Genomic DNA, 54,926 nt, shown 5'->3' on the forward strand with positions numbered 1-54,926 from the left:
GCACCTACAGCTATACAAAATCGAATCCGAGGAACAGTAGCGATCCGCTGGGTCTGATCGTAAAAGTGGTGAGCTCAAACAAGCGCGAAACTCGGATTCTCCAAAGAGCGTACGCAAAGCTCACAAGCACCGCTCACGGGCAACAAATCTGTTCAGCCCTTGAAAAGTCCCCACTAATTTATGAAATCCGAGCAGTCCATCACGATGCGTACTATTGCCTTCCTGGGAATAACGCACCGAAATGTCACGGCAATGAGAGAACTATTTACATTGACCCCAATAACAACTTGAAGCTACCCACAGCCAACGGTCTACAGGTAGCTCCAAAGGCAGTGGTGCTCGGGCATGAATTCGGCCACGCAGCGGGAACACTGGATGACGGCCCGAACCAAATGAACAACGTAATAAATCACGAAAACAAGATTCGGCAACAACTCAACCTCCCTGCCAGAACCTCCTATCCCGTCCAGCAGATCATCTGGGTACCCGGAACAGAATGAAAAACATCGTCACTTCGATAGCATTTTCGACCCTGGCTCTGCTCGGATGCTCTAAGCAGCAAGCCTTACCCACAACCGGCTCACCCGAGATTACAACCGAGCTAAAAGAAACAACGTCAACCGCTATAGGCACAGTCTATTTCTTCGGCTTCGATGTCCCACGAATAACGGGAATTCCTGAACAAGAAATGGAAAAGTATGGATGCAAATTCAAAATTAAAGAATCTGACCTACTTGCAGCCATGGCTCTATCTCAGCCCGATCCCCTTCCAAACTACAACGCCCTCGATGTGCGCGCGAAAATTTCGTTCCCAAACGGAGCCCTGTATATAGACCACCAAGGCGTGATGAGTTGGGATGGGAAATTCTCGCTTATCGATAAAGCGAAGTTCAGCAAGGCCCTAACAGAACCAGAGCCTTGCTCACAGGCAAGTATCTAAGTAAGAACCAGCGAGTAGAACCGGGGCAGAGTGCCTTCCGCCTAGCTTTTTCGGAAGCCACTCTGACCCGGTTTTTTGCTGGAAGTTTTTCGGCCACGGCCTTCGCTTGGTGCCGAAACGTGTTCGTTGAAGCGAAAGCGGAAGCTACGTCCTTCGCTCTCGATTTGCTGCGAGACGCTAGGACCGTCGTTGCCGCGTGCAAGCAAAGCAGTTGGACATCTCCCGACCTCGATGAGTTGCAGTACGCCGTGGGCGCGTTGGAGCGCGCGCTTTCCATGCATTAGTTCTCCGGCGGCCGCAAAAAATTTCCTCCGCGGCAGCACCTTCCGTCTAGACTTTTGGAACCGATCTGACCCGGTTTTCCACAAGACAGATTAGCCTTGTTTAGCCAATATCGTTGAAGGACGCCGGGAGACAGAACTCCGCGCGGCAATCACTCTATCCGGATTTTTAAATGACCCCTTTGTCGGAGTTTGAAATAGCGCCGTTTAGCGATCTGGACTATGCAGGCATGTCGGTAGAAATCCGCTACAGGGGAATCCCCGTTGCTCAGCTCAATAGAGACAAGGGCTTGGACGCATGCGAACTGATAATTCCATCGAGGTTCTCGCCCGCGGACGCAGCCTTTGAGCTGCCTCTCGATGCCTTCTTGGAGGCGCTGAATTCCGCAAAATCGCTGATGCTCGAGTTGAACTAGTCGAACGCCCCGTACGCCGTCGCTGCTTGAAGCAAGGACGACTGGAATGCAATATCGCAAGGCCTTATAGCATCGCGCAGGCAAGCACGACCCGATCGCCCTGATCAGCAACAGGCTAAAACCGGGTCAGAGCACCTTTCCACCCAGATCCGTCAGAAAGTCGCTCCGACCTGGTTCTTAGTGGAACGTCGCCAACGGCTATAGGAGCAAATAATCATGATGATTGTTAAACCCGTATCGCTTTCTCTTATAGTCGCCGCTTCTATTACGAATTCGTATGCCAGCTCTGTACTGACAGCGAAGGAAGCTGCTGCTCTCGCGGAGGCCCCCGGAATCACGTCATGGCATACGGAAATCATTCGCGCATCGCCCACCAAAGAAGTCGTCTTCGTTACATACCAGCCTCCCCAGCCCGTGGGAACAGATTCCTGCAAACTGATGAGAAACGAGTTCGTTGCAGTCGGTACGGAGAAAGGTTTCAAGACGATACCTATGGCGCAAAAAACCATGCTCGCGCTACGCCCTTGCGGCGGTATCGACGTATCGGAATTTCGCCAACTGCATGGAAAGGCTCACGACTTGCAACCAGACAAACTCGTGCCCGTACTCCGTAAAGCAGTTCCGGCCTTCGGTGGCCAAGGTTCAAACGTGAAGTTCGGGTCCGCCTCATTGCGCGATGCATTCAACCGACTGTCCAAGTCCGATCTGGCGCGTTTTTCCGTACGCCCTTCTCGGGAGTTGACCGCGATCTTCTACTCCAAAGAGACACGACCCGATCTGATCTCCGTTAGAGTGAAGACTAATAGTTCGGAGGTCTTCGTCGATCTCTCGAATGGCCCGGATCAAACAACGACCAGCGCCAAGAAACGAACCGCCACGAATTAGCCCTAGAAACAAACAACCGGGCCAAAAACCGAGCCTGAGAAAATCGGGCCAGGGTACCTTTCCACCTGGATCGGTCGGAAAGCCGCTCTGACCCGGTTCTTGCCATTACGCCACGATGCCTGCGTTCAGCGTTTCGGCGTGGAATATTGCGAGACTGCTTGAAAGGGTGGACCGACGGGAATGCGAATGCAATTCATCAAGTACATCGTGATAGGTGCCGTGTTGCTCCTGCCTGGATGCGCCAAGCCTACCCCTGATAATCAGGAGGTTAAGGGTGAGCAGTCAGCGAGCACCCGCCTGACAAACAGGGAGTTGCTTTCGACGAGCCTATATCCGCTGAGCACGCATTATGGAGTGTGCCTAAGGGACGCGGGCGTCGTTCGCGGTGCGCTTCGTAATGGTATGCGCGGTTATCCCACGGCTGGCGAATTGTCGGCTTACGGCGCGGAGTTGAAAATTGCTGTTGGCAAATTCGGCACTGAGCCGAACTCAACGTCAGAAAGGATTGTCTCCTCCCCAGGGCGGACGGTGCATGTGATTCAAACAGAAGGGAAGCGCAGCCTTTTGGTGTCCGATTTCGATGACTCTGGCAACATGGTCAGTGTTGAGTTCGAAAGCGCTGATCCCAAGGGATATGGCGCCGCATTAAGCCTAGCCAATAATGTAGTTGCATTCAGTCTGACACCTGCTTCCATTGAGGCAGGACTTCAGTAAGCTTAACCCGTGTAAGGCGGAATGAATTCGGCTAAAACCGGGCCAGAGCATCTTTCCCCCCAGATCCGTCAGAAGCCGCTCTGACCCGGTTCCTACGGTTGAGTGAGCTGTGGCCGTAGATTGAAGGCGGTCTCCGGCATAGGCTTGGGGCGCACGACCCGCCCTCCACCACGCCGGAGACCGTAATGAAAGAAGTCGAAACGCTCGGCCGGATGGCCATCGAGTCTCGGGCGCGAGCCGACGTACTCGAGTTGGTTGTCATAGCGCTCATTAAGAGCAGAAAGCCGGGCCAGAGCAACTTTCCGTCTAGACATATCGGAGACCGCTCCGGCCCGGCTCTTTTGACTGCACATCCAGCGACAGATCAGCAATGAACGTCCATTTGATCGTCGGCGCCCCCACCATAGAAGCCCACGCATCACGACCGGTGCTGGGCCGCATCCATATATCAATGGACGGAACGGACTTTCCAAGCTCGAACTGGAGCGACTTCGTTGTAGTCGTTCTAGGGTGGTGGCTAAGAGCCGTTTGCAACTTGACCGCTGAAGACCGTAAGCGGGAGATCGTGAATTTCATGGAAGGGCCATACAGCTTGGAGATCGAGAAGGAAGCCGGCTGTATTCTCCGCAGGGCTTTGACCGGGGATGGACGACGAAACGTGTTCGCTTAAGCGGAAGCGGATGCCGCGTCTTTAGTTAGCGATTTGCTGAAGCGTGCCAAGGCTGTCCTCGCCGCGCGCAGGGAAAGCGGCTGGACATCTCCCGACCTCGACGAGTTACAGAACTCTGCTGACGCACTGGAACGCGCGTTTGCCATGCAATGACTCTCAGGCCCCGGCGAACGCGCAACTTTACTGAACTGATCAAGGCGTTTTTTGTTCAAACTTGCGGAAAACGCCCTCGATGGGCCTTCCAGAAATGAGTACCGATCAAATCACTATCAACTTCGGAGACGAGCACGACGATGCTCTTAGGGACGCGCTTAGGGCAGTCTTTATCGAAAATCAAGCGATCCTCCTTGACGCGTCGTGGGGGATGGGCGGCTCGCAGCAACTCGAAACGCTCAAGGTAAGGCTAGGAGAGGTCCTAGTTACGATCGAGTCCGAAACATACATAGGACTTACCATCACAGGCCCGACCTCGACCGTTGAAATGCTTGTCGAAGAGGCCCGGGCCAAGCTCAACTACTCGCAGCACCATTAGACCGGTCATCAACGTCTCGCCAGGGACGTATAGACCTTGACTGAATTTCCCTCGCGCCCCGAAAATCAATATGAATGACACAAGGGTTCTGCACACGGTAGCGATCTACCTAAAAGGCGATGATTTGGTTCCAGAAGAGTTGAATGCACGGATAGGTACTGAAGCAGATGAGTCGCACAGGCGCGGGGACAATTACATCTCAGCGAACGGAAGGGAGATCACCCGGCGCACAGGCCTCTGGAAGCTGAGCAGAACCGAGAAGTCGACAGTAGATTTACCGGCATTGCTGAAGCAGCTCACTTCTGAACTTTCGGTCAAGAATGCCGGCCTCTCCGACCTCCCCGGAGTCGAAGAGGCCTTTGTGGATGTCTTCATTGCGCAGGCCGCTGACGCCGGCGGCGGCGGAACGAGCGAGTTCGAGATCGACTCTTCATCAATTGCGGAGCTTGGCAAACTTGGCCTGCCGATCCGCTTCACGATTGCGATTATTCGTGACTAGCACCGCCGCCCCTTGGCGTTACTGGATGATCTTCGAAACATCAGTTGCAATGAACGACGGAAACCCATCCAGCCCCAGCAAAGCGTTAAGCAGGAACGGATGAGTGCAATATCTCAAGGCCCTATGGCATCGCGCAGGCAAGCACGACCCGATCGTCCTGATCAGCGAACTGGACGACGAACGATACGAGGTCAGAAAGGTCGAGGTGTTCGCCGATGGCTTGCTTGGGTTTGCCGGCAAGCAGGCATCGGCCGGGGGCACTCGGCTTGGGGCCGAGCCTGTACCTGGCAATAGCGAGATCCTCGCCGAGACTGAGTTTTCGCTGGAGCCGATAGGCCGCGAGGAATTCGAGAAGATATGGTCAGCCGCCCTATCAGGAGCCCGATGGCCAATTGAGTCGTAGGACGAAGAAGCCCCTCGCAGAGCCGGACATCGTCCATTCGCCTGAAGCCGGAACTGGGCGCGTCGCGATCGTCAACGGCATCTCCCTGCCCGACGACTCGGTTCGGACGGTACCCGTTTGTGGGTGGTCGCGGGCCAATGATGCCCCGCAGCGCGACCGGAGCCATCCAGATCGACCATCGCGGACCGGCCGGTGCGACCACATGACTACCGATACCCTAGCCTGCTCTTCGCTGATCGAAGGCTTCATCTCGGGCCGCGACACAACGCTCGCGACCGCAAACCGCATCGAGGTGCTATTGGACCAGGCCTTTCCGGATGACGAATTCATCCAGGGGGTCGTGGTCGCGTTGGCCCGCTATCGTCCAGGTGGCCACGATTACACTTTGAATGAAACGACGATCCGCACGCTGCTGCTGCGGACTCAACGCTATCTGGCCTCGCTGTGATGGTGCTTGTGCCCAAGGCCGCGATGGTCAATCGAGGCGAGCCCAGGCCTGTCCGGTTGGCGCCCCTCTCATGGATGAACAAAGATGACTACGACAGAACCTGACCACCCCTTCTTGCCCTGCCTTTGCTGCGGCTCGCTCGAAATCGACGAGCGCGGCGGGTACGAGATCTGCCGCCGCTGCAACTGGGAGGACGATCCGGTGCAGGCCGAGAATCCCGGCTTCGCGGGTGGGGCGAACGTCATGAGCCTGGAACAGGCCAGACGGGAATGGATGGGGCGCATCGATGCCGGCTGCGAATCGTCGAAGCACTAGCATCTTCGGCTTTTCCACTCTGATCGATCGGTACGGCCGTGAGTGAATGAAGCAGGCGTTGGAACATCGCGCCCGCTTGCCGACGCGCGAGGACGATCCGGACGCGATGCGCGAGGCAGTGGTTGGCGATTCGAAGCAAGGTGGACGATGACGGGAAACGACAGCGAAGCAGGTCCGACCGACGAGCGCGGCGGCGAGGGATGTTGGTTCGCGGCCAGCCTGATGTACCAGGCCTGCCATCGGCCGCCGCGCGAGGACGGGTTGTGGGAGGAGCGGATCGTGCTGATTCGGGCGGGGTCGCAGACGCAGGCGCTGGAGCAAGCCGAGCGGCTGGGCCCGGTGGACGAGGTCGGTTATGCGACCAGCGAGGGCGAGGTGCAATGGCGGTTCGTACGAGTCGACCGGGTTTGCGCGATCGAGGCCGAGGTGCTGGGTTCCGGCACAGAGGTGTTTTCGCGATTTCTGAACACCGAAGAGGCGGAGGGCTTGGCGCGGCCACTGAAGTGAGCGGGTGGGAACGCCCTCCCCCAGCATTTCGGCCCGAGTTCGCGGCGAGGCGTCCCGCTTTGCGCCGTTCCTCCCCCTTGGGGACGTCGGGTCTGCTGGGGCAGGAATAACAAGCCCAGGCGGCCGCCCGACGCTGGATATCTGGTGGAGTGGCATCTGGAATCCAGCTCTCCTGATTACCCATCTCCTGATTACCCAGGATAATCTACGGTTACCTGCAATGGCGGGCGGCTAGAGTCGACCATGAATCCGGCAACAATACCCGGCAGGAAACGATCGTACGTCTGAAGACTCCCGAAGGGCAGACTCGCGTGTGCGCACAGGCAACCAACAAGCACTCCCTTCGACGTCGGATCGTGGATGGCTTCGATACATCGCCCGTAACGAGAGGCAGGTATCGCCCTGCCCGCGTCCTCTACAACTGCATCACGAGCCGCAGACGACTTCAAACGCCTTCGCGCGGCATGGTTCAAGCCCGCTTAGTAACGGATCGCGCGACCACGCCTCGCCGCATGCAAGCCAAGTCGCACGACGGCCCGAAACTCCACCTATAGCACGCAGCTCTCTTTGCGGTGAATGGTGCGGTTCTGTCGACGAGCCGTTGCCGACCGCGATATAGGCAGCGGTATGATCGCGCCATCGGCGCCCAACCCACTCATCAATGGCCACCACCGAATCCCATCCCCTCGATCTGCCGCGCCAACATTTGTTCTGGATGCTGCATCTTGCCGGCTGGAGCGCCTACTTCGGCTTGGGTTACTTGTCGGCCATCGCATACGAAAAGCCGGCAGGCTACTGGGTGGTGCCGCTGACCGCCGCGATTACCGGCGCCGCGGTGACATTGGGGCTGCGCTACCTTTTCCATGCCTGCTGGAGCCTGCCGCCAAGAAAGCTGTTGGCCGCGATGACAGTGCCCATCCTGGCCAGTTCCGCTGTCATGGATCTAGTGACGCGGAAGGTAATGCTCGAGTTCTGCGCTACCTGCGCACCGACCAATCGCGCCGCCTATATTGCGTACGCATTGAGTTACATCTACGTGGTCATGGCCTGGGTCGGCCTGTATATCGGCATCAAATACTACCGCCAGCTGCAGGACGAAACCCAGCGCGCACTGGCTGCCCGCAGCATGGCGCATCAGGCCCAGCTGAAAATGCTTCGCTACCAGCTCAACCCGCATTTCTTGTTCAATACGCTGAATGCGATATCGACTTTGATCCTCGATCGCGACAACCCCACCGCCAATCGCATGGTACAAGGCCTGTCGGCGTTCCTCACGGTGTGTTGCCTTGCGCCGGCGATGCGCCAACCTCCACGAGCGAGGCCCCATCCCATCTGAAGTCCTTGGAGATCATGCTCATGGCTTCTTCAGGGGCATGTTCCCCGGTCGCTCTCTCTCCGTAACTGACCCAGAATTCGGACGGCCTTTCCGCAACGACATCGACTTTTTGCACGCTGATCCTATCGCCCAGAAAGACTGCATTCGTGCCCTTGTACCCCTGCGGAGTATTCAACGCCGCAGCGGCGTAGTAGAAGGTGCCGCTGCCGCCCATGTCCTGCGTCAGCAGGAAAGCCATGTCTTTACGCCCGTCGCCGTCGAGATCGAGTTCTGTTTCGCGACCGATGAAGCGCGTTATCTGTTTCGAAGCGGCGCCAGGCACGATAGTTCGAACATCGATACCGTCCACGAGCGTGACGGGCTCGCCCTCGACAATGTAAGTCGCATTCCTGGCATCCACGCCCAGCTTGATGTCCGGCACAGCCCGTGCGGGCGCATGCGATGCCCCATCGACGCGCTCTGTAGAGGATTGCCCCGGGGAGCAGGCCGTCATGCTCATGCAGATGACCAGCGGAAAAGCTCTTACTGAAGTACGCACTGGGGGCTCTCTCGGTTGGCAGCGTCGAAAAATACTGGCAGATCCGAACCGGTGCATAGTGAACAATGGAAAACTGTGCCGCCCAGGCATTTTTGGTCAGGCCGCCTGTCCATAGAAGGGTGGCGACCTGCAATTTGCTGCGAACCCGAACAACGCATGCCTACCCACTACCGCCCTGTGCCGGTGCATTCCTTGGTGCTACGATTCCCCTGCATTTTGGAGATTAAGGAGGATTTTCCATGCATTTCACGAAGCATTGGCTGATCGCCGGCGGGCTGATCGCGACGCTGCTGGCAGCTCCATCGGCGATCGCCCAAATTCCTGCCGAACTTCTTCAGGGAGGGGGAGGAAGCCAGGGCTCGCTCTATAGCGACGCATTCTATAAATCGAAAGACGGATATTGGGTATTGATGCGCAGCCGCGAAGACAACGGCCTGCGCTGCTCCGTCAGCTACATCATGCCCGACAGCTTGTATGCCATTCATGGCCCCGGAAACGCCGAGGAGACCAAGCGGGGCGCGGGGCAAATCTGGTTCAGCGGCGACAAGATCCGTTCGCCCGCGGCCACCGAGCAGGTCGAGATCGTCATCAACGCCAGGGGCAAGACCGTCACCTACCCTACCGCGCTCGTCAATATCGTCAAGGATCGCGGGACATTCGTGATGTTCCTCGACGTCAAGAACTACCTGCGCAAGGTGATCAAGAAGGGCGAGGACACCGACGAGTTCACTGTCCAGCTCGAAGGCAAGGAAGTCTACGCCGTCAAGCTGCCGCAATTGCAGAAAGCCTATCGGATGCTGGACAAGTGCATGGCCGGCGGCGCCAAGCCGTGATCGGACACCGGATGGCGCTGGGCGCCGCGGCCGGCGCGCCCAGCGCCGGCCGGCGAGCGCTAATTCCTCGGCGCGTTGAGCAGGCCCGAACACACATAGGCCCGACCTGGGCCACTACGATTTTCCTCGACCACCACGTCGGCCACGCGCATCGCGCCTGAGGCATCGGGCTTCAGCACGAACTGCGCCTGGCAGCTTTCGTACAGTCCCTGGGTCGAAATGTGGTCGCCGCCGGCGGTGACCAATGCGAAACGGTTGTCGTACTCACGCGCATAGGTCAGATAGCGCATGCCGCCTGCTTCGCTGACCGCCGGCGCCCCCATCGCCGTGACCACGTCGCTTTCGTTCTTGCCGAGCCAAACGCTGATCATCGTCTGCTCGGTGGCACTGACGCGGCGCCCGCCACGCAATTTCGCCGCCTCCTGAACGAACCGGTTCTCCTCGTCGACCTTCTTGATGCGCGCGCCGACATCGTCGCGCTGCTGCTCCAACAAGGCGATCTGATCCTGCAGCCGCTTCTCGAACGCGGCAGCCTCTTTCGCCGTCAGTTGACGACCGTTGTTGAGCGCGGGCTTGGGCGCGCCCTTCCAGAAGTGCTCCCAGGTGTAGCTGGCCAGCACGTTCATCGACAGGCCTTCGGTCGGCAGGAACTCGGCCGTATCGAAACCCAGCTCGCGCATGCTTTGGCGCAAGGCCGTCGGATCCATCTTGCCGTTCGGCATCGCGGCAGCCTGTTTGGCGTCGCGGATGGCGGCGTCGCTGCAGGCGACCCGATAGACCTTGAGCATCAAATAGTTCGATGCGGACTGCCAACCGCTGCCCGTCAGGGACTGAATCTCCGGCGAATCCTTCATCCGCTTGTGCCCGCCGACCATGCGGAACTCGGCCGAATCGGCATCGGGCAGGGCCGGGGACGACTGGCCCGCCGGCTTGCGCGAGGCCTTGCCCACGCCGGCGGCGCCGGGGCATTTGAACTGCAGCACGGTCTCGGTCCAATAAGGCTGCTTGGCCGCCTCATAGACCATCGTCAATACGATTTCCCGGATGCCGCCCGAACCATCGCCGATCCCCGACTTGTCCGTCGAATAATCGTTGACGTAGGTCAGGATGCGGTCGGGCGAGGTTCCGCTCGCATCGATCACCATCTTGTCGGTCGCCATCGCCGGAGCGGCCGTCGCCCCCAGCATGGCGAACACCGCGACGAGTTTCTTCGCCCTTGTATCGACCTTGCCCATCGTCAGCGCCATCCCTGTCTAGACCGCCGATAAATACCTCCTCCCGGCGGCGCTCGTCAAACCCGGCCTGGCTCCGGGGCAACGAAACAAGTTTCCAACGGCTACCAGCGTCCGTAGGCACGACCCGGTCACCGCGGGTTCGGCGCCCTCGTCGCTTCAAGGCCTCGGGCAATCTTGCGCGGACGGGTCATATCGAGCCCTTCGAACAGCGCGCGTCGCGGTGGCGAGTGGTTGGGCGAACTCGAAACCAGCGCCAATACAAAGCGTTCTTCGCGCCGTTGTCCTGCTCGATGTTCTGATGCGCCCTCCACCCAATTTGAAGGGCCGTCCACGGTAAACCATCGACACCTATCCCTCTGTCGCACACCGAGATCGGTTCCTTGCCGGTAGCGATCTCGATGGCGTTTCCGACGGCGCCGCCGAAGCGCAGGCCCGGTTGCTTCGGCGACGCGAAGATCGGTGGCTTCGGCCGCCCACGTGGGGATGCATAGCCACCATCGAGCCCGATTTCACGCAGTTCAAGGTCCCACGCTTTCAAACGCGGCGCCGGCGATACCAACAAGGCGTCGCTGACTTGCCTCGTCCGGCCAGATGTCCGGCGGCGCCAGTCCTTCGAGAAACAAAGCGGATCGGCGGCCTGGTGCGTCGAAGGCCATCGATTTGTCGAACAGACCGAGCGCCGCCGCGGCCGCTTGCGCCGTGTATGCGCCAATCAACCTGGACATGCGCAAGCGCGTACACCCCGTGTCGCTGCAGAGCCATCGCCCCCCCTGCTCCGCCCAAGCTTCCTCATTCCTGCAGTGGTTCGCGTCGCTCGCCGCATCGATCAATGGTGCCGAGTTGGAACCCGGCGCGGGCATGCCGATCGCGATAGGCCTCGTTGAAAAGTCCAGCCGCAACCCATTGATCCGTAAGCTCCCGAAAACCAATCCGGCGGCCGGCAGCCCGCGGGAAGGTAGAAAACGGAGGCAATTTGGCGGAATTTTCGCCAAGCAGGGCTGTGGATATTGGACCAGCCCGCAAGCCGACGACGAAAAGGCCTAAAACAGGGCCTTTTCGTGTCGAGTGTGGCGGACAGACGCGGTTCGACCGCGGGAGAGTGGTGGGTCGTGAAGGATTCGAACCTTCGACCAAAAGATTAAAAGTCTTCTGCTCTACCGACTGAGCTAACGACCCGGAGCTCGATTGCTGACCCCGACGCGTGGCCGGGGTCGGTCATTCTAGCAAAACCCTTGCGGCCGAGTCAGCGCCCCCGTTCGCAGCGCGGTTCAGGCGCGGCGAAGCGGGCGGGCCGGCTCAGGCATAGCGGGTCGGGTCGGCCACACCGGCGGCGGCGAAGCCTTCGGCGCGCAGACGGCAGGCGTCGCAGTGGCCGCAGGCGCGGCCGGCGTCGTCGGCCTTGTAGCAGGACACGGTTTCGGCGAAATCCACGCCCAGGCGCACGCCTTCGCGGACGATATCGGCCTTGCTGAGGAACTGCAGCGGCGCCTGCACGCGCAGGCCGGCGCCTTCGACCCCGGCCTTGGTCGCCAAGTTGGCCAGGGCCTGGAAGGCCTCGACGAATTCGGGGCGGCAGTCCGGGTAGCCGGAATAGTCGACCGCGTTGACGCCGCAGAAGATGTCGTTGGCGCCCAGCACCTCGGCCCAGCCCAGGGCGATCGACAGCATGATGGTGTTGCGCGCCGGCACGTAAGTCACCGGGATCGCGTCCTTGGCCGCATCCTGGCCGATGGCGTGGCCGTCGTCGTCCAGCGGCACCGAGATGCTTTCGTCGGTCAGGGCCGAGCCGCCGATGCTGCGCAGGTCGACCGCCACGGTCTTGTGCGCGACCGCGCCCTGGGCGGCGGCGATGCGCGCGGCGGCGTCGAGTTCGGAGGTGTGGCGCTGGCCGTAGCGCACGCTCAGGGCATGCACGGCATAGCCCTGCTCGCGCGCGATCGCGGCGACGACGGCGGAGTCCATGCCTCCGGAAACGAGTACTACGGCTTTTTTCATGGTCGGGATTCGGGATTCGGGATTCGGGATTCGGGATTCGGGATTCGGGATTCGGGATTCGGGAAAAGGCTAAAACGCCGGCCCTGGTTTTGCTCGTCTTTGCCCGTCGTCCCCGCGCAGGCGGGGTTCCGGGGCTTTACCGCGGCATGGCTTTGAAGTCTCTGGATCGGCTACGCCGAAGTAAAGCGAAGCCTGCCTGCGCGGGAATGACGAACAAGACCGCTGCAGGTAGCCAGAACCGCTCGGTCGGAGAACCAACTCAACCGCACCTACCGCTCCGGCAACGGAACGGGACTGCCCAAAGCGAATCCCGAACCCCCACTCCCGAATCCCAGCCCCTCAGCGCCCCGGCTCGTCGTTCCACAGGATCTTGTGCAACTGCAGCTGGAACCGTACCGGCAGGCGGTCGGCGACGATCCAGTCGGCCAGGTCGCGGGGCTTGATCTGGGTGAAGCTGGGCGAGAACAGCACGTCGCAGACTTCGGTAAGACGGTGCTCGGCGACCACCGCCTTGGACCAGTCGTAGTCCTCGCGGCTGCAGATCACGAACTTGACCTGGTCGCGCGCGGTCAGCAGCGGCAGGTTGCTCCACAGATTGCGGTGGACTTCGGCCGAGCCCGGGGTCTTGATGTCGAGCACGCGCGACACCCGCGCGTCGACCGGGCCGATGTCGATCGCGCCGGAGGTCTCCAGCGACACGTCGTAGCCGGCGTCGCAGAGTTTTTCCAGCAGGGCGATGCAGCGTTTCTGCGCCAGCGGCTCGCCGCCGGTCACACAGACGTGGCGGGCGCCGTGCTTGGCGACCTCGGCCAGGATGGCGTCGAACTCCCACCACTCGCCGCCGTGGAAGGCATAGGCGGTGTCGCAGTACTGGCAGCGCAGCGGGCAGCCGGTCAGGCGCACGAACACGGTCGGCCAGCCGATGCTGTTGGATTCGCCCTGCAGCGACAGGAAGATTTCGGTCAGCCGCAGGCGCTCGGACGGCGCGGCGGCCGTCTCGGGGGTAACGGCGGTGTTCACGGTAGGACTCAGTTGCGCAGCCGGCTCAGCTGGATCGCGTTGAGGCGATCGGAGGCCGTGCGGGCGGCGTCGGTGCCGGGATAGCGGGCGGCGACGTCGGCGAGCGTACGCTCGGCGGCATCGACCTGTTTCAGGCCGAACTGGGCCAGGCCGATCTTGAGCAGGGCGCCGGCGGCCTTGTCGTGGGTCGGGTAGCGATCGAGCAGGGCCTGGAACTGCTCCTGCGCGAGCTGGTAGTTCTGGGTCACGTAATAGCTTTCGCCCAGCCAGTACAACGCATTGGGCGCGTAGGCGCCGCTGGGGAAGTTGCCGAGGAAAGCCTGGAACAGGCGCGCGGACTCGACGTACTGGCCGGCCTTGAGCGCGCCGAAGGCGGTGTCGTAGGCGCCGCGCTCGTCGCCGCTCTGGGCCAGCAGGCCCGGATCGCCGTGCACGCTCGGCGCGCTGTCCTTCACCGCCGGGGGCGGCGTCGGAGCGGCGGCCTGCGGCGCGGCCCCGGCCGCCGGCGCCGCACCCGCACCCGCACCGCCTTCGAGGCGGTTGAGGCGGTTGTCGGTGTCCAGGTACTGGGCCTTGCTGGTGTCCTGCAGCTGCTTGTTGAGCTGCTGCAGTTCCTCGACCTGGGCGCGCAGGGACTGCAGCTCGGTCTTGAGCTGGGTCACCTGGTTGAGCAGATCGAGATTGGCCTGGTTGTCGGCGGCGCGCTGCTCGAGGACCGCGACGCGGTCGGCGAGGCTGGCGCGCTGCGCGAACGCGGGCGTGGCGGCCGAAAAGGCCGCCACGATCGCCAAGGCTAGTGCGAACTTGCGCATCGCTGTGAGCCTCGTGGTTCTGCGTGGACGCTACGGTCGCCGATTACTTGGCGGTGTAGACGATCTCGACGCGGCGGTTCTTGGCCCAGCAGTCTTCGTTCGACTCGGTGCAGACCGGGCGCTCTTCGCCGTAGGAGGTCACGGTGATCTGGCTGCCCGAGCCGCCGTTGGCCTGGATCGCCGAGGACACCGCGTTGCCGCGGCGCTCGCCGAGGCCGAGGTTGTACTCGCGGCTGCCGCGCTCGTCGGCGTTGCCTTCCAGGGTCATGCGCGAGGACGGACGGTCGCGCAGGTACTTGGCGTGGCAGCCGACGATGTTCTGGAACTCCGGCTTCAGCGCGTCCTGGTCGAGGTCGAAGTACACCACGCGCTGGCGCAGGCAGGCGTCGGTGTCCAGATCGTTCGGACCGTAGGCGCCGGAAGCGACCGGGCCGGTATCGCTGGGCACGGTGGTCGACGGGCCGGTACCGGTGTCGGTCGGCGGAACTTCCTTGACCTTCTTCGAGCAAGCGACGGCCGCGGTACACAGCACGGCGGCGAGCAGGAGGCGAGCGGTGTTGTTCATGGGGTTTCCTCGTCAGATGGAGCTGTGGGGCAGGAGTCGTTCGGGGGTGTGGCGCGATCCGCGCGCGGGGCGTTCCGGCGCGGCCGGCGGGTCAGCGCGGCAGGCGGTAAGGTCCCCAGGCCGGTTCGCGCACATCGCCATCGGCGAGGACCAGGCGCTGGCGCACCCGGGCATCGGCGGAAACGGCATAGAGCACGCCACGGCGTCCTTCGCGCGCAGCATAAATGATCATGGAGGCGTTCGGGGCAAAGCTGGGGGACTCGTCCAGCGAGCCCGGCGACAGGGTGCTCCAGCGCGGCGAGCCCAGGCTGGCGTCCATCATCGCGATCCGGTAGGTGTTGCCGGCGCCCTGGGCGGTGGCGATCTTCTTGCCGTCGAAGGACACGCTGGCGCTGGCGTTGTAGCTGCCCTGGAAGGTGACCCGGGTGGCGCCGCCGCCGCTGGCCGCGACCTGGTAGATCTGCGGTTTGCCGCCGCGGTCGGAGGTGAAATAGATCTTGCTGCCGTCGGCCGACCAGGTCGGCTCGGTGTCGATGCCGAAGTGGTTGGTCAGCTGGGTCAGGGCCTTGCTGCCCAGGTCCATCACGTAGATTTCGGGGTTGCCGCTGCGCGACAGGGTCAGGGCCAGGCGGCGGCCGTCCGGCGAGAACGCCGGCGCGCCGTTGATGCCGCGGTACTTGGCGATCAGCTCGCGGCTGCCGGTGCCGATGTTCTGGATGTAGATCGAGGAGTTGCCGCCCTCGAAGCTGACATAGGCCAGGCGGCTGCCGTCCGGACTCCACGACGGCGACAGCAGCGGTTCCGGCGAGCGGACCACGGTCTGCGGGTTGTAGCCGTCGGAGTCGGCGACCATCAGCGAGTAGTTGCTGCCGCGGCCGGTGCCGGTGGCGGTGACGTAGGCGATGCGGGTGAAGAACGCGCCGCGCACGCCGGTGATCTTCTCGTAGACCGCGTCGGCGATCTGGTGGGCCACGTCGCGCATGGCGTTGGAACGCGCGGTCAGGGCGAAACCGAGCAGGCGCTGCTGCTTGGCCACGTCGAACAGCTCGTACTCGACCCGGTAGCTGCCGGCGCCGGCGTCGGCGACGCGGCCGACGACGATGTAGTCCTGGTTGAGCGCGCGCCAGTCCGGGTAGCTGATCTCGCTGCCGCGGGTCGGCTTGGACGCCATCTGCTCGACCGGCAGGCCGCGGAACTGGCCGGACCGGTTGAGGTCGTTGCGCACCACCTCGGCGATATCGGTCCCCGGCGCGGCCGCGCCGCCCTGGTAGGGCATCGGCACCACGGCGATCGGCAGGGCGGAGGCGTTGCCGCCGACGATGTCGATTTCCAGGCCCTGCTGTTGGGCCGAGGCCGCGAGGGGAAGCAGGACAGCCAGCAGCGAAGCCAGCCAGCGCAGAGGTCGTTTCATCGGCACTCCGTGAAGGTTCGACGGGGATTTGTTCAGGTTCGGCATTGTTAACGCTGAAGAGTGAACGTGGGCTCAAAGCCGGGGGTCAATCGTGCGACGGCGGCGGTTTCGGCCGCGAACGGTCACGATCGGCACGGCACAGAGGGGACGAACAGAGGGCGGAAGCGCCGCCCTTCCCTGTTCAGCGATCCTTGCCGCGCTCGCGCAGGCGCTGCCACCAGCGCCTGGGCGGCGGATCGTCGGGGTCGGGGCCGCGGATCTCCAGTCGCAGCACCGGGCGGAACACCTGTTCATAGCCCTGGTAGGGCAACGGCTGGGCAGCGCGCGCGGCGGCGGCGAAGGACTCCCGCGCCGGCGCATCGAAGCTGCAGGGCTGGGCCGCGGTCACCGCGCTCACCTGCCCGCCGGGACGCTGGCGCAGTTCGAACACGCAGACCCGATCGGCGCCCAGGCCGGTCGGCGGCTGCCAGTGCGCCAGCACCGCGTTCTGGATTTCCTCGGCGTAGCGCTGAGCCTTGTACGGCGTGCAGTGCTCGGGACGGGCGGCGCAGGGGCCCGCGGCCGGACCGGCGGCGGCCGCGGTCCAGGCGCAGGCGGCCAGTGCGGCAGCGAGCGGCCCGCGGCCGCGCAGTCTGCTGCGTTCGCCGTCCGAGGCCGCCACTCAGCGGTCCTCGGCCTTGAAATTGAGGTTGAGGTTGCGCGAGAACACGCTCTCGAAGCCGGCGTAGGGCAAGGGCTGGGCCTTGAGCACCGCGGCCTCGATCGAGCGCCGTCCCTGTTCGTCGTAGGCGCAGGGCTCGACCACCTCGACCGCGATTACGCTGCCGCCCGGCAACTGGCGGATATTCAAGCGGCAACCGGCGCCGACCGGAATCGAATCCGGCCGGGTCCATTTCTGCACGATCGCCGCCTGCAGGGCCGCGGCGTAACGCGCCGCCAGGCCGGTGTCGACGCCCTGGTTGCCGCTGTTGGCCGGGGTCGACGCGGCCGCGGCCTGGCTGGCCTTGGCCGCGCGCGCGTCGGCGATCTGCTGCAGCTTCTGCGCGCTGAGGTCCTGCTCGCGCTGCAGGCGCGCGCGCTCGCGGCGGATCTCCTCGAGCTTCTTCTGGTTCTCCAACTGTTGCTGTTGCTCGGCCAGGCGCTGCTTCTGCTGCGCCTCTTGCTGGCGTTTCTGCTCGGTCAGGTCGACCTGGGCCTGCTTGGCCTTGGCCTCCTGCACCTTTTGTTCTTCGGCGCGGTTCGGGGTCGGCGTGTCGACCACCTGCTCCTGGGTGGTCTCGTCGGGGACCGGAATGAAATCCTGCGGCGACTGCTGCTGCGGCGCGACCGCGTCCTGCGGCTTGGGTTCGGGCACCGGTTGCGGCAGCGGCTGGGCCTCTTCCGGTTCCGGCTCGGGCTGCGGCAGCGGCTCGGGGCGATTGCGCAGAGTGCGCTGCATCGCCGCGGAAAGATCGCTGAACTCGGTCAGCTCGGACGACAGCGGCGAACCGGCGGCGGATACCTGCTCGCTCGGCCGCCACAGCATGCTCAACAGGATGGCCGCGACCAGCAGGCCGTGCAGCAGCACGGCCAGCAGCACCGCTTGGGTGGTGTCGGCGCGGGTTTCCCTCATCGCTTGGCGCCCTTCTCCGGCTGGCTCATCAGGCCGACCTTCTGCACCCCGGCGTCCTTCAGGATGTTCATCGCATCCATGATCGGCTGGTAGTTGGCGCGGCCGTCGCCAGCGACGAACACCTGCAGCTTGTCCTTGCCGTTCTGCTGGACCAGGGCGCGGATCTTGGTTTTCAGGGTTTCGGCGCTGACCGCCTCGTTGCTGCCGGCCTTGACCGCCAGGAAGAAGTTGCCCTTCTCGTCGACCTGGACCACGACCGGGTCGGTCTTGGTGTCCATCGACTTGAGGTTGGAATTGGGCAGGTCGACGTCGATGCCGAGCGTCAGCAGCGGCGCGGTGACCATGAAGATGATCAGCAGCACGAGCATCACGTCGATGTAGGGGACGACGTTGATCTCGGCCTTGAGCTTGCGTTTGCGATGGCGGCGGATGGCGGTGCCGGACATGGCGGACTCCTCGGTTAGGCGCGGCGCCCGCGGCGATGCGGGCGCGGGCGGGTGCGGCGGATGGGCTCGCGCCGCATCACTCGTCCAAGTGCGCCTGGCGCTGCAGGATCGAGGAGAACTCTTCGGAGAACGCGTCGTAGCGCACCGCCAGGCGCTCCACGCCGGTGGCGAAGCGGTTGTAGGCCCACACCGCCGGGATCGCCACGAACAGGCCCATCGCAGTCGCCAGCAGCGCCTCGGAGATGCCCGGCGCGACGTCGGCGATGCCGACCTGCTTGGACGCCGAAACCAGCGAATGCATGGTCACCATGATGCCGAACACGGTGCCGACCAGGCCGATGTAGGGCGAGGTCGAACCGATGTTGGCCAGCAATTCCAGGTTGTGCTCCAGGCCGTCGAGCTCGCGCGAGCCGGTCGCGCGCATCGCCCGCTGGGCGCCTTCGAGCTGGGCGCGGGAATCGACGCCGCGGCGCTGGCGGATGCGGTTGAACTCGCGGAAGCCGGATTCGAAGATCGCCTCCAGGCCGCCGATCGAGCGGCTGCGCTCGGTGGTGCCGGCGTACAGCTTGGACAGCTCGGCGCCGGACCAGAAGCGCTCTTCGAACTGGTCGGCCTCGGCCTTGGCGCGGCGGATCACCTTCCACTTGCGGAAGATGATGATCCAGGACGTGAGCGAGGCGACCACCAGCAGCAGCATGATGAACTGCACCGGGATGCTGGCCTTGATCACCAGATCCAGCAGATTGAAGCTGGCGGCGGCGTTGCCGGCCGCGGCCGCGCCCTGCGTCACGGCCTGGGCGGCTTCCTCCGGCAGGGCTTCCACGGTCGTGGCCAGAAGCGCGAACAGCGATGACGTCATGCTTGGTTCTCCATAGCCCGAAACGCGGGCCTGTGTCGGGGCGGGCGGTGCGTGGGGAGTAACGTACCGCCGGTCAAAAAAGGGTGCCTGGGCGCCGGCTTCAGTCGCCGGCCGGGTCCGGGGCCTGCTGCGCCTGCAACTGCGCGTAGAGCTCCGGCGGGATCGGGCACGGGCGCAGCTGGGCCGCGTCGACCGCAGCGACCCGCACCTCGGCCTCGATCAGCGTTTCCTCGCCGCGCCGCACGGTCTGCGCGAAGATCAGGCTGGCGCGGCGGCAACGCCGCAGTTCCACCGTGACCTCGAGCGCGTCGTCGAGCCGGCCCGGCTTGAGGAAGCCGATCTGCATGCCGGCGACCACGAACAACAGCCCGTGCTGCAGGCGCAGCCCGTCCTGTCCGTACCCCAGCGCACGCACCCACTCGCTGCGCGCGCGCTCCATGAAGGCGAGGTATTGGGCGTGGTAGACCAGCCCGCCAGCGTCGGTATCTTCCCAATAGACGCGTGTCGGCCAACTGAACATGCGGGAGGGGGAATTCGGGAGGGGGGATTCGGGGGGCATGGCGACTTCCGGGTTCGCAGGGACGGGGCTCAGAACAGCTCGCCCGATTCTCCATTCCCGATTTTCGATTCCCTGGGGTCCAGGCCGATATGGCGATACGCGCGCGGGGTGGCCATGCGGCCGCGGGCGGTGCGGACCAGATAGCCCTGCTGGATCAGATAGGGCTCGATCACGTCTTCCAGGGTGCCGCGCTCCTCGCTCAGCGCCGCGGCCAGGGACTCGACCCCGACCGGGCCGCCGTCGAAGGCCTCGATGATGGTCTTGAGCAGGCGCCGGTCGAGCTCGTCGAAGCCCTCCGGGTCGACCTTGAGCATGGCCATCGCCGCATCGGCGGTGGCGCGGTCGATCATCCCGCCGGCGCGGACCTGGGCGTAGTCGCGGACCCGGCGCAGCAGGCGGTTGGCGATGCGCGGGGTACCGCGCGAGCGCTTGGCGATCTCGGCCGCGCCCTCCGGCTCGCAGGCGATGCCGAGGATCTGCGCCGAGCGGCGCACGATCCGGGTCAGTTCCTCGGCGTTGTAGAACTCCAGGCGCTGGACGATGCCGAAACGGTCGCGCAGCGGCGCGGTCAGCAGGCCGGCGCGGGTGGTCGCGCCGATCAGGGTGAACGGCGGCAGGTCGAGCTTGATCGAGCGCGCCGCGGGGCCCTCGCCGATCATGATGTCGATCTGGTAGTCCTCCATCGCCGGGTACAGCACTTCCTCCACGACCGGCGAAAGACGATGGATCTCGTCGACGAACAGCACGTCGTGCGGCTGCAGGTTGGTCAGCAGCGCGGCCAGGTCGCCGGCCTTCTCGATCACCGGGCCGGAGGTCTGGCGCAGGTTGACCCCGAGCTCGTTGGCGATGACGTGGCTGAGGGTGGTCTTGCCCAGGCCCGGCGGGCCGAAGATCAGCACGTGGTCGAGCGCCTCGCCGCGGTGCTTGGCGGCTTCGATGTAGATCTTCAGCTGCTCGCGCACCGGCTGCTGGCCGAGGTACTCGTCCAGGCGCTTGGGCCGGATCGAGGCCTCGATGGCGTCGTCTTCGCGGGTGGCGCCGGCGGCGATGATGCGATCGTTCATGCGGCTATGTTCGCATGGGACGGGGTGCGGGCGCAGGGGCGGGAAGTATCGGCGGGCGTCGGGGCCTGACTTCACTTCGTCAGGCGGCCCGCGTTGCAGAACCGTGACTGCCGGGACCCGGCATGCGCGGGACTCGGACCTGGAGAAACGAGTGCACTACCCGGCGCCCGAAGGGGTGCGAAGTCCGACCCGACAAGCGGCGCGGGGGATTTGCTTTTGACTGGTGCGAAACCGCAGAAGCCAATCCCCCCGCCCTTCTCGAAGGGGAAGCCGCAAAGGCAGACGCTCGCTCGGCCGCCGGGCCCGCTTGAACGAAAGACGTGCGGCGGGGCGGCGCTCAAACGAAATGCACGTCGTAGCGTTCGTGCATCTCGGCCAGGGACTCGGCGTCGACTTCGCCGCGCAGGATCGCCGGCAAGGCGCGGAAGTAGTCGAAGCGGTCCACGCCCGGGGTCAGGGTCACCAACACGTCGGCGACCCGATCGGGGCCGGCGGCGAAGGAATGCACCACGCCGGCGGGGATCACCGCGTAGCCGCCCTGCTCCACCCGCACCGGCTCGCCGTCGACGATCATGTCCAGGGCGCCGTCGAGCACGTAGAAGGCTTCGCTGGAACGTTTGTGCAGGTGCGGCCGCGCCCCGGCCGAGCCCGGCTCCAGGCGCAGGCGGTTGGTTCCGAGCGCGCCGCAGCAGTCGCTGGCGTCGGCCAGCAGCCACAGTTGCGAACCGTTGCCGCGCAGGGTTTCGGCGTCTTGTTGCTGGATCACGAAAGCGCGGGGCTGGGACATCGCGAACACCTCGTCGTCGGGAAAGTGCCGACGAGGCTAGGCGCGCGCGCCCCACCGCGGAATCCGCCGCCGCTGCAACGATGCTTTTCGGCGCGCCTCACACACCGCTGTGTTGCCTGCGGGGCTATTGCTGTGGGGCGGGGATTGGGGATTCGGGATTGGCCAAGCCTGGCGTCGTGGCTGAGCCTGCGGAGCGCCTTCGCAGCTGTTTGTCACGGATTCGAATCGAAACCCAGCAAGCGAAGTCGCCGCCTTCGCTTTTGCCAATCCCCAATCCCGAGATCTAAGCGCACAGCGCGCTTAGATCTCCACCTGCGCGCCCAGCTCCACCAGGCGGTTGCCCGGGATGCGGAAGAAGCCGGTCGCCGGGGCCGCGTTGCGGTGCATGAAGGCGAACAGGCGGTCGCGCCAGATCGGCATGCCGCGGTGGCGGCTGGCGACCACGGTCTCGCGGCTGGCGAAATAGGTGGTGTCCATCGGGTCGAAGTAGATTCCGCCGGCATCGCAGGAGCGCATCAGCGCCAGCGGGACGTCGGGCACTTCCATGAAGCCGAAGCGGATCAGCACCCGATAGAAGTCGTTGCCGATCGCCTCGATCTTGAGCCGCTTCTCCTTCGGCGCGTAGGGCACGCCCAGGGTTTCCACGGTCAGGAACACATTGCGCTCGTGCAGCACCTTGTTGTGCTTGAGGTTGTGCAGCAGCGCGTGCGGCACCACGCCCTTGTCGGCGGTCATGAAAATGGCCGTGCCCGGCACCCGCACCGGCGGCGCCAGCATCAGGCCGGGCAGGAAGCTGTCGAGCTGGATGCCTTCCTTGCGCACTTCCTCGTGCAGCAGCTCGCGGCCGCGGCGCCAGGTGCGCAACAGGGTGAACACCACCAGGCCCAGCACCAGCGGGAACCAGGCGCCCTGGAAGAACTTGGCGCCGTTGGCGACGACGAAGCCGACGTCCACCACGAAGAACACCACGCACAGCGGCAGCACCCACTTGCGCCAGCGCGGCCACAACGCGCGCGCGACCAGGGCCAGCAGCAGGGTGTCGATCAGCATCGTCGCCGACACCGAGATGCCGTAGGCGGACGCCAGCGCGGTCGAGCTGCGGAACGCCAGGACCACGGCGATCACCGCGATCGCCAGGATCCAGTTGATGTAGGGCACGTAGATCTGGCCGATGGTGCTGCTGGAGGTGTGCTTGATCTGCATGCGCGGGATGTAGCCCAGCTGCATGGCCTGGCGGGCGACCGAGTAGGCGCCGGTGATGACCGCCTGCGAGGCGATCACCGCGGCCATCGTCGCCAGCACGATCATCGGATACAGGGCCCAGGACGGCACCGCCTCGAAGAACGGGTTGACCACCGCGCGCGGGTGCTGCAGCACGAACGCGCCCTGGCCGAGGTAGTTCAGCATCAGGCTCGGCAGGACCATGATGTACCAGGCCCAGCGGATCGGCTTGGCGCCGAAGTGGCCCATGTCGGCGTACAGCGCCTCGCCGCCGGTCACCGCCAGTACCACCACGCCGAGGATCAACACCGACTGCGCGCCGTGCTCCATGAAGAAGCGCATGCCCCACCACGGGTTCAGCGCCTTCAGCACTTCGGGTTCCTGGACGATGTTGTAGACGCCGATCGCCGCCAGCGACAGGAACCAGATCATGGTGATCGGTCCGAACACCTTGCCGACCTTCTCGGTGCCGAAGCGCTGGGCCAGGAACACCATGACCAGGATGACCACGGTGATCGGCACGATGAACCGGTGCAGGCCGGGCGCGGCGACCTCCAGGCCCTCGACCGCGCCGAGCACCGAGATCGCCGGGGTGATGACGCTGTCGCCGAAGAACAGCGAGGCGCCGAAGATGCCGAGGATGCCGACCACGTACGCCGAACGCCCGCCCTTGGCCAACGTGCGCTGGGCCAGGGTCATCAGCGCCATGATCCCGCCTTCGCCCTCGTTGTCGGCGCGCATGATGATGGTGACGTACTTCAGCGTCACCACGATCATCAGCGCCCAGAACACCAGCGACAGGATGCCGAGCACGGTGTCGTGGTTGCTGGTCAGGTGGAAATGCGGCGAGAACGCCTCTTTCAGCGTGTACAGCGGGCTGGTGCCGATGTCGCCGAACACCACACCGATCGCGCCCACGATCAGGCCGGGCAGGCCCTGCTTGGGATGGTGGCCGTGATGGCCGCCGTCGGCGGAGGACGCGTGATTGGATTGGGAACTGGGAACGGTGGAGGACATTCGTGTGCTTCCGGGGACGACCCGAGGTGGCTCAACGCAGCGCGGACTTTAGCGCTTTGCGGATGATGGCGGCGGCATCGTCGCCCGCGGCGACGGCATCGCGCGCCATGCGCGCGGCCTCGGCCGGCTTGTAGCCCAGTTGTTGCAGGGCCACCACCGCTTCGCTCTGCGGGTCGGCCGGCACGCCGCCGGAGACGCCGAGCGCGGCGCCGGCGCCGGCCAGATCGGCGGCGCGGTCGCGCAGCTCGACCACCATGCGCTCGGCGGTCTTCTTGCCGATTCCGGGAATTCGGGTCAGCGCAGTCACGTCGCCGGCCTGGACCAGACGGGCGAATTCCTCCACCGGCACGCCCGAGAGCACCGCCAGGGCGATCTTGGCGCCGATGCCGCTGACCTTCTGCACGTCGCGGAACAGGCGCCGCTCGGTCTCGCGCAGGAAGCCGTACAGCGAGACGCTGTCTTCCTTCTGCGCGTAATGGGTGAACAAGGCCACTTCGCGGCCCAGCTCGGGCAGGTCGTAGAACGTGCTCATCGGCGCTTCCAGCTCGTAGCCGACGCCGTGGACATCGACCACCAGCCACGGCGGTTGCTTGTGGACAAGAATGCCTTTGAGGCGACCGATCACGGCGAAGCTCCGAATGGACTATGCGGCACGCCACGCAGGGCATGCCCGGGGAACGGAACAGCAAGGAACGAGGCAGTATCCACGCCGACACCCGATACGACGCAGCCGCGCGTGCGGCTCCCTACCCGATGCGCCGGGAGCGCTGCGCCGCCAACGGCGGCAGGAGGGACGGCGGCCATCTCAGGCGCCGCGCCTGCGCAGCTGATGGGTGGCGATGCCGGTGCGCTGGGCGGTAGCGCTCATGTGGGCATGGGTCAGGGCGACCGCAAGCGCATCGGCGGCGTCGGCCTGCAGCTTGGCTTCGGGAATGTTCAGCAACAGCCGCACCATGTGCTGGACCTGTTGCTTGTCGGCGGCGCCGCGGCCGACCAGGGACTGCTTGATGACCCGCGGCGGGTACTCGCTGATCGGGATGCGCCGGCGCACCACCGTGGCCAGCGCCGCACCGCGGGCATGGCCCAGCTTCAGCGCCGAAGTCGCCGATTTGTCCATGAATACCGTTTCGATCGCGACCTGATCGGGCCGGAACTCGTCCAGCACCGCCTCCAGCCCCTCGCACAGCAGGCCCAGGCGCGAAGGGAAGTCCTCCGCGTCGAGCAGCTTCAGCGCCCGCGCGTGCACGTAGGCGCAGCGCCCGTCGGCGCCCACGTCGATCACGCCCACGCCGGTGCGCTGCGACCCGGGGTCGATGCCCAGGATGCGGCGGGTCCCGGGATTGCGGGTTGAGGAATCGGGAATCGTCATCGGCTGACGCCCGCGCAGCGCAGGAAGCGGAACAGAGGCAGGAGCGCCGGGCTTGAACCGATTCCCCATTCCCCATTCCCCATTCCCGCACTAGGCATACGCATCCTCGCCCAGGTCCGCGTTGGAATAGACGTTCTGCACGTCGTCCATGTCTTCCAGCCAGTTGAGCAGCTTGACCACCTGCTGGGCGGTCTCGCCGGCGACGGCGATGTTGTTGTCGGCGCGGAAGGTGACCTCGGCCTGGCCGGCGACCAGGCCGGCGGCGTCCATCGCCGCCTTGACCGCCGGGAAGGCGTCGGGCGCGGTCAGCACGTCGATCGAGCCGTCTTCCGGGTAGACGACGATGTCGTCCGCGCCGGCCTCGATCGCGACCTCGGTGATCTTTTCCTCGTCGGCGCCGGCCGCGAACCAGAGCACGCCGCGCTTGGCGAACATGAAGGACACCGAGCCGTCGGTGCCGAGGTTGCCGCCGAACTTGCCGAAGGCGTGGCGCACGTCGGCGACGGTGCGGACCTTGTTGTCGGTCAGGCAGTCGACGATCACCGCGACCCCGCCCGGGGCGTAGCCCTCGTAGCGGATCTCCTCGTAGTCGACGCCTTCCAGGGCGCCGGTGGCCTTCTTGATCGCACGCTCGATCACGTCCTTGGACATGTTCGCCGACAAGGCCTTGTCGACCGCGCTGCGCAGGCCGGGATTGCCGTTGGGGTCGCCGCCGCCGCGGCGCGCGGCCACGCTGATTTCGCGGATGATCTTGGTGAAGATCTTGCCGCGCCGCGCATCTTCGGCGTTCTTGCGTGCTTCGATCGACGGACCTCTACCCATGGCGCTACCGGACGGTTGTATGAACGAACCGGTGATTTTACTCGATTGCGCCCGCCCGCCGGCGATCCGGCGCGATCCGGGCCCGCCGCTTCAATCGCCGAAGCGGCCGCGACGGAAAAACGCCTCGGCCAGCCCCGCGGCCTGGGCCGAGAACAGCAGCCCGCTGTGGCTGGCCGGGATCACGGCGTGCGCAGCCAGGCCCGGCAAACGGGTTTCGGCCACCGCCACGGTGCCGTCGCTGTCGCCCTCGAAGCGGCCGAAGAACTGGCCCAGGCCGCGCGGGCTGCGGCCGGCGATCACCGCCACCTGGGCCGCGCCGTCCCAGGGCGGGCAGCCGCGCTGCAGCAGCTCGGCGGCTCGGCCCAGCGCCGGGGCGCTCCAGGCATGGCGGGCCAGCCCGTCGGCGGCGGCGCTGCCGCACAGCGGCGAGCCCAGGCAGACCACCCGCCGCACCGGCAGCTGCGGGTGTTCGCGCAGGGCGCGCAGGGCGATCAGCCCGCCCAGGCTGTGGGCGAGCAGATGGCAGGGCGCGCCGAGCCGTTCGATCAGGCGCGGCACCACCGCCTCGGGACCGGCGGCGGCGCCGGCGTAGGCGAACACCTCCGGCTCGAACCCGGCCCGGGCCAGGCGCGCGCCCAGCCAGGCCATCGACAGGCCCGGCATCCAGATCCCATGCAACAACAGCACCCGGCGCGGGCCGCGCGGACGTGCTGAAGATTCTGCGTCGGCTTCGGTTCTTGTCATGCCCGGACTATGGCTGCGGCCCGCCGCGAAACCAAGCCTGCGCGCAGCCACCGACTCCGGCGCCGGCAGCGCACGCCGCCGCACGCGACCGCGAACCGCGATCGGTCGGCGCAAAGACGCAGATAAAAACAAACGCCCAGATGGAATGTGACCGGGTTCCGATCCGGCGGGTACCCGCGCCCGCGAGGATGCGCATCACCTCCCCCTGCCCCCAGGACGTCCCGTATGACTTTGCGGCACTCGCCCCTGCCCGCCGCCAATCTGCTCGCCTCGGCCTTGCTGGCCGCGCTTACGGTGTTTCCAGCAGTACGCTCGCATGCAGGCGAACTCCGTCCAGCGCAAAGCAGCGACGACCTGTCCAATCCTCATCGCGGATTCCTGCTCTGGGGCACCACCGTCGGCGCCGACGGCGGCCTGCCGGACAACCACTACGGCGCGACCATGTACCAGATCTACGTCCCCTGGCGGGAAATCGAAACCGCCGATGAGCAGTACGACTGGGCGGGATTCGAGAAACGTCACCTGGAACCGATCCTGAAGCATAACCCGAGCGCGACCTTCGTGCTGCGCCCGGTCGCCGACTATCCGGACGGCGTGTCCAACAACATCAGCCATTACTACAACCGGACCGAAGGCCAGCTCGAACGCGACTATCCCAAGTTCCTCGAGCAGGCCCCGTACAACGTCGTCGGCCACGACTACAGCAGTTGCGGCGGCGACGGCCCGGGCCGCGCGCCGGAATACAACACGCCGGCGATGCGCGAGCAGTTGCGCCAGTTCGTGCGCGCCTTCGCCGCGCGCTACGACGGCGACCCGCGCATCACCGCCGTGCACGTCGGCCTGCTCGGTTTCTGGGGCGAGTGGCACACCTCCGGCTGCGAGGCCTGGGAGCCCGATGCGACCACTCGCGCCGCCGTGCGCGACGCCTACGCGAGCGCGTTCGTGCAGACGCCGGTGCACACCCGCTATGCCCGCGCCAGCGATATCGGCGGCGCCGATTTCGGCATCAGCGAAGACTTCTTCCCGTCCTTCACCGCGATGTGCAACTTGTTCGCCACACGCATGCCGCGCTGCGACGACAGCGGCTGGTGGAACCTGGAATGGGGCTACCGCAACGAAGTGCCCGCCGCGCGCGCGAACTGGAAGACCAATCCGATCGGCGGCGAAAGCCCCTACGCCGACCAGAAGAAGACCTGGACCTCGCGCACCGCCGACATCGTCAAGCTGCTGCGCGACTACCATTTCAGCTGGCTCGGCCCGGCCGGCCAGCACGAGAACACCGGCACCGGCTTCCCGGCCAAGATGCGCACCATCAAGCGCGCGCTGGGCTACGAGTTCACCGTGCGCCAGGTCGTCTGGCCCGACGCCATGCAGCCGGGTGCGAGCGTGGCGCTCAAGCTCGGCATCGAGAACACCGGCTCGGCGCCGCTGTACCACGTCTACAACACCGAACTGCACTGGGTCGACGGCGCCGGCGCGACGCGCGCCAAGGCCGGCTTCGACTATCCGCTCAACGCCCTGCTGCCGGGCGCGCCGGCCGCGCTGGCCGACGCCAGCGCGCAGGTGCCGGCGACGCTGGCGCCGGGCAGCTATTCGCTGCGCCTGGCGATCGCCGACAGTTGGCCCGGCCGCCCCGGCATCGCGCCGCAGAACGTCGGCCGCGACAGCAGCGGCCGCCTGGTCTTGGGGACGGTGACCGTCGCGACGACGGCCCGTCGGTGACCGCGGCGGACCGGCGTGGCGGTGGTCGCGCGCCGGTCCGCCCGTTCATCGGGCCTGGCTTCATGAAGCACATTCACACGGCGGTTCCGCTACGAAACCCGAACCGCTCACACATGCGCACGCCGCCGCCCTCGCGCCGCGGCCGCCGCCCGCGAAGCGCGCCCACAGTCACGGTCCGCGCCCCGGCCCCCGCCTAGATTGCCGACGCCCGCATCGGGCATCACCAGGGAGTCGGTATGAATCGATCGTCATGGTTTCTGGCGCTGGGCCTGGCCCTCGCGCCCTGCTTCGCCGTGCACGCCGCGCCGCCGCGGGTCACGCAGGGACTGGTCGGGGAATGGCATCTGGACCTGTCCGGCACCACCGCATTCGACACCAGCGGCTACGGCCGCAACGGCACGCTGATCGGCGGCACGGCCTCGTCCTGGGGCTGGCTCAACACCGCCGGCGATTTCACCGGCGGCAAGTACGTGCAGGTGCCCAATTCGTCCAATCTGAATTTCGGCACCGGCAGCTTCACCCTCGCCGCCTGGGTGCGCATGGCCAACCCGTCCTCGTCGTCGGTCAAGACCATCATCGACAACCGCGCCAGCGATGCCGGCCGCGGCTACTCGTTCACCGTCTACAACGGCCAGCACCTGCTGTTGCAGCTCAACAACGGCACCACCTGGGACAATTACGTCTCCAACGGCAGCCGCGTGCTGAGCCCGAACCGCTGGCACCACGTCGCGGTCGCGGTCAACCGCAGCACCTCGCCGGCGACGATCTCGTTCTACATCGACGGCTACCGCACCACCGACCAGCAGACGCCGCGGCTGGACAACATCGACAACTTCGACCGGCCGTTCCTGATCGGCGGGCACAAGGACATCGCCTCCTACCGTTTCGGCGACCGCATCGACGAGGTGCTGGTCTACAACCGCAGCCTGATCCCCGACACCGCCGGCGGCATCGGCGAGATCATGGCGCCGGGACGCACCGTGTTCCAGCCGACCTACTGGAACGACGGCAGCACCCGCCAGCGCAACAACAACTGCTACAACTACGCCAACAACAAGGCCACCAACACCTTCGCCCAGCCCGGCCGCGCCGCCGGCGCGATGTACACCTCGCTGAGCTGCGCGGCGGTGGTCGCCGCGGCCAACCGCGACGGCCTGGAGCCGGTCGCCGCGACCCAGATCAACGACCTCAGCCACAAGAACATCGCCGCCCTGGTCGTCGCGCCGGGCTACGACTACCACTGGTATCGTCGCGACGCGAACGGCAAGTGGACCCACAAGCCCGGCGGCACCGCGGCCACCAACCGAGACAACTCGGGCAACGAGATCCTCGACCCGCGCAACGCCAACCGCGGCCCGTACTCGGATTTCTGCGGCTTCTACCGGGTCTGGTCCGACAGCATCGAGGGCTCCGGCCATGAGCAAGTCAACTGAATCCCAGGCTCACGGAGGAACCCCGACCATGTCCAAGCTCAAGACCCTGTGCGCGTCGCTGTTGCTGCTCGCCGCTCCGGCCCTGGCCGGCGCCGCCGAGGCCCCCGGCCTGCGCATCACCTACCTGGTGTATTCGGGCCGGCCGAACCCGGAACTTACCGTCACCGACCCGGCCTCGCTGCGCGCGATCGAAAGCCGCCTCGCCGACGCCCTGGCCGCGCCGGCCAAGTCGGGCGCCGCAGCCGAACCGGTGCTGGGCTACAACGGCATCCTGATCGAGCACGTCGGTGGCCCGGCGGCGAAGGCCTCGCCGCAGCCGCTGACGATCAAGGGCCGCGAGGTCCGCATCGACACCGCGCCGGCCAGCGCTTTCAAGGCCGCCACTGCGACCACCCGGGTCTCGGCCGCGGCCGGCGACCTGGAGGCGATGCTGCTCAAGCTCGGCCACAAACGCGGCGCGCTCGACGCCAAGACACTGGACGTGTTGCTCGACCAGCCCTGAGCGGGCGCACGGCTCCGTCCCTCGCGGGCGGAGCCGCATCGCAGCGGCGACCGGCCTGTTGTAGGAGCGGCGTGAGCCGCGACAACCGAAGCGGTGTGCGTAAGCGCTCCCCGGAAGCCCGACAATCCGGTCGTCGGATGCCGCGCTTTCGATCGTCGCTGCGGCGGTCGCGGCTTACGCCGCTCCTACAGGGGCAGTCGTCGCGCCCGGAGAGGACGCTCAGCCGCGCGCGTTGCGGCACAGGATGAATTCGTGGTCGCGGGTGTCGCCGACCACGAACTCGTAATGCCCGACTTTCTCGAACCCGTGTCGGCCGTAGAAACGCTGCGCGCCGTAGTTCTCCGACCAAACGCCGATCCACAGCGTGCGCGGGCCGTCGCGTTCCAGCCAGTCCAGCGCGGTCTGGAACAGGCGCCCGCCCCAACCGCCGTTCTGCGCCTCGCGCAGCACGTACAGCCGCTTGAGTTCGCCGTCGCCCGGCGCGACGTCCGCATGCGGCAGGCCGCAGGGACCGGCCAGGGCGTGGCCGACCGCAACCCCGTCGCGTTCGAGCAGCCAGGCCGCGTAACGCGGATCGGCCAGCAAGGCGCCGATCGCCGCGTGCGAATAAGTCTCGGCCAGAAACCGGGTCAGATCCTCGGGCGGATACGAATCGCCGAAGGTCTCGACGAAACTGCGCGCGGAAATCTCGGCCAGGGCGGCGGTGTCGGCCGGCGCGGCCCGGCGGATGCTGAAGTTCTCGGGCTGGGCGTCGGCGTTCATGTGCGCAGTCGTTCGACTCGGTGGGTTGAAAATTCGACGCGAAAGGGGCCTCGGCTCCGACGCATCGGTCCGGGCCGGTACGCTCCCGATCGAATGCACCGGGGCCAAGGCCCCTGTTCCAAGGCGCAACGTCGCGACGACGGCCCGGCATCCGCCGGACCGCCGCGGACGTGGATCAGGCCGGGTCCTTCGGCCGCACCATCACGTGCACTTCGGCCAACTGCGCGTCCGGAATCGGCGACGGCGCGCCGGTCATCAGGCACTGCGCGGTGGTGGTCTTGGGGAAGGCGATCACGTCGCGGATCGACTCGGTGCCGGCCATCAGCGCGGCGATGCGGTCGATGCCGAAGGCGATGCCGCCGTGCGGCGGCGCGCCGTACTTGAGCGCGTCGAGCAGGAAGCCGAACTTCGCCTCGGCCTCTTCCGCGCCGATGCCGAGCAGGTCGAACACCGCCGACTGCATCTGCGGGCGGTGGATGCGGATCGAACCGCCGCCGATCTCGTTGCCGTTGAGCACCATGTCGTAACCGCGCGACACCGCGGTCTTGGCGTTGGCGCGCAGGTCGGCGATGTCGTCCACCGCCGGCGCGGTGAAGGGATGGTGCAGGGCGACGTAGCGCTGCGCGTCCTCGTCCCACTCGAACATCGGGAAATCGGTGACCCACAGCGGCTTCCAGCCGTCCTCGACCAGGTTCAGGTCACGGCCCAGCTTCAGGCGCAGCGCGCCCATGAAGTCGCTGGCGGTCTTGTAGTCGGCGGCGCCGAAGAAAATCATGTCGCCGGTCTGCGCGCCGGCGGCCGCGACGATCGCCGCCAGGGTGGCGTCGTCGAAGAACTTGGCGATCGGCGAGTTGATGCCCTCGCGGCCCTTGCCGGCGTCCTCGATCTTCATCCACGCCAGGCCCTTGGCGCCGTGCTTGGCCGCATGCGCGCCGGCCTCGTCGATCTGCTTGCGCGACCAGCCCGCGGCGCCCGGCGCGCGCAACGCGATCACGCGGCCGTCGGCGTGGTTGGCCCAATCGGTGAAGACCTTGAACTCGCAGCGCTTGACCAGTTCGGCGATGTCGGCGAATTCCAGCCCGATGCGCAGGTCCGGCTTGTCCGAACCGTAGCGGCGCATGGCCTCGGCATAGGTCATGCGCGGGAACTGCGCGTCGAGTTCGACATCGATGGTTTCCTTGAACACCTCGCGGATCATGCCCTCGACGGTGTCCTGCACGTCGCGCTCGGAGACCCAGGCGAACTCCATGTCGAGCTGGGTGAACTCGAGCTGGCGGTCGGCGCGCAGGGCTTCGTCGCGGAAGCAACGAGCGATCTGGTAGTAGCGGTCGAAGCCGGCCACCATCAGGATCTGCTTGAACAGCTGCGGCGACTGCGGCAGGGCATAGAACTCGCCCGGGTGCATGCGCGCCGGAACCAGGAAGTCGCGCGCGCCTTCCGGGGTGGCCTTGGTCAGGATCGGGGTTTCGATGTCCTGGAAGCCGCGCGCGTCCAGCCAGCGGCGCAGCGACTGCACCAGACGGATGCGCGTGCGCATCATCCGCTGCATCTCCGGACGGCGCAGGTCCAGGTACCGGTAAGTCAGGCGGGTCTCCTCGCCGGCGTTCTCGTGGGCGTGGAACGGCAGCGGCTCGGCCTTGTTCAGCACTTCGATCGCGCTCGGCAGCACTTCGACCTTGCCGCTGCGGATCTTGTCGTTGGCGGCGCCGCGCGCGCGCACCGTGCCGGTCACGCGTACGCAGCTTTCCACGCTGAGATCGCCGGCGGTCTTGAACAGCTCGCCCATGTCCGAATCGACCACGATCTGCACCACGCCTTCGTGATCGCGCAGATCGGTGAACACCACGTGGCTCTGGACGCGATTGGTGTTGACCCAGCCGCACAGGGTGACGGTCTGGCCGATCAGCGCCTCGTCGACGAGGCCGCAGAAGTGGGTACGCATGAAAGCTCCGTTGGGTCGATCGGTGAATCGTGGGGAGTGCAGCAGGAGGGCGGGCCGCGAAACGCAGGCGGCCCGCGCCGGCCGGAGCCGGGACCGACCATTCTAGTCCAGGCCGCCCGCCGGCGAGGGGTCGGGCCCGTCGCGGCGAGCGCGGCATCCCGCCTCAACGCAAAAGGGCGCCTCGCGGCGCCCCTGCGGCAGCTGGCCGGCTGGCCGGGCTCAGGCGGCGCCGGACGCCGGTTTGCTGGCCGCGGCCGGGGCCGGGTCGGCCTTCTTTTCGGCCGGCTTGTCCGCGGGCTTGGCCTCGGCCAGGCCCGAGGAGCCGCCGTCGGCCAGATTGCGCTTCTTGTCGCCGTCCTTCTTGAAATCGGTCTCGTACCAGCCGCCGCCGGCCAGGCGGAACTGCGGCGCGGTCAGCTGGCGCCCGACTTTCTCGGCGCCGCACTCGGGGCAAACGGTCGGATCGGCGTCGGACAGCTTCTGCAGACGGTCGAAGCTGTGCCCGCAGGCGCTGCACTGGAAGGCATAGATCGGCATGACGGTAACGGCTGAAACGGGTGGGAGGGGCACAGTGTGGGGCCGGACGGCGCGGATGCAAGCGCCCGGGGCTAGGCGGCGGGCCGGATCGGGGCCCCAGCCCCCTGAGCGGCGCGAGCCACGATCCACCACGGCGATGTACGCAGTCGCGGCAGCCGATGCCCGGGCAATCGAAGGTTCGGTCTCTGCGGCCTCCGGGCGGCCTGGCTGCGGCCGGTGACGCGGTATCCCGCCCGCTTCGGTCGATCGCCGCTCGCGCCGCTCCTGCGGGGCAGGTCCGACAGGGCGCGCTCGGCCGTGCACGGCCGGGCGGCGAAGGCAGCGCCGTTCTTGCGCTCCGGCTTCACGCCGTCTCGTACAGCGCCATCCAATCGGCCTCGGCCTGCGCCAGCTCGGCCGCGACTTGATCGCGCTGCCTGGACAGCTCGGCGGCATTGTCGCCGCCGCCGGCGTACTGGGTCGGATCGGCCAGATCCATGTCCAAGGTATGCAGCTTGGACTCCAGCTCGGCCACGCGCTTTTCCGCCGCCGCCAACTTGACCGGATTGACCTTGCGCGCGTTCTTGCCGGCCGGCGCCGGCGCGGCCGGTGCCGGTGCCGGTGCCGCTGCCGGTGCCGCGGCGGCGGGCTTGGCCTTGCCGTCGTTGCTGGAATCGCGGGTGCGCAGCCAGCTGGCGTAGGCGTCGAGGTCGCCGTCGAAGGCCTGGGCGACGCCGTCGGCGACGCGGACGAAGGTTTCGCAGACCAGGCCGATCAGGTGGCGGTCGTGCGAGACCAGCACGATCGCGCCGTCGAAATCGGCCAGCGCCTCGGCCAGCGCTTCGCGCATGTCCAGATCGAGGTGGTTGGTCGGCTCGTCGAGCAGCAGCACGTTCGGCTTGCGCCAGGCGATCAGGGCCAGGGCCAGGCGCGCGCGCTCGCCGCCGGAGAAGCCGTCCACCGATTCGAAGGCGCGGTCGCCCGGGAAATTCCACTTGCCGAGGAAATCGCGCAGCTGCTGGGTGGCCACGCCGGGCGCGATCTCGCCGAGCAGGTCGATGGGCTTGGCGCCTTCGCGCAGCGATTCCACCGTGTGCTGGGCGAAGTAACCGATGCGCAGATCGGGATGTCCGCTGCGCTCGCCGGCCAGCAAGGGCAACTCGCCGACCAGGGACTTGACCAGGGTCGACTTGCCGGCGCCGTTCGGGCCGAGCAGGGCCACCCGGTCGCCGGCTTCGAGGATGAAACTGGCGCCGTGCAGCACCGTGTGCGCGCCGTAGCCGCAGTCGGCTTCGACCAGGCGCAGCAGCGCGTGCGGCAGCTTGTCCGGCACCGGCAGGTCGATCCGCAGCGAGCGCTCGGCGCGCACCGCCTCGGTGCCGGCCAGCTTGGCCAGGCGCTTCATCCGCGACTGCGCCTGCTTGGCCTTGCTGGCCTTGGCCTTGAAACGGTCGATGAAGCTCTGCAGATGGGCGCGCTCGGCCTGTTCCTTCTCGAACGCGATCTGCTGCTGGCGCAGGTGCTCGGCGCGCTGGCGCTCGAAGGCGGTGTAGTCGCCGACGTAGAGCTTGGCCTTGCCCTCGTGCAGGTGCAGGGTGTGGGTGCTGACGCCGTCGAGGAACTCGCGGTCGTGCGAGATCATCAGCAGCGTGCCGGGGTACTTGAGCAGCCACTGCTCCAGCCACAGCACCGCATCGAGGTCGAGGTGGTTGGTCGGTTCGTCGAGCAGCAGCAGGTCCGAGGGCGTCATCAGCGCCCGCGCCAGATTCAGGCGCACCCGCCAGCCGCCGGAGAACTCCTTGACCGCGCGTTCGTGGGTGTCGGCGCTGAAGCCCAGGCCGTGCAGCAGCTTGCCGGCGCGCGCGGTGGCGTCGTAGCCGCCGAGCTCCTCCAGCTTGTGGTGGGCCTCGGCCACCGCTTCCCAGTCCTCGCGCTCGACCGCTTCGCGCTCGGCGACGATGACCTCGTAGACGCGGCTGTCGCCGGACAGGACGAAGTCCAGCGCCGGGTCCGACAGGGCTGGGGTTTCCTGCGCCACGCTGGCGATGCGCACCCGGTTGGGCACGTCGATGTCGCCGCGGTCGGCCTCGACTTCGCCCTGGATCGCCGCGAACAGCGAGGACTTGCCGGTGCCGTTGCGGCCGATCACACCGACCCGCCAGCCCGCATGCAGGGCCAGGTCGACTTGGGACAGCAGCAGGCGTTCGCCGCGCCGCAGGGCGAAATCACGGAAGGAAATCATGCCGATATGGTCGCATGACTGATCGATATTTGCTCATGAGGACATGTTCGGCCGCGCGCACGACGCCCGTCGAATAATCGGTCCGTCGGTATCCGACCGCCCCCACGCGCCCATCCGGACGCCTTCTGCGGCAAAGCGCGCCACCGGCGCCGGCCGCAGCGGCGGCATTCGGCCCGGCGTCCCCCGCTCGATCCGCCCCGGAGTGTCCATGCACCGCCGCAACCCGTCCCTGCTCGCCAGCGCCGTCCTGCTCGCCCTCACCGCCTCGCCCGCCTGGGCGCAGGCGCCGGCCACCGCCCCGGCCGAGGCCAACCCGACCAACCTCGACACCCTGATCGTCACCGGCACCCGCGTCGCCGATCGCACCGTGGCCGAATCGACCGCGCCGATCGACATCATCAGCCCGCAGACGCTGGAGGCCACCGGTACGGTCGAGCTGGCCACCGCGCTGTCGCGCGCCCTGCCCTCGCTGAACTTCCCGCGTCCGGCCATCACCGACGCCACCGACGCGGTACGCCCGGCGCAGTTGCGCGGCCTGGCGCCGGACCAGGTGCTGGTGCTGGTCAACGGCAAACGCCGCCACACCACCTCGTTGATCAACCTCAACGACAGCATCGGCCGTGGGTCCTCGCCGGTGGACCTCAACGCGATCCCGATCGCCGCGATCGAGCGGGTCGAAGTGCTGCGCGACGGCGCCTCGGCGCAGTACGGCTCCGACGCCATCGCCGGCGTGGTCAACGTGGTGCTCAAGGGCGCCGGCGACGGCGGTTCGATCGCCGCGCGCTACGGTCAGTACAGCGCCGGCGACGGCGAGCAGCACCAGCTCTCCGGCGACGCCGGCTTCTCCTTCGGGGAAAACGGCAAGCTGCACCTGGCCGCGCAGGGCGGGCACCAGGACAACACCAACCGCGCCCGCCCCTACCTCGGCTCGGTCGGTCCGACCAGCAATCCGCCCGGCAAGGTCGTGCACCGTTACGGCGATCCGGAGATCGACCAGACCGCGCTGGCTTACAACGCGCAATGGAGCCCGGCCGAAGGCGTGGAGTTCTATTCCTTCGGCACCGCCAGCCGCCGTCGCGCCATTTCCAACGGCTACTTCCGCGCGGCGGGCAATCCGAACAACATCCGCTCGGTGTATCCGGACGGCTTCCTGCCGCAGATCGACAACCTCAGCCAGGACCGCGCCTTCGTGTTCGGCCTGCGCGGCCAGACGGCCGGCGGCTGGAACCTGGACCTGAGCTACAACTACGGCCAGAACCAGCTCGACTTCGACGTCCGCCACAGCCTCAACCGCAGCCTGGGCGCGAACTCGCCGCGCGATTTCTACATCGGCGCGCTGGAAGTCACCCAGAACGTGCTCAACGCCGACGTCAACAAGGCCTTCGACCTGGGCTGGCTGGACTATCCGCTGACCGTCGCCTTCGGCGCCGAATGGCGCGGCGAGAAGTTCAACCAGTCGCCGGGCGAACCGGCTTCCTATGTCGCCGGCCCCGAGCCGGGCGCGCCCGGCGCGCAGGTCTTCCCCGGCTTCACCCCGGCCGATGCCAGCCGCCGCAACCGCAACAGCCATGCGTTCTATCTGGACCTGGAAACCGACGTTACCGACAAGCTGTCGCTGGGCGCGGCGGCGCGCTACGAAAGCTATAGCGACTTCGGCCAGACCACTTCGGGCAAGCTGTCGGCGCGCTACGCCTTCAACGACAAGGTCGCGCTGCGCGGCACCGTGTCCACCGGCTTCCGCGCGCCCTCGCTGCAGCAGCAGTTCTACCAATCGACCCAGACCGTGATCGTGCTCGGCGACCCGAACCCGTTCCAGGTCCGCACCTTCGCCGTCGACGATCCGGCCGCGGTCGCGCTCGGCGCCGAACCGCTCAAGGCCGAGGAGTCGACCAACATCGGCCTGGGCCTGGTGCTGCAGCCGCTGGAGTCGCTGTACGTCACCGTCGACGCTTACCAGATCGACATCGACGATCGCATCATCCTGTCGGAAAACCTGCGCGGCCCGGCGGTCGCGCGCTTCCTGGAAGCGCGCGGCTATCCCGGCATCAACGGCGGCCGCTACTTCACCAACGCGGTCGACACCCGCACCCGCGGCCTCGACATCGTCGGCAGCTATCGCTGGCCGCTGGCCAGCGGCACGCTCGACCTCACCGCCGGCTACAACCGCAACAAGACCACCCTGGAACGGATCGCGCCGAATCCGCCCGGCCTGACCGCCGGCGGCCTCAACCTGCAGCGCATCGGCCGGGTCGAGCGCGGCCGCATCACCCAGGGCGCGCCGCGCGACAAGTTCTTCCTCGGCGGCAGTTGGGCCACCGCCGGCGGCTGGCGCTTCGACGCCACCGCAACCCGCTACGGCGAATTCCACACGTTCAACGACGACCCCAGCGGCGCGCGCGACCAGACCTTCGCCGCCAAATGGACCCTCGACCTGGCCGCGACCTATGCGGTGAACGGCTGGGAGTTCACCGTCGGCGGCGACAACGTGCTCAACGAATACCCCGACGAGGCGATCTACGCCAACAGCGAAAGCGGCCAGCTGCCCTACAGCAGCTACGCCCCGTTCGGCTTCAACGGCGCCTTCGCTTACGCCAAAGTCGGGTACAAGTGGTGAACCTGCTGCATTGAGCCCTCGGCACGCATGCGAAGGCCGCCGTTGCGGCCTTCGCACTTTGTAAGGCCGTTGCGGTTGTCGTTGTCATTGCAGTTGCAGTTGCAGTTGCAGTTGCAGTTGCCGTTGCCGTTGCCGTTGCCGTAATGAGCTTGGCGCTGCATCGAACTCGCGAGAACGCCCTGCAGCCCCGGAGGGCGGCCCGCAAGGATGCGGGCCGTGCGCAGCCAGGCCAGGGATGGCCTGTGCGGAGCAGCCCTGCGCAAACCCCGTCCCATAGTGGCTCTTGATCCGAAACAGCCATGGCGTTTTCTTTGGTTACTTTCTTTGTCGCCTTGGACAAAGAAAGTGACCCGGCCGCTTGCGGACGGAAGCTTTCAGCTTTGAAGCTTTGGAAGCCTCCGAACAAGAAACGGCGCGAGACCGTAAGAACGCGGTCGCGGCTTGCGCCGCTCCTACACAAAGCACGCCACGCCGCCGCAGCCGCTCGGCTCGCGCAATTTCACATGATGCATACGCAAAGCGGCGCATCGGGCTGAATCATCGTTCATGCCCAAGACCCCGGCCGCGTCGCCATCGCCGGGTAGCGCCCGATGCGGGCAAATCCCTTCAATCCAAGGCCCGCACGCACCGCGCCGTTCGTCGCCCGCCCGCCGAGCGAGACAAAAATCAAGCAGAAACAATCATTTGCGAGCACAGAAATCGGCAAAAACACTTGCGCCGAAACCCGCCTTGCTCACATTCTTGCTGGGACCAGACCACAGGAGAGCCGATGCACCACACGTCCCTGATCGCGATTCTGGTAGCCGGCTTCGTCCTGGCCTTCATCTTCGGAATGATCGCGCAACGCCTGCGGCTGTCGCCGCTGGTGGGCTACCTCATCGCCGGCATCGTCGCCGGCCCCTTCACGCCCGGTTTCGTCGGCGACCAGACCCTCGCGCCGCAGTTGGCCGAAATCGGCGTCATCCTGCTGATGTTCGGCGTCGGCCTGCATTTCTCGCTGCGCGACCTGCTCGAGGTCAAGGGCATCGCCCTGCCCGGCGCGGTGGTGCAGATCGCCGTCGCCACCGCCCTGGGTTGGGGCATGGCCTGGATGTTGGGGTGGTCGCACGGTGCGGGACTGGTGTTCGGCCTGGCCTTGTCGGTCGCCAGCACCGTGGTGCTGCTGCGGGCCCTGGAAGAACGGCGCCTGGTCGAGACCGGCAAAGGCCGGATCGCGGTCGGCTGGCTGATCGTCGAAGACCTGGCGATGGTGCTGGCCCTGGTGCTGCTGCCGGCACTGTCGGGACTGCTCAAGGGCGAGACCACCGACGGCGCGCAGATCTGGTCGCAGCTGTTCACCACCCTGGCCAAGGTCGGCGCCTTCATCGCGGTGATGCTAATCGTCGGCCGCCGGGTGATTCCGTGGATTCTCGAGCGCGTCGCCGGTACCGGCTCGCGCGAACTGTTCACCCTGTGCGTGCTGGCGATCGCCCTGGGCGTGGCGTTCGGCTCGGCCGAACTGTTCGGCGTGTCGTTCGCGCTCGGCGCGTTCTTCGCCGGGATGATGCTCAACGAATCCGAATTCAGCCATCAGGCCGCCAACGAAACCCTGCCGCTGCGCGACGCGTTCGCGGTGCTGTTCTTCGTCTCGGTCGGCATGCTGTTCAATCCGATGATCCTGATCCAGGAGCCGCTGGAGGTGCTGGCGGTGTTCGCGATCATCGTGGTCGGCAAGTCGGTGGCCGCGTACGCGATCGTGCGCGCGTTCGGCAAGCCGCATTCGACCGCGCTGATGATCTCCGCCAGCCTGGCCCAGATCGGCGAGTTCTCCTTCATCCTCGCCACCCTCGGCCTGGACCTGGAGATCCTGCCCAAGGAGGGCCAGGACCTGATCCTGGCCGGCGCGCTGTTGTCGATCATCGTCAACCCGCTGCTGTTCGCCTGGCTGGACCGCAAGCAGGCGCGCGAGGCCGCGGCCCTGCAGGAAGCCCAGGCCGACGCGGCGCCGCCGGCCGTACCGGCCGACATCGGCCAACACGTGATCCTGATCGGCTACGGCCGGGTCGGCAGCGAACTGGCGCGGCTGCTGACCGAACGCGGCGTGCCGCTGGTGGTGATCGACGGCGAGGACAGCCTGATCGCCAAGGCGCGCGCCGCCGGCCTGCCGGCGATCCTCGGCAACGCGGTCAACGAGCGGGTGCTGCGCGAAGCGCTGCCGGAGCGCGCGACCACGGTCATGCTGGCGATCCCGCAGGCGCTGGAGGCCGGAGAGATCATCGCCAAGCTGCGCGAGATCAACCCGGCGCTGAGCATCGTCGCCCGCGCGCACAGCGACAACGAGGTCCGGCACCTGCTCGAACACGGCGCCGACGGCGCGGTGATGGCCGAGCGCGAGCTCGCCCACAGCCTGGCGGAAATGGTCATGGCCGCGCCGGTGTATCGTGGCGACCGCCACCTGCCGCCTTCGACCGCGCTGACCTGAGCGCGGTTTCCCCCACTCCACTGCGATACCGCCATGAGCGAAGCCACCGACCCGACCCCGACCCAGGACGTTGCCGAATCCGCCGCGCCGCAGCTCAACGCGGTCGAGGCGCGCATCGTCGCCTGCTTGATCGAGAAAGAAGCGACTACGCCCGACGTCTATCCGCTGACCCTCAACGCCATCGTCACCGCCTGCAACCAGAAGACCGCGCGCGAACCGACGATGCAGCTGGAACAGGGCGAGATCGCCAACGCCCTGCGCCGGCTGGAACCGCGCGGCTGGGTCAAGTCGCAGCACACCGCCCGCGCCGAGCGCTATTCCCACCGCGCCGCCGCGGTGCTGGACCTGACCCGGCCGCAAGCGGCGCTGATCGCCCTGCTCATGCTGCGCGGCCCGCAGACCGCTTACGAACTGCTGTCGCGCAGCGAACGCCTGGCCAAGTTCGACTCGGTCGGCGACGTGCAATACGCACTGGAACGGCTGGCTCAGCACAACCCGCCGCTGGTGCGGATGCTGGGCCGGCAGAGCGGCCAGCGCGAAGACCGCTACGGTCACCTGCTGAGCGGCGAACCGGTCTGGCACGGCAACGCGCACGAAGCCGGCCATGCCGACGGCGGCGGGTATGCGCCGGCGCAGTCGGCCCTGGTCGAACGCATCGAAGCCCTGGAGGCGAAGATCGCCGAGCTGGAAGCGCGGCTGGAAGCGGCGGGCGCTTGAGTCGCGCTGCGCGGCGCGTGCCGCTCTTGTAGGAGCGGCGATCGCGGGGCAAAAAAATCGCCGGCACGAGGCCGGCGATCGTTGGCGTCCTCGGCCAGGCCGGGGCTTACATCTGCTCCAGCGTCACCGCCACCGCATGCACCACCGCGCCGATCTTGAGCGCGCTCTGCACGCCCTGGGCGTTGATCTCGTGCTTGCGGATCACCTTCTCGTGCGAGTCCATGCAGGCGCCGCAGCCGTTGATCGCCGACACCGCCAGCGAGGCCAGTTCGAACGACATCTTGTCGATGCCCGGGCTGGCCATGACGTTCATGCGCAGGCCGGCGCGCAGCTGCCCGTACTCTTCGTTCTGGATCAGATGGGTGGCGCGGTAATAGATGTTGTTCATCGCCATCACCGCGGCCGCGGCCTTGGCCCCGGCGATCTCTTCCGGCGACAGCTTCTCGGCGGCGAAGGCCTCGATCGCGGCGGCCAGCGGCTTGTAGCGCGAGGCGATCGCCGAGGCCAGCGCGATGGCGCGGATCTGCTTGCCGTCCAGACCCGGCGAACCGGCGTCGCTGAGCACGCTGTCGAGGTTGAGCTTGAGGTCCTTGGCGTAATCGGGAAGCGAATTGCGAAGATCGGAAAGGCTCATCGGGAACTCCTGAATGCTGCGGAAGGCGCCGGTCCGGAGGACGGGCAGGCGTCGCCGCCTGGCGGGCGTGCGCGGGGCGCAAGGCGGGCTCGGAAACGACGGAAAGGAACGTTGCTGCGATTAGGGGCAGCCGGGGCGAACCCCGGCTGCAGGCATCCCGCACGGGAGGGAGGGAGGCCGGCCGAGCCGGCCCGCATGCGGGAATGACCGAAGAAGACTGCGCTGCCGGCGGCGCCGCCAGCGCAGGGAGAACCAAGGGGGAGCCGGGTCACGGAATCCGGCGCCACGGGAAAACGCTCAGCGGTCGGATCGGGCGTGCTCGGATCAGCTGTGCTCCGATCAGAGCCGGGCCGCCCGTTCGGGGGACGGCCCGGCGAGGATCAGGCGACCTTGAGGGTGTTCTCGCCCTGGTTCCAGTTGCACGGGCACAGCTCGTCGGTCTGCAGCGCGTCGAGCACGCGCAGCACCTCCTGCGGGTTGCGGCCGACCGAGCCGTCGGTGACGTAGACGAAGCGGATGATGCCTTCCGGATCGACCAGGAAGGTGGCGCGCTGGGCGACGCCGTCTTCGGTCAGGATGCCCAGCGCCGAGGTCAGGTCCTTCTTGATGTCGGCCAGCATCGGGAACGGCAGGTCGCGCAGATCCTTGTGGTCCTTGCGCCACGCCAGGTGGACGAACTCGCTGTCGGTCGAGGCGGCCAGGACCTGGCAATCGCGGTCGAGGAACTGCTGGTTCAGGTCGCCGAAGCCCTTGATCTCGGTCGGGCAGACGAAGGTGAAGTCCTTCGGATAGAAGAACACCAGCAGCCACTTGCCCTTGTAGGTGTCGTTGTCGATGTCCGCGAACGCGCTATCGAGGTTCTCGATACCGACGGTGGCCTTGACCTTGAACTTCGGGAACTTTTCGCCGATCGAAAGCATGTTGATGACTCCTAGACTAAGGATGGGAGGGTGGTAGAGGGGGGTGACGCCGGCAAGCACAACCTATGGCGCTTATGTTGCACGCCAGCATTTGATTACTGAAATGAATTGTTCCTATTATGCCGATAGCCATCCTCAATGGACAGCCGTCGATGAACCTTCGTGACCTCAAATATCTGGTCGCCCTGGCCGATCACAAGCACTTCGGCCGCGCGGCCGCGGCCAGCTTCGTGAGCCAGCCCACGCTTTCGACCCAGATCAAAAAGCTCGAGGACGAGCTGGGCGTATCCCTGGTCGAGCGCGCGCCGCGCCGGGTCATGCTGACCCCGGTCGGGCGCGACATCGCCGAGCGCGCGCGCAAAGTGATCGCCGACGTCGAGCAGATGGGCGAGATCGCCCGCCGCAGCCAGGACCCGGAAGCGGGCACGGTGCGCCTGGGCCTGTTCCCGACCCTCGGCCCTTATTTGCTGCCGCATGTGGTGCCCGGCTTGCGCAAGCGCTTCCCGCGCCTGGAACTGCTGCTGGTCGAAGAGAAGACCGACCAGATCCTGGCCCGGCTGCGCGACGGCCGCCTCGACGCCGGCCTGCTGGCGTTGCCGATCCACGACGATCAGTTGCACGTCGAGCCGCTGTTCGACGAGCCCTTCCTGCTCGCGGTGCCGCAACAGCATCCGATGGCCGCGCGCGATAGCCTGGAGCTGCACGATCTGGACGACCAGCATCTGTTGCTGCTGGAAGAAGGCCACTGCCTGCGCGACCAGGCGCTGGACGTGTGCCGCCTGGCCGGCGCCGACGAGCGCGACGGATTCCGCGCCACCAGCCTGGAAACCTTGCGGCAGATGGTCGCGGCCGGGGTCGGCATCACCCTGCTGCCGATGCTGGCGGTGCAGCCGCCGGTACCGCCCTCGCCCGACGTGCACCTGCTGCGCTTCAACGGCGAGCCGCCGCACCGCCAGATCGGCATGCTGTGGCGGCGCAGTTCGGCGATGTCGGAGTTCCTGATGCAACTGGCCGACGAACTGCGCAAGCTGCCGCAGTCGCTGTTGCAGCCGCCGCGCAGCCACGGCGCGCGCAAGCCGGTACGCGAAGCCCGATGAGCCCGCGCGGCTGGATCGCGCTGGCGCTGCTGTTGAGCGCGGTGGGCTGGTGGTATTCGCCGATCTCGCCGCGCGCGCTGCACTACCCCGCGCCGGCGCAGGGCGCGAGCGTGCGCTGCCCGATGCCGCCGCGGGTGCGCGACTACGCCGAACCGCTGCAGACGCCGGTGCCGGCCGGGTTGCGGCCGTTCCGGCTCGTCCCCGGCACGCTGACCCCGCTGGCCGGCTTCAGCATCGAGGGGCGAGTGCTGTCGCGACGCGATTACCGCAACGGCCTCACCGCCGAGTTTTCGCCCACCGACCTGGGCATAGGCTGGGGCCGCATGCGCGAGGAGGCGGTGCTGTCCAAACTGCGCTTCAGCCAGGAAGTGCGGTTCCTGACCTACCGTTTCGAAGGCGAGCCGCCGATCCCGCTGCAGGAGATGCAGCGCTCCAGCGCCAACCTGCACATCATTCCCGCCGACGCCGAGGTCGCGCGCGCGCTCAAGCGCACGCACAAGGACCAGCGCGTGCGCGTGCACGGCTGGCTGGTGCTCGCCGACGCCGGCGGCGGTTGGCGCTGGCAGAGTTCGCTGACCCGCACCGACACCGGCGACGGCGCCTGCGAGCTGGTCTACGCCTGCGCGATCGAACCGCTGTAACCGGGGCCGGCGCGCGTCGGCGACTGAAGGGCCGCGCCGGAAGCCCTACCTCCAGCGCTGGAAGTAGCTGTTGCAGTGGGTCGCGTAGATACGGCCGTTGTAGTCGGCCTCCAGGCAATAGCGGGTCGCGCATTTCTCCTTGGGACGATCGGCGGCATCGGTCCGCCGCCCGCGCCGATCCAGCGCGAGTCCGGGAGGTTACGGCGCGCGGCGCGGACGCCGGCGAACGCCGTACGCGCGGCCTGTCACCCCAGGCCGACCGGGCAGCTCACGCCGGTGCCGCCGAGGCCGCAATAGCCCTGCGGATTCTTCGCCAGGTACTGCTGATGATCGTCTTCGGCGTAGTAGAACTCCGGCGCCGGCGGCGCGGGGATTTCGGTGGTGATCTCGCCGTAGCCGGCCGCGCGCAGCCCGGCCTGGAACGCATCGCGGCTGGCGAGCGCGGCGCGGTACTGAGCGTCGTCCTCGCAGTAGATCGCCGAGCGGTACTGGGTGCCGGTATCGTTGCCCTGGCGCATGCCCTGGGTCGGGTCGTGGTTTTCCCAGAACACCTTCAGCAGCGCATCGAACGCGATCTTGGCCGGGTCGTACGCCACCAGCACGGTTTCGGCATGGCCGGTCTGGCCGCTGCAGACCTCGCGGTAGGTCGGGTTGGGCGTGTAGCCGCCGGAATAGCCGACCGCGGTGACCGCGACGCCCGGCAACGACCAGAACTTGCGCTCCGCGCCCCAGAAACAACCCATCCCGAACTGGACCCGGGCGAGCCCGGCGAAATCGTCGCGCAGCCTGGCGCCGCTGACGTAATGGACGTTGTGCAACGGCATCGGCGTGGCGCGGCCGGGCAGCGCGTCTTCGCGCTGCGGCAGGCGCTGCTTGAATGCGCCGATCCCGGGAATGGAAGTGCCGGCCATGAATTGCCTCCGTCTGCGGTTGCGGCGGTCATCCGCCGTGGCGAAGAGATGCGGCAACGCAGGCCGGGATTCAAGGCGACGGCAGCGGCAGAGAGCCGGGCCGAACGAGGTGCGACGGCCTTCGCCGCCCGCGCGGCCGCCGGCTCGTCGCCGGCCTTCAATACTGCAGTAGCGCGTGCACCGGCGCCGCGCCGCGCCAGCGCGAGCGTCCGTTCAGCGCGGGCAGCTCGATCAGCACGCTGGCCCCGACCAACACCGCATCCAGCCGCTCGACCAGTTCGCGCGCCGCCGCCAGGGTGCCGCCGGTGGCGAGCACGTCGTCGACGATCAGGGTGCGCTCGCCCGGCTTGAGTGCATCGCTGCGCACTTGCAGGCTGTCGCGGCCGTATTCCAGTTCGTACTCCACCGTCACCAGCGGCGGCGGCAGCTTGCCCGGCTTGCGCAGCGGCACGAAGCCGGCGTGCAGCTTCTGCGCCAGCGCGGCGCCGAAAATGAAGCCGCGCGACTCGATCCCGCACACCGCCTGCACCCCGCTGCCCTGCCAGGGCTCGGCTAGGGCGTCGATGCAGCGGGCGAAGCCGCCGGCGTCGGCCAGCAGCGGAGTCACGTCGCGGAAGGTCACGCCGGGCTTGGGGAAATCGGCGACGCTGCGGATCAGGGAAGACATCGAAACCAGGGAATCGCTCATGGTTCACCTTGGAAGAACATCGCGGCGCGCGCTTCAGGCGGCGTCGCGGCGGGCCGAGAACAGCGGCTGGTCGCCGCGCGCCAGGCCCAGGAAGATGCCGGCCAGGGACAGGGCCAGGCCGATCAGTTCGATCGCGCCCAGCCGCTTGCCGAACAGCAACACGTCCCAGACATAGGCCAGCAACGGCTGCAGCAACAGGCACAGGCCGACGATGCCGGCCGGCAGCAGCGGCATGGCGCGGCCGATCACCAGCCAGCCCAGCACCTGGGCGACCGCGGCGTAGGCGAACAGGATCAGCCAGTCGTGCGCGCTGGTCGGCCACAGGCTTTCGCCGCCGAACGGCACCGACGCCCCGAGCATGATCGCGCAGCCCAGGCACAGCCACCATTGCAAGGCTTCGTTCGGCGTGCGCCCGCGCCGCGCCTGGGCGGCGCGGAAGGCGAGCAGGAAGCCGCCGTAAGCCAGCGCCGCGCCGAGGCCGTAGACCACGCCGAGGCGGAAGCGCGCGTCCATCCCGCCCCAACCCGGCGCCAGCAACAGGCCCAGGCCGAGCAGTCCCATGACCAGGCCGGTCCACAACCGCCAACTGGTGTGTTCGCCCAGCCACAGCGCGCCGACGCCGGCGAGCACGAATACCTGGAAGTTCGCCAGCAGGGTCGACAGGCCGACGCCGACGTAGAGGATGCTGCGATGCCACAGCCAAAGATCCAGGGCCAGGAAGGCCGCACCGAGCATGACCAGGCCGAGGGTGCGCGCATCCGGGTGCCAGTCGCGCAGGCGCCCGCGTTGCCACGGCCGCCCGACCACCGCGAACAGGATCAGCGCTGCCAGCGCCATGCGCCAGAACGCCGACGCGGCCGGCCCGATCTGCACCCAGCGCACGAACACCGCCGAACTGCTGATCACCGAAGCGCCAAGCAGCATCTGCAACAGCGGTGTGCGCAACGAGTCGGTCGAAGCGACGGCGGGCGCGCTCATGCGCGGCGCTCGCGGCGGGTCGAATGACGCTGGAACATCGGGTCTGGCTCCGTTCGTGACCGGACCGCGCCGAGCGCGGCCGGGGCGTACGCGGCGCCGGTAGGGCCGCGTCGCGGGGTTCGATGGGTTGGATGGGCGCCGGCCTGCGGGACGCGGCGGCCGGCCGATGGGGTGAAGCGGCGGCGCGTCCGCCGCAGGCGATCAGGCCGGCAGCCAGCCCGGCGGCGTCGCCTCGGCCGCCGGCGACTGCGGCGGCGGTTCCCCGAACGACAGCCGTTCGACCACCTCGCGCGCCTGCGGCCAGGCCGCTTCCGGCACGCAAACCTGAACCGCACCGAACGGCGGCAGCTCGCCGACCCCGCCTAGCAGGGCCTCGCCTTTCAGGAACACCGGAATCCCGGCGGCTTCCAGGGCGTGGCGAACCAGGTGGGCATCGATCAGGTGGGCGGCTTCGTAGACGACTTGCATCGTCGGCGTCCTTCGGCGCGAAGGCCTGGCGGGTCTGCGCCCAGCATACGCCCCCCGGCGCATCGCGGGCGCCACGGCGAGCGCGCCGCCCGAACCGGCAACCCCGAATCGGCAAACCCGGCCGCGAGCGGCGGCCGGCGGTCGGGCGGACCGCCGACCGCCGCTCGGGCTCGTGCCGGATTGGGCCCCAGGCAAGGACCGCCGCCAGCGGCTAAACTCCCGTTTCTCCCTTTCCTACTGCCGTGACGCATGTCCGCCGATCCTGCCCGCTCCGCTCCCGAACTCCCGTCCGACACCGCCGCCGGCGCGGTCAAGCAGGATTTCATCCGCCAGATCGTTCGCGACGACCTGGCCAGCGGCAAGCATCAAGCGATCCGGACCCGCTTCCCGCCCGAGCCCAACGGCTACCTGCACATCGGCCACGCCAAGGCGATCTGCCTGGACTTCGGCGTCGCCAAGGAGTTCGGCGGGCGCTGCAACCTGCGCTTCGACGACACCAATCCGGCCAAGGAAGATCCCGAGTACGTCGCCGCGATCCAGGAAGACGTGCGCTGGCTGGGCTTCGACTGGGCCGAACTGCGCCACGCCTCGGACTATTTCGAGGTGTTCTACCTCGCCGCGCAGAAACTGATCCGCCAGGGCGACGCCTTCGTCTGCGACCTCAGCGCCGAGGAAGTGCGCGCCTACCGCGGCAGCCTCAACGAACCGGGCCGCAACTCGCCCTATCGCGAGCGCAGCGTCGAGGAGAACCTGGACCTGTTCGCGCGCATGCGCGCCGGCGAGTTCGCCGACGGCGCGCGCACCCTGCGCGCCAAGATCGACATGGCCTCGGGCAACATCAACCTGCGCGACCCGGCGCTGTACCGGATCAAGAAGGTCGCCCACCAGAACACCGGCGACGCCTGGCCGATCTATCCGATGTACGACTTCGCCCATTCGCTCAGCGACTCCTGCGAGGGCATCACCCATTCGCTGTGCACGCTGGAGTTCGAAGACCACCGCCCGCTGTACGACTGGTGCGTGGGCAAGGTCGACCTGCCGAACTCGCCCGAGCTGCTGGCGCCGCTGCTGGCCAAGGGTTATCCGAACGAAGCCGCGATCCCGCGCCAGATCGAGTTCTCGCGCGCCAACCTCAACTACACCGTGATGAGCAAGCGCAAGCTCATGGTGCTGGTGCAGGAAGGCCTGGTCGACGGCTGGGACGACCCGCGCATGCCGACCCTGCAGGGCATCCGCCGCCGCGGCTACACCCCCGCCGCGCTGCGCCTGTTCGCCGAGCGCCTGGGCGTGAGCAAGCAAAACTCGCTGATCGATTACTCGGTGCTGGAAGGCTGCCTGCGCGAAGACCTCGACGCGGCCGCGGCGCGGCGCATGGCGGTGATCGACCCGCTCAAGCTGGTCATCGCCAACCTGCCCGACGCGCACGAAGAGTCGCTGACCTTCTCCAACCATCCCAAGGACGAGAGCTTCGGCAGCCGCCAGGTGCCGTTCTCCAACCAGCTGTGGATCGAGCGCGAGGACTTCGAGGAAGTGCCGCCGAAGGGCTTCAAGCGCCTGATCCCGGGCGGCGAAGTGCGCCTGCGCGGCGCCGGCATCCTGCGCTGCGACGAGGTGATCAAGGACGAGGCCGGCAAGATCGTCGAGCTGCGCGGCAGCCTCGACCCCGAATCGCGCCCCGGCATGGCCGGCGCCGACCGCAAGATCAAGGGCACCATCCACTGGGTCAGCGCGCGCCACGCGGTCGCGGCCGAAGTGCGCCTGTACGACCGCCTGTTCGACGTCGCCGCACCGGACGACGACAGCGACGGCAAGACCTACCAGGACCACCTCAATCCGAATTCGCGCCGCACCGTGACCGGCTACGTCGAGCCGGCCGCGGCCGCCGCCGCGCCGGAGCAGTCGTTCCAGTTCGAACGGGTCGGCTATTTCGTCGCCGACCGCCGCGATCATCGCGCCGAGCGTCCGGTGTTCAACCGCAGCGTCACCTTGCGCGACACCTGGAGCGCACAGGCATGAGCCCGAAGATCGTCCACCGGCTGAAGGCCGATGTGCGCCTGGCCCTGCCGGACTGGGTCGACGCGGCGGTGGACCGCCAACGCGCCTACCACGACGACGAGGACAAGGTCGCGCTGGCCGTAGAGCTGTCCCGGCGCAATGTCGAAGCCGGCACCGGCGGTCCGTTCGGTGCGGCGATCTTCGATGCCAACGGTTATGTGGTCGGGGTCGGAGTGAACCGGGTCGTGCCGCAGAACTGCTCGGTCGCGCACGCCGAAATGATGGCGTTCATGTGTGCGCAGGCGGCGCTGAGCGCGTTCCGGCTCAACGAGATCGGGCCGATGACCCTGGCCACGTCGTCCCAGCCCTGCTGCATGTGTTACGGCGCCAGCTTCTGGGCCGGCATCGACCGCATGCTGATCGGCGCGCGCTCCGAAGACGTGATGCGCCTGACCGAATTCGACGAAGGCCCGCTGCCGGCGGACTGGATCGGCGAGTTGGAACGGCGCGGCATCGCCGTGCGCCGCGACCTGCAGCGCGACGCCGCCTGCGAAGTGCTGCGGCATTACGGCGAAAGCGGCGTGGCGTATTGAAACAGTTGCCTGTAGGAGCGGCGTGAGCCGCGACAACCGAAGCGGTTGTCGCCAGCGCCGCCGCCGAAGCGCGATTGGCCGCCCCGCAGTGTTCGGCCAGCCCGCTTCCGCTCATCGCTTCGGTTGCCGCGGCTCACGTCGCCCCTACAAATTCTTCATTACCGCGCGAATCCGACCATGACCGACTCCGCCCTGTTCTGCTGGTGCCGCGCCGGTTTCGAGCCCGAACTGGCCGCCGAACTCAACGAACGCGCCGCCGTCGCCGGCCACCCCGGCTACGCCCGCACCGAGCGCAACAGCGGCTACGTCGAATTCATGGTCGAAGACGCCGCCGCGCTGTCGCGCGCGCTGCCGTGGTCGAAGCTGATCTTCGCCCGGCAGAAACTGGTGCGCCTGGCCGACCTGCGCGGGCTGCCGGCCAGCGACCGGATCGCGCCGATGCTGGCCGCGCTGGAGGCGATCGCCGGCAGCGGGCTCAACGTATCGATGTTCGGCGAGCTGTGGGTCGAACACCCCGATTCCGATGCCGGCAAGCCGCTGGCCGGGCTCGCGCGCAGCTTCGGCAACGCACTGCGCCCGGCGCTGCGCAAGGCCGGCTGGCTCAGCCGCGAAGACGACCCGCGCCGGCCGCGCCTGCACGTGGCCTTCCTGGCCGGCGACCACGCGGTGCTGGCGATGTCCGACCCGCACGACAGTTCGCCCTGGCCGCTCGGCATCCCGCGCCTGCGCATGCATCCCGACGCGCCCAGCCGCTCCGCGCTCAAGCTCGAAGAAGCCCTGCTGACCCTGCTCGACGCCGACGAGCGCGAGCGCCGCGTGCGCGACAACATGCAGGCCGCCGACCTCGGCGCCGCGCCCGGCGGCTGGACCTGGGTGCTGATGCGCAACGGCATGAAAGTGACCTCGGTCGACAACGGCCCGCTGCGCCAGGCCCTGCTCGACAGCGGCCGGGTCGATCACCTGCGCGCCGACGGCTTCTCCTGGCAGCCCAAGCGCTCGCTGGACTGGATGGTCTGCGACATGGTCGAACAGCCGGTGCGGGTCGCCGAACGCATGGCGACCTGGTTCCGCGAGGGCTGGTGCCGGCAGGCGATCTTCAACCTCAAGCTGCCGATGAAGAAGCGCTGGGAAGAGACCCGGCTGTGCCTGGAGACTTTCGAGTACCAGGCGCACCGGCCGCTGATCGTGCGTGCGCGCCAGCTCTATCACGACCGCGAAGAGATCACCGTGTTCGCTGCGCCGAAGTAAGCTGCCCTCATCGCCGCGACGCGGCCGTCCAAGGAAAGGATCGTCATGCACCGCACCGTTGCGCCCCGATCCGCCTGCGCGCCGCCGCGTTCGCCCTCGCCGCCGCCCTCGCCTGCGCCAGCGCAGCGGTGCCGGCCGCGCCGCCGGCGCGGCCGTCCTGGAACGAAGCGGCGGTGATCGAGGAGGCCACCGGCGGCCGGCTCACCGGCACCCGCGGCGAGTACTACGACGACAGCTGCGAAGAGCGCATCGGCTACACCGCCAAGGCGGTCGACCTCAATGGCGACGGCCGCCCCGAAGTGTTCACCGAGCTGGAATCCGAATGCCTCGGCGGCCGCATCGGCGTATCGCTGGATCTCTACATTCGCGATGCGCGCGGCCGCTGGAAAGCGCAGTTCGGATTTCCTGCCGGCTACAACATCCTGCCGAGCAAGCACCTGGGCTACCCCGACCTGGAAATGACCGGGCCGGGCCTGTGCGCGCCGGTGTGGCGCTGGAACGGCACGCAGTACGCACTGCACAAGCCCTGCCCGCGCTGAGCCGCGCCACGCGCAGCGACACGCGTTTGGCCGGGCTTCATCGATGTGCAAGCGCCATCAACGCGCGACGCCGCTCGCAATGCGCACGCTCCGGCCTCGCGTATTCAGCGCCGGTTGCGCGAATTGATCCGCGCTTGACCCGCGCCGTTCTAGCGTCGCCTCGTCCCCAAACGCGAGGCTGCGACCATGAAGCGACACGCGATGAAGCGACACCCCCTCCTCGCCCTGGCGATCGCGACGGCTTTCGCCGGCGCGGCGACGGCGCAGGTGCCGTCCAAGGTGCAGGCCAAACACGATGCGGTCGAAAAGGCGGACGTCGCCGCGGCCGATGCGCGCGCGGCGCGCGAGAACGCCATCACCGCGCAAGCGGCGGCGCAGGCCGCCGCGGCGACCCGCGATCAGGGCGCCTCGAGCGCGCGCGGCGCGATCGCCGCCGAGGCCACCACGCAGCAGGCCAGGCAGTCGGCCGCCGATGCCCAGACCGCGGCGCACCAAGCGATCCGCGCCGCCGACGAAGCGCGCTCGGCACAAGCCGCCGCCGTCGACGGCAGCAATCCGCAAGGCGCCGCCGAGCAGGCCCGCGCGGCGATGATCGAAGCGCGCACCGCCAGCGCGATCGCCACCGACGCCAGCGGGCTCGCCCGCGCCGCCGCCGCGGCCACCGCCGAAGCCAATCGGTTGCCGGGCACGGTGATCGCGCCGCCGTCGGACGGCCGCGATGTCGACTTCCTCGTCGTCGACGCTAACGCCGACGGCAGCATCAGCCGCGAGGAAGCGCGCGCGCACACCGCCTTGAGCGCGAACTTTCTCGCCGTGGACGTCGACGCCGACGGCCGCATCAGCCGCGGCGAGATCGACGGCTGGCGCCGCTGAGCCGGCGCACCGACGGACCACGTCGACAGATCCGCCCGCGAACGCTCCCGCCGGGAAGCGTTCGCGGGACTGCGGGCTCGGACTGCATCGACGCATGCCGCTGAACTCTCCGGATACCCGCTTTCGCGGGCATGAGCGCAGCAGAGCAGACTGTCCACGCGCGGCAGACGCCGCGCCCCTTCCATCGCCGTCCCCGCTCCCGCGAAGGCGGAAACCCGCGCTTCATCCGGGCAGATCGGCGACGTTCCGCAGGCCCGCTTCGGCGGGCACGACGGCCGGGGCGTGCGAGGTTCCGCTGGCACCGTCCCGCTGCGCCGGCCACCGCCGTCCGCACCTTCGTCCGTACCGTTTCGCGCCCGCAGCGGCGGCAGGCGCTTGCGCCCCTAGTACTTTCGGCTGCCCTCGGCATCCTCCGCGTTTGCGCCGCCGGCGCATTGCGGCATAGTGCCTCGCTCCTCCTCCGCTCCGCCGTCGCAATGACCGCCACGCCGATCGCCCTCGACGCCGCCCGCCCGCTCGACCGCCGCGACGCCCGCACCCTGCTGCTGTCGGCGCTGGGCGGCGCGCTGGAGTTCTACGATTTCGTCATCTTCGTCTTCCTGACCGCGACCCTGCGCCAGTTGTTCTTCCCGCCGGGCATGCCGGGCTGGCTGGGCGAGTTGCAGGTGTACGGGATCTTCGCCGCCGGCTACCTGGTGCGGCCGATCGGCGGCATCGTCATGGCCCACTTCGGCGACCGCTCCGGGCGCAAGCGCATGTTCGCCCTCAGCGTGTTCCTGATGGCGGTGCCGACCTTGTGCATCGGCCTGCTGCCGACCTATGCCCAGATCGGCGTCGCCGCGCCGCTGTTGCTGCTATTCCTGCGCATCGTCCAGGGCATCGCGATCGGCGGCGAAGTGCCGGGCGCCTGGACCTTCGTCGCCGAACATGCGCCGCCGGGCCGAGCCGGCTTCGCCTGCGCCAGCCTCACCGCCGGCCTGACCGCGGGAATCCTGATCGGTTCGCTGATCTCCGCCGCGATCAATACCTGGTTCGCCCCGGCGCAGGTGCTGGATTGGGCCTGGCGCATCCCGTTCCTGATCGGCGGCGTGTTCGGTTTCCTCGCCGTGTATCTGCGCCGCTGGCTCAGCGAGACGCCGGTGTTCGCGGCGATGCGCGAAAGCCGCCAGCTGGTGCGCGAGCTGCCGCTCAAGCAGGTATTGCGCGATCACCGCGCCGGCGTGGTCCTGTCGATGCTGGTCACCTGGCTGCTGACCGCGGCGATCGTGGTGATCGTGCTGATGACCCCGACCCTGGTGCAGAGCCAGTTCGGCATCGCTCCGCAGCGCGCCTTTCTCGGCAACAGCCTGGCCGCGTTCTGCCTCACCCTCAGCGCGATCGGCGGCGGCCTGCTGGTCGACCGACTCGGCCGCGGCCGCGCCCTGTTGATCGGTTCGCTCGGCGTGCTCGCATCGAGCTATGCGCTGTATTACGACCTCGCCCACGGCGGGGCGAACTTCCTGCCGCTGTACGCGCTGGCCGGCACCTGCGTCGGCGTGGTCGGAGTGATCCCGGCGGTGATGGTGGCCGCATTCC

Annotated in this window: 59 protein-coding genes and 1 tRNA gene (2 of these 60 running past the window's edge); 28 read left to right on the forward strand and 32 right to left on the reverse strand. The window is 67.2% G+C overall.

Annotated features, from left to right (window positions below; genetic code table 11):
- The 12 genes from V2J18_RS17340 to V2J18_RS17395 form a co-directional block, all read left to right on the forward strand.
- Positions 1-500, forward strand: partial view of an RHS repeat-associated core domain-containing protein gene (locus V2J18_RS17340; protein WP_336132439.1) — the 3' portion only. It extends 4,138 nt beyond the left edge of the window; 500 of the gene's 4,638 nt are visible here — the last part of the coding sequence; its start codon lies beyond the left edge, outside the window; it ends in the stop codon at positions 498-500.
- Positions 497-940, forward strand: a complete 444-nt coding sequence (locus V2J18_RS17345; protein WP_336132440.1) for a hypothetical protein — start codon at positions 497-499, stop codon at positions 938-940. Before V2J18_RS17340 ends, V2J18_RS17345 begins: the two co-directional genes overlap by 4 nt.
- Positions 941-1,394: 454 nt before the next feature.
- Positions 1,395-1,637: a hypothetical protein gene (locus V2J18_RS17350; protein WP_336132441.1), complete on the forward strand. Its 243-nt coding sequence runs from the start codon at positions 1,395-1,397 to the stop codon at positions 1,635-1,637.
- A gap of 216 nt (positions 1,638-1,853) precedes the next feature.
- Entirely contained in the window at positions 1,854-2,522 is a 669-nt protein-coding gene (locus V2J18_RS17355; protein WP_336132442.1) for a hypothetical protein, read from the forward strand.
- Between the two features lie 186 nt (positions 2,523-2,708).
- Positions 2,709-3,236: a hypothetical protein gene (locus V2J18_RS17360; RefSeq protein ID WP_336132443.1), complete on the forward strand. Its 528-nt coding sequence runs from the start codon at positions 2,709-2,711 to the stop codon at positions 3,234-3,236.
- Between the two features lie 917 nt (positions 3,237-4,153).
- A complete protein-coding gene (locus V2J18_RS17365) occupies positions 4,154-4,438 on the forward strand; it encodes a hypothetical protein (protein WP_336132444.1) in 285 nt (94 codons plus the stop codon).
- Positions 4,439-4,508: 70 nt separating this feature from the next.
- Positions 4,509-4,937: a DUF4279 domain-containing protein gene (locus tag V2J18_RS17370; protein ID WP_336132445.1), complete on the forward strand. Its 429-nt coding sequence runs from the start codon at positions 4,509-4,511 to the stop codon at positions 4,935-4,937.
- Between the two features lie 103 nt (positions 4,938-5,040).
- Positions 5,041-5,340 carry a DUF6881 domain-containing protein gene (locus V2J18_RS17375; RefSeq protein WP_336132446.1) on the forward strand — a complete coding sequence of 100 codons (300 nt, stop codon included), beginning with the start codon at positions 5,041-5,043 and terminating at the stop codon, positions 5,338-5,340.
- Between the two features lie 202 nt (positions 5,341-5,542).
- On the forward strand, positions 5,543-5,788 hold the full coding sequence (locus V2J18_RS17380; protein ID WP_336132447.1) for a hypothetical protein: 246 nt from the start codon (positions 5,543-5,545) through the stop codon (positions 5,786-5,788).
- 84 nt (positions 5,789-5,872) lie between these two features.
- Positions 5,873-6,103: a CPCC family cysteine-rich protein gene (locus tag V2J18_RS17385; RefSeq protein ID WP_064747924.1), complete on the forward strand. Its 231-nt coding sequence runs from the start codon at positions 5,873-5,875 to the stop codon at positions 6,101-6,103.
- 147 nt (positions 6,104-6,250) lie between these two features.
- Complete coding sequence (locus V2J18_RS17390; RefSeq protein ID WP_336132448.1) at positions 6,251-6,610, forward strand: DUF4288 domain-containing protein; 360 nt, start codon at positions 6,251-6,253, stop codon at positions 6,608-6,610.
- Between the two features lie 661 nt (positions 6,611-7,271).
- Positions 7,272-7,946: a histidine kinase gene (locus V2J18_RS17395; protein WP_336132449.1), complete on the forward strand. Its 675-nt coding sequence runs from the start codon at positions 7,272-7,274 to the stop codon at positions 7,944-7,946.
- Here the strand turns inward: V2J18_RS17395 and V2J18_RS17400 are convergent.
- Positions 7,882-8,445 carry a hypothetical protein gene (locus tag V2J18_RS17400; RefSeq protein ID WP_336132450.1) on the reverse strand — a complete coding sequence of 188 codons (564 nt, stop codon included), beginning with the start codon at positions 8,443-8,445 and terminating at the stop codon, positions 7,882-7,884. The genes V2J18_RS17395 and V2J18_RS17400 overlap by 65 nt on opposite strands.
- Positions 8,446-8,723: 278 nt before the next feature.
- Between V2J18_RS17400 and V2J18_RS17405 the strand changes: the two genes are divergently transcribed.
- A complete protein-coding gene (locus V2J18_RS17405; RefSeq protein WP_336132451.1) occupies positions 8,724-9,317 on the forward strand; it encodes a hypothetical protein in 594 nt (197 codons plus the stop codon).
- Positions 9,318-9,376: 59 nt separating this feature from the next.
- Here the strand turns inward: V2J18_RS17405 and V2J18_RS17410 are convergent, their stop codons facing one another.
- The 3 genes from V2J18_RS17410 to V2J18_RS17420 all read right to left on the reverse strand — a co-directional run bounded on the left by V2J18_RS17410 (position 9,377) and on the right by V2J18_RS17420 (position 11,277).
- Positions 9,377-10,552 carry a hypothetical protein gene (locus tag V2J18_RS17410; protein ID WP_336132452.1) on the reverse strand — a complete coding sequence of 392 codons (1,176 nt, stop codon included), beginning with the start codon at positions 10,550-10,552 and terminating at the stop codon, positions 9,377-9,379.
- Positions 10,553-10,739: 187 nt separating this feature from the next.
- Positions 10,740-11,090, reverse strand: coding sequence for a hypothetical protein (locus V2J18_RS17415; RefSeq protein WP_141233466.1), 351 nt, complete (start codon positions 11,088-11,090; stop codon positions 10,740-10,742).
- Positions 11,071-11,277, reverse strand: a complete 207-nt coding sequence (locus tag V2J18_RS17420) for a hypothetical protein (protein WP_141233465.1) — start codon at positions 11,275-11,277, stop codon at positions 11,071-11,073. Before V2J18_RS17420 ends, V2J18_RS17415 begins: the two co-directional genes overlap by 20 nt.
- Between V2J18_RS17420 and V2J18_RS17425 the strand changes: the two genes are divergently transcribed.
- A complete protein-coding gene (locus V2J18_RS17425) occupies positions 11,276-11,596 on the forward strand; it encodes a hypothetical protein (RefSeq protein ID WP_336132453.1) in 321 nt (106 codons plus the stop codon). The genes V2J18_RS17420 and V2J18_RS17425 overlap by 2 nt on opposite strands.
- 56 nt (positions 11,597-11,652) lie before the next feature.
- On the opposite strand, the gene V2J18_RS17430 is transcribed toward V2J18_RS17425, so the two are convergent.
- The 18 genes from V2J18_RS17430 to V2J18_RS17515 form a co-directional block, all read right to left on the reverse strand.
- Positions 11,653-11,728 (reverse strand) — tRNA-Lys (locus V2J18_RS17430).
- A gap of 120 nt (positions 11,729-11,848) precedes the next feature.
- Positions 11,849-12,547 (reverse strand): 7-cyano-7-deazaguanine synthase QueC, encoded by a 699-nt coding sequence (gene queC, locus V2J18_RS17435; RefSeq protein WP_336132454.1) that lies wholly within the window; start codon positions 12,545-12,547, stop codon positions 11,849-11,851.
- A gap of 339 nt (positions 12,548-12,886) precedes the next feature.
- Complete coding sequence (gene queE / locus V2J18_RS17440; RefSeq protein ID WP_336132455.1) at positions 12,887-13,567, reverse strand: 7-carboxy-7-deazaguanine synthase QueE; 681 nt, start codon at positions 13,565-13,567, stop codon at positions 12,887-12,889.
- A gap of 8 nt (positions 13,568-13,575) precedes the next feature.
- Positions 13,576-14,379: a tol-pal system protein YbgF gene (gene ybgF / locus V2J18_RS17445; protein WP_336132456.1), complete on the reverse strand. Its 804-nt coding sequence runs from the start codon at positions 14,377-14,379 to the stop codon at positions 13,576-13,578.
- 43 nt (positions 14,380-14,422) lie between these two features.
- The gene (gene pal / locus V2J18_RS17450) at positions 14,423-14,944 is read right to left on the reverse strand and encodes a peptidoglycan-associated lipoprotein Pal (RefSeq protein ID WP_336132457.1); all 522 of its coding nucleotides are present in this window, start codon (positions 14,942-14,944) and stop codon (positions 14,423-14,425) included.
- Between the two features lie 91 nt (positions 14,945-15,035).
- The gene (gene tolB, locus V2J18_RS17455) at positions 15,036-16,355 is read right to left on the reverse strand and encodes a Tol-Pal system beta propeller repeat protein TolB (RefSeq protein ID WP_064748930.1); all 1,320 of its coding nucleotides are present in this window, start codon (positions 16,353-16,355) and stop codon (positions 15,036-15,038) included.
- Between the two features lie 181 nt (positions 16,356-16,536).
- Positions 16,537-17,016 (reverse strand): hypothetical protein, encoded by a 480-nt coding sequence (locus V2J18_RS17460; RefSeq protein WP_336132458.1) that lies wholly within the window; start codon positions 17,014-17,016, stop codon positions 16,537-16,539.
- On the reverse strand, positions 17,017-17,967 hold the full coding sequence (locus V2J18_RS17465; RefSeq protein WP_336132459.1) for a protein TolA: 951 nt from the start codon (positions 17,965-17,967) through the stop codon (positions 17,017-17,019).
- Positions 17,964-18,413, reverse strand: coding sequence for a protein TolR (tolR, locus tag V2J18_RS17470; RefSeq protein ID WP_336132460.1), 450 nt, complete (start codon positions 18,411-18,413; stop codon positions 17,964-17,966). Before tolR ends, V2J18_RS17465 begins: the two co-directional genes overlap by 4 nt.
- A gap of 76 nt (positions 18,414-18,489) precedes the next feature.
- Positions 18,490-19,272 carry a protein TolQ gene (gene tolQ, locus V2J18_RS17475; RefSeq protein WP_064748926.1) on the reverse strand — a complete coding sequence of 261 codons (783 nt, stop codon included), beginning with the start codon at positions 19,270-19,272 and terminating at the stop codon, positions 18,490-18,492.
- Positions 19,273-19,372: 100 nt separating this feature from the next.
- Positions 19,373-19,831, reverse strand: coding sequence for a tol-pal system-associated acyl-CoA thioesterase (ybgC, locus tag V2J18_RS17480; RefSeq protein ID WP_064748925.1), 459 nt, complete (start codon positions 19,829-19,831; stop codon positions 19,373-19,375).
- 29 nt (positions 19,832-19,860) lie between these two features.
- Positions 19,861-20,895 (reverse strand): Holliday junction branch migration DNA helicase RuvB, encoded by a 1,035-nt coding sequence (ruvB, locus tag V2J18_RS17485; RefSeq protein ID WP_064748924.1) that lies wholly within the window; start codon positions 20,893-20,895, stop codon positions 19,861-19,863.
- 337 nt (positions 20,896-21,232) lie between these two features.
- A complete protein-coding gene (locus V2J18_RS17490) occupies positions 21,233-21,682 on the reverse strand; it encodes a cupin domain-containing protein (RefSeq protein ID WP_336132461.1) in 450 nt (149 codons plus the stop codon).
- A gap of 300 nt (positions 21,683-21,982) precedes the next feature.
- The gene (locus V2J18_RS17495; RefSeq protein ID WP_336132462.1) at positions 21,983-23,920 is read right to left on the reverse strand and encodes a potassium transporter Kup; all 1,938 of its coding nucleotides are present in this window, start codon (positions 23,918-23,920) and stop codon (positions 21,983-21,985) included.
- A gap of 31 nt (positions 23,921-23,951) precedes the next feature.
- Positions 23,952-24,545 carry a Holliday junction branch migration protein RuvA gene (gene ruvA, locus V2J18_RS17500; protein ID WP_064748922.1) on the reverse strand — a complete coding sequence of 198 codons (594 nt, stop codon included), beginning with the start codon at positions 24,543-24,545 and terminating at the stop codon, positions 23,952-23,954.
- A 180-nt stretch (positions 24,546-24,725) separates the two neighbouring features.
- On the reverse strand, positions 24,726-25,289 hold the full coding sequence (gene ruvC, locus V2J18_RS17505) for a crossover junction endodeoxyribonuclease RuvC (RefSeq protein ID WP_336132463.1): 564 nt from the start codon (positions 25,287-25,289) through the stop codon (positions 24,726-24,728).
- Positions 25,290-25,379: 90 nt separating this feature from the next.
- Positions 25,380-26,111: a YebC/PmpR family DNA-binding transcriptional regulator gene (locus tag V2J18_RS17510; protein WP_064748920.1), complete on the reverse strand. Its 732-nt coding sequence runs from the start codon at positions 26,109-26,111 to the stop codon at positions 25,380-25,382.
- 90 nt (positions 26,112-26,201) lie between these two features.
- On the reverse strand, positions 26,202-26,855 hold the full coding sequence (locus V2J18_RS17515; protein WP_064748919.1) for an esterase/lipase family protein: 654 nt from the start codon (positions 26,853-26,855) through the stop codon (positions 26,202-26,204).
- 225 nt (positions 26,856-27,080) lie between these two features.
- Here V2J18_RS17515 and V2J18_RS17520 point away from each other — a divergent pair, with 225 nt between their 5' ends.
- The 3 genes from V2J18_RS17520 to V2J18_RS17530 all read left to right on the forward strand — a co-directional run bounded on the left by V2J18_RS17520 (position 27,081) and on the right by V2J18_RS17530 (position 30,512).
- A complete protein-coding gene (locus V2J18_RS17520) occupies positions 27,081-28,577 on the forward strand; it encodes a DUF4832 domain-containing protein (protein WP_064748918.1) in 1,497 nt (498 codons plus the stop codon).
- A gap of 236 nt (positions 28,578-28,813) precedes the next feature.
- On the forward strand, positions 28,814-30,010 hold the full coding sequence (locus tag V2J18_RS17525; protein ID WP_064748917.1) for a LamG domain-containing protein: 1,197 nt from the start codon (positions 28,814-28,816) through the stop codon (positions 30,008-30,010).
- A complete protein-coding gene (locus V2J18_RS17530) occupies positions 29,994-30,512 on the forward strand; it encodes a hypothetical protein (protein ID WP_141233524.1) in 519 nt (172 codons plus the stop codon). The genes V2J18_RS17525 and V2J18_RS17530 overlap by 17 nt, the downstream gene beginning before the upstream one ends.
- A 219-nt stretch (positions 30,513-30,731) precedes the next feature.
- On the opposite strand, the gene V2J18_RS17535 is transcribed toward V2J18_RS17530, so the two are convergent.
- From V2J18_RS17535 to V2J18_RS17550, 4 genes are all read right to left on the reverse strand, one after another.
- Positions 30,732-31,274 carry a GNAT family N-acetyltransferase gene (locus tag V2J18_RS17535; RefSeq protein WP_336132464.1) on the reverse strand — a complete coding sequence of 181 codons (543 nt, stop codon included), beginning with the start codon at positions 31,272-31,274 and terminating at the stop codon, positions 30,732-30,734.
- Positions 31,275-31,449: 175 nt separating this feature from the next.
- Positions 31,450-33,216, reverse strand: coding sequence for an aspartate--tRNA ligase (gene aspS / locus V2J18_RS17540; protein WP_336132465.1), 1,767 nt, complete (start codon positions 33,214-33,216; stop codon positions 31,450-31,452).
- Positions 33,217-33,435: 219 nt separating this feature from the next.
- The gene (locus tag V2J18_RS17545; RefSeq protein ID WP_064748913.1) at positions 33,436-33,753 is read right to left on the reverse strand and encodes an FmdB family zinc ribbon protein; all 318 of its coding nucleotides are present in this window, start codon (positions 33,751-33,753) and stop codon (positions 33,436-33,438) included.
- A 343-nt stretch (positions 33,754-34,096) separates the two neighbouring features.
- Positions 34,097-35,974, reverse strand: a complete 1,878-nt coding sequence (locus tag V2J18_RS17550; protein WP_064748912.1) for an ABC-F family ATP-binding cassette domain-containing protein — start codon at positions 35,972-35,974, stop codon at positions 34,097-34,099.
- Between the two features lie 208 nt (positions 35,975-36,182).
- Here V2J18_RS17550 and V2J18_RS17555 point away from each other — a divergent pair, with 208 nt between their 5' ends.
- The 3 genes from V2J18_RS17555 (at position 36,183) to V2J18_RS17565 (ending at position 41,766) form a co-directional block, all read left to right on the forward strand.
- On the forward strand, positions 36,183-38,588 hold the full coding sequence (locus V2J18_RS17555; RefSeq protein WP_336132466.1) for a TonB-dependent receptor plug domain-containing protein: 2,406 nt from the start codon (positions 36,183-36,185) through the stop codon (positions 38,586-38,588).
- A gap of 769 nt (positions 38,589-39,357) precedes the next feature.
- Complete coding sequence (gene ybaL / locus V2J18_RS17560; RefSeq protein WP_064748910.1) at positions 39,358-41,049, forward strand: YbaL family putative K(+) efflux transporter; 1,692 nt, start codon at positions 39,358-39,360, stop codon at positions 41,047-41,049.
- Between the two features lie 33 nt (positions 41,050-41,082).
- Positions 41,083-41,766: a YceH family protein gene (locus tag V2J18_RS17565; protein ID WP_064748909.1), complete on the forward strand. Its 684-nt coding sequence runs from the start codon at positions 41,083-41,085 to the stop codon at positions 41,764-41,766.
- A 106-nt stretch (positions 41,767-41,872) separates the two neighbouring features.
- On the opposite strand, the gene ahpD is transcribed toward V2J18_RS17565, so the two are convergent.
- Both ahpD and V2J18_RS17575 read right to left on the reverse strand, forming a co-directional pair.
- The gene (gene ahpD, locus V2J18_RS17570; protein WP_064748908.1) at positions 41,873-42,400 is read right to left on the reverse strand and encodes an alkylhydroperoxidase, AhpD family; all 528 of its coding nucleotides are present in this window, start codon (positions 42,398-42,400) and stop codon (positions 41,873-41,875) included.
- Between the two features lie 380 nt (positions 42,401-42,780).
- Positions 42,781-43,320, reverse strand: coding sequence for a peroxiredoxin (locus tag V2J18_RS17575; protein WP_064748907.1), 540 nt, complete (start codon positions 43,318-43,320; stop codon positions 42,781-42,783).
- Positions 43,321-43,472: 152 nt separating this feature from the next.
- On the opposite strand from V2J18_RS17575, the gene oxyR reads away from it, so the two are divergent.
- Together oxyR and V2J18_RS17585 are read left to right on the forward strand one after the other, a co-directional pair.
- The gene (oxyR, locus tag V2J18_RS17580) at positions 43,473-44,417 is read left to right on the forward strand and encodes a DNA-binding transcriptional regulator OxyR (protein ID WP_336132467.1); all 945 of its coding nucleotides are present in this window, start codon (positions 43,473-43,475) and stop codon (positions 44,415-44,417) included.
- Positions 44,414-45,058: a hypothetical protein gene (locus V2J18_RS17585; RefSeq protein WP_064748903.1), complete on the forward strand. Its 645-nt coding sequence runs from the start codon at positions 44,414-44,416 to the stop codon at positions 45,056-45,058. Before oxyR ends, V2J18_RS17585 begins: the two co-directional genes overlap by 4 nt.
- A gap of 245 nt (positions 45,059-45,303) precedes the next feature.
- Here V2J18_RS17585 and msrA read toward each other — a convergent pair whose 3' ends face one another.
- The 4 genes from msrA to V2J18_RS17605 form a co-directional block, all read right to left on the reverse strand.
- A complete protein-coding gene (gene msrA / locus V2J18_RS17590; RefSeq protein WP_064748905.1) occupies positions 45,304-45,954 on the reverse strand; it encodes a peptide-methionine (S)-S-oxide reductase MsrA in 651 nt (216 codons plus the stop codon).
- A 172-nt stretch (positions 45,955-46,126) separates the two neighbouring features.
- Positions 46,127-46,657: an adenine phosphoribosyltransferase gene (locus V2J18_RS17595; RefSeq protein ID WP_079248259.1), complete on the reverse strand. Its 531-nt coding sequence runs from the start codon at positions 46,655-46,657 to the stop codon at positions 46,127-46,129.
- Between the two features lie 33 nt (positions 46,658-46,690).
- Positions 46,691-47,635 carry a DMT family transporter gene (locus tag V2J18_RS17600; RefSeq protein ID WP_064748902.1) on the reverse strand — a complete coding sequence of 315 codons (945 nt, stop codon included), beginning with the start codon at positions 47,633-47,635 and terminating at the stop codon, positions 46,691-46,693.
- A gap of 201 nt (positions 47,636-47,836) precedes the next feature.
- Positions 47,837-48,103 (reverse strand): putative signal transducing protein, encoded by a 267-nt coding sequence (locus V2J18_RS17605; RefSeq protein WP_064748901.1) that lies wholly within the window; start codon positions 48,101-48,103, stop codon positions 47,837-47,839.
- Positions 48,104-48,352: 249 nt separating this feature from the next.
- On the opposite strand from V2J18_RS17605, the gene V2J18_RS17610 reads away from it, so the two are divergent.
- The 6 genes from V2J18_RS17610 to V2J18_RS17635 all read left to right on the forward strand — a co-directional run.
- A complete protein-coding gene (locus tag V2J18_RS17610; RefSeq protein ID WP_064748897.1) occupies positions 48,353-50,119 on the forward strand; it encodes a glutamine--tRNA ligase/YqeY domain fusion protein in 1,767 nt (588 codons plus the stop codon).
- Positions 50,116-50,691 (forward strand): nucleoside deaminase, encoded by a 576-nt coding sequence (locus tag V2J18_RS17615; RefSeq protein WP_064748896.1) that lies wholly within the window; start codon positions 50,116-50,118, stop codon positions 50,689-50,691. Before V2J18_RS17610 ends, V2J18_RS17615 begins: the two co-directional genes overlap by 4 nt.
- 177 nt (positions 50,692-50,868) lie before the next feature.
- Positions 50,869-51,939, forward strand: a complete 1,071-nt coding sequence (gene rlmM, locus V2J18_RS17620) for a 23S rRNA (cytidine(2498)-2'-O)-methyltransferase RlmM (protein ID WP_336132468.1) — start codon at positions 50,869-50,871, stop codon at positions 51,937-51,939.
- A gap of 128 nt (positions 51,940-52,067) precedes the next feature.
- Positions 52,068-52,478: a hypothetical protein gene (locus V2J18_RS17625; RefSeq protein WP_336132469.1), complete on the forward strand. Its 411-nt coding sequence runs from the start codon at positions 52,068-52,070 to the stop codon at positions 52,476-52,478.
- Positions 52,479-52,679: 201 nt separating this feature from the next.
- Positions 52,680-53,351, forward strand: coding sequence for an EF-hand domain-containing protein (locus V2J18_RS17630; protein WP_336132470.1), 672 nt, complete (start codon positions 52,680-52,682; stop codon positions 53,349-53,351).
- 476 nt (positions 53,352-53,827) lie between these two features.
- Positions 53,828-54,926: the 5' portion of an MFS transporter gene (locus V2J18_RS17635; RefSeq protein WP_064748892.1), read on the forward strand. 206 nt of this gene lie beyond the right edge of the window; 1,099 of the gene's 1,305 nt are visible here — the first part of the coding sequence; the start codon lies at positions 53,828-53,830; its stop codon lies off the right edge, out of view.

The sequence above is a fragment of the Lysobacter firmicutimachus genome (assembly GCF_037027445.1).
GTDB lineage: Bacteria > Pseudomonadota > Gammaproteobacteria > Xanthomonadales > Xanthomonadaceae > Lysobacter > Lysobacter firmicutimachus.

Excerpts from the sequence above, each read along its gene's own strand:
- V2J18_RS17490 (WP_336132461.1), bottom strand. The coding sequence starts at position 21,682 with ATGTCCCAGCCCCGCGCTTTCGTGATCCAGCAACAAGACGCCGAAACC.
- V2J18_RS17360 (WP_336132443.1), top strand. The coding sequence starts at position 2,709 with ATGCAATTCATCAAGTACATCGTGATAGGTGCCGTGTTGCTCCTGCCT.
- V2J18_RS17550 (WP_064748912.1), bottom strand. The coding sequence starts at position 35,974 with ATGATTTCCTTCCGTGATTTCGCCCTGCGGCGCGGCGAACGCCTGCTG.
- V2J18_RS17600 (WP_064748902.1), bottom strand. The coding sequence starts at position 47,635 with ATGAGCGCGCCCGCCGTCGCTTCGACCGACTCGTTGCGCACACCGCTG.
- V2J18_RS17605 (WP_064748901.1), bottom strand. The coding sequence starts at position 48,103 with ATGCAAGTCGTCTACGAAGCCGCCCACCTGATCGATGCCCACCTGGTT.
- ruvB (WP_064748924.1), bottom strand. The coding sequence starts at position 20,895 with ATGAACGATCGCATCATCGCCGCCGGCGCCACCCGCGAAGACGACGCC.
- V2J18_RS17520 (WP_064748918.1), top strand. The coding sequence starts at position 27,081 with ATGACTTTGCGGCACTCGCCCCTGCCCGCCGCCAATCTGCTCGCCTCG.
- V2J18_RS17400 (WP_336132450.1), bottom strand. The coding sequence starts at position 8,445 with ATGAGCATGACGGCCTGCTCCCCGGGGCAATCCTCTACAGAGCGCGTC.
- oxyR (WP_336132467.1), top strand. The coding sequence starts at position 43,473 with ATGAACCTTCGTGACCTCAAATATCTGGTCGCCCTGGCCGATCACAAG.
- ruvC (WP_336132463.1), bottom strand. The coding sequence starts at position 25,289 with ATGACGATTCCCGATTCCTCAACCCGCAATCCCGGGACCCGCCGCATC.
- tolQ (WP_064748926.1), bottom strand. The coding sequence starts at position 19,272 with ATGACGTCATCGCTGTTCGCGCTTCTGGCCACGACCGTGGAAGCCCTG.
- V2J18_RS17515 (WP_064748919.1), bottom strand. The coding sequence starts at position 26,855 with ATGACAAGAACCGAAGCCGACGCAGAATCTTCAGCACGTCCGCGCGGC.
- V2J18_RS17385 (WP_064747924.1), top strand. The coding sequence starts at position 5,873 with ATGACTACGACAGAACCTGACCACCCCTTCTTGCCCTGCCTTTGCTGC.
- V2J18_RS17575 (WP_064748907.1), bottom strand. The coding sequence starts at position 43,320 with ATGCTTTCGATCGGCGAAAAGTTCCCGAAGTTCAAGGTCAAGGCCACC.
- V2J18_RS17510 (WP_064748920.1), bottom strand. The coding sequence starts at position 26,111 with ATGGGTAGAGGTCCGTCGATCGAAGCACGCAAGAACGCCGAAGATGCG.
- V2J18_RS17365 (WP_336132444.1), top strand. The coding sequence starts at position 4,154 with ATGAGTACCGATCAAATCACTATCAACTTCGGAGACGAGCACGACGAT.
- V2J18_RS17395 (WP_336132449.1), top strand. The coding sequence starts at position 7,272 with ATGGCCACCACCGAATCCCATCCCCTCGATCTGCCGCGCCAACATTTG.
- V2J18_RS17535 (WP_336132464.1), bottom strand. The coding sequence starts at position 31,274 with ATGAACGCCGACGCCCAGCCCGAGAACTTCAGCATCCGCCGGGCCGCG.
- V2J18_RS17350 (WP_336132441.1), top strand. The coding sequence starts at position 1,395 with ATGACCCCTTTGTCGGAGTTTGAAATAGCGCCGTTTAGCGATCTGGAC.
- V2J18_RS17565 (WP_064748909.1), top strand. The coding sequence starts at position 41,083 with ATGAGCGAAGCCACCGACCCGACCCCGACCCAGGACGTTGCCGAATCC.
- V2J18_RS17425 (WP_336132453.1), top strand. The coding sequence starts at position 11,276 with ATGCGCAAGCGCGTACACCCCGTGTCGCTGCAGAGCCATCGCCCCCCC.
- V2J18_RS17380 (WP_336132447.1), top strand. The coding sequence starts at position 5,543 with ATGACTACCGATACCCTAGCCTGCTCTTCGCTGATCGAAGGCTTCATC.
- V2J18_RS17585 (WP_064748903.1), top strand. The coding sequence starts at position 44,414 with ATGAGCCCGCGCGGCTGGATCGCGCTGGCGCTGCTGTTGAGCGCGGTG.
- V2J18_RS17345 (WP_336132440.1), top strand. The coding sequence starts at position 497 with ATGAAAAACATCGTCACTTCGATAGCATTTTCGACCCTGGCTCTGCTC.
- ybaL (WP_064748910.1), top strand. The coding sequence starts at position 39,358 with ATGCACCACACGTCCCTGATCGCGATTCTGGTAGCCGGCTTCGTCCTG.
- queC (WP_336132454.1), bottom strand. The coding sequence starts at position 12,547 with ATGAAAAAAGCCGTAGTACTCGTTTCCGGAGGCATGGACTCCGCCGTC.
- V2J18_RS17370 (WP_336132445.1), top strand. The coding sequence starts at position 4,509 with ATGAATGACACAAGGGTTCTGCACACGGTAGCGATCTACCTAAAAGGC.
- V2J18_RS17410 (WP_336132452.1), bottom strand. The coding sequence starts at position 10,552 with ATGGGCAAGGTCGATACAAGGGCGAAGAAACTCGTCGCGGTGTTCGCC.
- pal (WP_336132457.1), bottom strand. The coding sequence starts at position 14,944 with ATGAACAACACCGCTCGCCTCCTGCTCGCCGCCGTGCTGTGTACCGCG.
- aspS (WP_336132465.1), bottom strand. The coding sequence starts at position 33,216 with ATGCGTACCCACTTCTGCGGCCTCGTCGACGAGGCGCTGATCGGCCAG.
- ybgC (WP_064748925.1), bottom strand. The coding sequence starts at position 19,831 with ATGCCCCCCGAATCCCCCCTCCCGAATTCCCCCTCCCGCATGTTCAGT.
- V2J18_RS17355 (WP_336132442.1), top strand. The coding sequence starts at position 1,854 with ATGATGATTGTTAAACCCGTATCGCTTTCTCTTATAGTCGCCGCTTCT.
- tolB (WP_064748930.1), bottom strand. The coding sequence starts at position 16,355 with ATGAAACGACCTCTGCGCTGGCTGGCTTCGCTGCTGGCTGTCCTGCTT.
- ybgF (WP_336132456.1), bottom strand. The coding sequence starts at position 14,379 with ATGCGCAAGTTCGCACTAGCCTTGGCGATCGTGGCGGCCTTTTCGGCC.
- tolR (WP_336132460.1), bottom strand. The coding sequence starts at position 18,413 with ATGTCCGGCACCGCCATCCGCCGCCATCGCAAACGCAAGCTCAAGGCC.
- V2J18_RS17630 (WP_336132470.1), top strand. The coding sequence starts at position 52,680 with ATGAAGCGACACCCCCTCCTCGCCCTGGCGATCGCGACGGCTTTCGCC.
- V2J18_RS17555 (WP_336132466.1), top strand. The coding sequence starts at position 36,183 with ATGCACCGCCGCAACCCGTCCCTGCTCGCCAGCGCCGTCCTGCTCGCC.
- V2J18_RS17610 (WP_064748897.1), top strand. The coding sequence starts at position 48,353 with ATGTCCGCCGATCCTGCCCGCTCCGCTCCCGAACTCCCGTCCGACACC.
- rlmM (WP_336132468.1), top strand. The coding sequence starts at position 50,869 with ATGACCGACTCCGCCCTGTTCTGCTGGTGCCGCGCCGGTTTCGAGCCC.
- V2J18_RS17420 (WP_141233465.1), bottom strand. The coding sequence starts at position 11,277 with ATGTCCAGGTTGATTGGCGCATACACGGCGCAAGCGGCCGCGGCGGCG.
- V2J18_RS17545 (WP_064748913.1), bottom strand. The coding sequence starts at position 33,753 with ATGCCGATCTATGCCTTCCAGTGCAGCGCCTGCGGGCACAGCTTCGAC.
- V2J18_RS17530 (WP_141233524.1), top strand. The coding sequence starts at position 29,994 with ATGAGCAAGTCAACTGAATCCCAGGCTCACGGAGGAACCCCGACCATG.
- V2J18_RS17390 (WP_336132448.1), top strand. The coding sequence starts at position 6,251 with ATGACGGGAAACGACAGCGAAGCAGGTCCGACCGACGAGCGCGGCGGC.
- V2J18_RS17405 (WP_336132451.1), top strand. The coding sequence starts at position 8,724 with ATGCATTTCACGAAGCATTGGCTGATCGCCGGCGGGCTGATCGCGACG.
- V2J18_RS17525 (WP_064748917.1), top strand. The coding sequence starts at position 28,814 with ATGAATCGATCGTCATGGTTTCTGGCGCTGGGCCTGGCCCTCGCGCCC.
- V2J18_RS17595 (WP_079248259.1), bottom strand. The coding sequence starts at position 46,657 with ATGAGCGATTCCCTGGTTTCGATGTCTTCCCTGATCCGCAGCGTCGCC.
- V2J18_RS17615 (WP_064748896.1), top strand. The coding sequence starts at position 50,116 with ATGAGCCCGAAGATCGTCCACCGGCTGAAGGCCGATGTGCGCCTGGCC.
- V2J18_RS17495 (WP_336132462.1), bottom strand. The coding sequence starts at position 23,920 with ATGTCCTCCACCGTTCCCAGTTCCCAATCCAATCACGCGTCCTCCGCC.
- ahpD (WP_064748908.1), bottom strand. The coding sequence starts at position 42,400 with ATGAGCCTTTCCGATCTTCGCAATTCGCTTCCCGATTACGCCAAGGAC.
- V2J18_RS17465 (WP_336132459.1), bottom strand. The coding sequence starts at position 17,967 with ATGAGGGAAACCCGCGCCGACACCACCCAAGCGGTGCTGCTGGCCGTG.